The sequence below is a fragment of the Devosia psychrophila genome (genome assembly GCF_000971275.1).
Classification (GTDB): Bacteria; Pseudomonadota; Alphaproteobacteria; order Rhizobiales; family Devosiaceae; genus Devosia; species Devosia psychrophila.
This window is the reverse complement of the sequence record NZ_LAPV01000159.1, coordinates 55,371-110,904: the sequence shown is the minus strand read 5'-3', so window position 1 is coordinate 110,904 and position 55,534 is coordinate 55,371. Positions and strand designations below refer to the sequence as shown.

Annotated in this window: 58 protein-coding genes and 1 tRNA gene (2 of these 59 only partly in view); 26 read left to right on the top strand and 33 right to left on the bottom strand. The window is 61.8% G+C overall.

Annotation, left to right across the window (positions count from 1 at the left end):
• The 5 genes from WH91_RS18435 to tsaD form a co-directional block, all read right to left on the bottom strand.
• Positions 1–20 carry the beginning of a DUF1761 domain-containing protein gene (locus WH91_RS18435; RefSeq protein WP_244542286.1) on the bottom strand. It extends 352 nt beyond the left edge of the window, so only the first 20 of its 372 coding nucleotides appear in the window; it begins with the start codon at positions 18–20; its stop codon lies off the left edge, out of view.
• Between the two features lie 72 nt (positions 21–92).
• Positions 93–527: an EVE domain-containing protein gene (locus WH91_RS18430; protein WP_046172466.1), complete on the bottom strand. Its 435-nt coding sequence runs from the start codon at positions 525–527 to the stop codon at positions 93–95.
• Between the two features lie 5 nt (positions 528–532).
• The gene (locus WH91_RS18425; RefSeq protein WP_046172465.1) at positions 533–826 is read right to left on the bottom strand and encodes a YciI family protein; all 294 of its coding nucleotides are present in this window, start codon (positions 824–826) and stop codon (positions 533–535) included.
• A 4-nt stretch (positions 827–830) separates the two neighbouring features.
• Complete coding sequence (locus WH91_RS18420; RefSeq protein WP_046172464.1) at positions 831–1,817, bottom strand: NAD(P)H-dependent glycerol-3-phosphate dehydrogenase; 987 nt, start codon at positions 1,815–1,817, stop codon at positions 831–833.
• On the bottom strand, positions 1,807–2,913 hold the full coding sequence (tsaD, locus tag WH91_RS18415) for a tRNA (adenosine(37)-N6)-threonylcarbamoyltransferase complex transferase subunit TsaD (protein ID WP_046172463.1): 1,107 nt from the start codon (positions 2,911–2,913) through the stop codon (positions 1,807–1,809). Before tsaD ends, WH91_RS18420 begins: the two co-directional genes overlap by 11 nt.
• A gap of 41 nt (positions 2,914–2,954) precedes the next feature.
• Here tsaD and hemC point away from each other — a divergent pair, with 41 nt between their 5' ends.
• The 5 genes from hemC (at position 2,955) to WH91_RS18390 (ending at position 7,331) form a co-directional block, all read left to right on the top strand.
• On the top strand, positions 2,955–3,899 hold the full coding sequence (gene hemC / locus WH91_RS18410) for a hydroxymethylbilane synthase (protein WP_046172462.1): 945 nt from the start codon (positions 2,955–2,957) through the stop codon (positions 3,897–3,899).
• Complete coding sequence (locus tag WH91_RS18405) at positions 3,881–4,624, top strand: uroporphyrinogen-III synthase (protein WP_074797171.1); 744 nt, start codon at positions 3,881–3,883, stop codon at positions 4,622–4,624. Before hemC ends, WH91_RS18405 begins: the two co-directional genes overlap by 19 nt.
• 27 nt (positions 4,625–4,651) lie before the next feature.
• Positions 4,652–5,878 (top strand): hypothetical protein, encoded by a 1,227-nt coding sequence (locus tag WH91_RS18400; protein ID WP_046172460.1) that lies wholly within the window; start codon positions 4,652–4,654, stop codon positions 5,876–5,878.
• The gene (locus WH91_RS18395; RefSeq protein WP_046172459.1) at positions 5,875–7,242 is read left to right on the top strand and encodes a heme biosynthesis protein HemY; all 1,368 of its coding nucleotides are present in this window, start codon (positions 5,875–5,877) and stop codon (positions 7,240–7,242) included. Before WH91_RS18400 ends, WH91_RS18395 begins: the two co-directional genes overlap by 4 nt.
• A 13-nt stretch (positions 7,243–7,255) precedes the next feature.
• Positions 7,256–7,331 (top strand) — tRNA-Thr (locus WH91_RS18390).
• A gap of 13 nt (positions 7,332–7,344) precedes the next feature.
• On the opposite strand, the gene WH91_RS18385 is transcribed toward WH91_RS18390, so the two are convergent.
• The 3 genes from WH91_RS18385 to WH91_RS18375 form a co-directional block, all read right to left on the bottom strand.
• Positions 7,345–8,115 carry an N-acyl amino acid synthase FeeM domain-containing protein gene (locus WH91_RS18385; RefSeq protein ID WP_046172458.1) on the bottom strand — a complete coding sequence of 257 codons (771 nt, stop codon included), beginning with the start codon at positions 8,113–8,115 and terminating at the stop codon, positions 7,345–7,347.
• A gap of 133 nt (positions 8,116–8,248) precedes the next feature.
• Entirely contained in the window at positions 8,249–10,531 is a 2,283-nt protein-coding gene (locus WH91_RS18380; RefSeq protein ID WP_046172457.1) for a putative bifunctional diguanylate cyclase/phosphodiesterase, read from the bottom strand.
• A 160-nt stretch (positions 10,532–10,691) separates the two neighbouring features.
• Positions 10,692–11,924 carry an ABC transporter substrate-binding protein gene (locus WH91_RS18375; RefSeq protein ID WP_052952952.1) on the bottom strand — a complete coding sequence of 411 codons (1,233 nt, stop codon included), beginning with the start codon at positions 11,922–11,924 and terminating at the stop codon, positions 10,692–10,694.
• A 123-nt stretch (positions 11,925–12,047) separates the two neighbouring features.
• On the opposite strand from WH91_RS18375, the gene WH91_RS18370 reads away from it, so the two are divergent.
• Positions 12,048–12,338, top strand: a complete 291-nt coding sequence (locus WH91_RS18370) for a 4a-hydroxytetrahydrobiopterin dehydratase (protein WP_074797173.1) — start codon at positions 12,048–12,050, stop codon at positions 12,336–12,338.
• On the opposite strand, the gene WH91_RS18365 is transcribed toward WH91_RS18370, so the two are convergent.
• The 3 genes from WH91_RS18365 to WH91_RS24760 are packed head-to-tail and all read right to left on the bottom strand — an operon-like array spanning position 12,335 to position 18,142.
• Entirely contained in the window at positions 12,335–15,790 is a 3,456-nt protein-coding gene (locus WH91_RS18365) for an error-prone DNA polymerase (protein ID WP_082102263.1), read from the bottom strand. The two genes, WH91_RS18370 and WH91_RS18365, sit on opposite strands and share 4 nt — an antisense overlap.
• The gene (locus tag WH91_RS18360) at positions 15,787–17,451 is read right to left on the bottom strand and encodes a Y-family DNA polymerase (RefSeq protein ID WP_158409604.1); all 1,665 of its coding nucleotides are present in this window, start codon (positions 17,449–17,451) and stop codon (positions 15,787–15,789) included. The genes WH91_RS18365 and WH91_RS18360 overlap by 4 nt, the downstream gene beginning before the upstream one ends.
• Positions 17,342–18,142 carry an ImuA family protein gene (locus WH91_RS24760; RefSeq protein WP_158409603.1) on the bottom strand — a complete coding sequence of 267 codons (801 nt, stop codon included), beginning with the start codon at positions 18,140–18,142 and terminating at the stop codon, positions 17,342–17,344. Before WH91_RS24760 ends, WH91_RS18360 begins: the two co-directional genes overlap by 110 nt.
• 250 nt (positions 18,143–18,392) lie before the next feature.
• On the opposite strand from WH91_RS24760, the gene WH91_RS18350 reads away from it, so the two are divergent.
• Positions 18,393–18,836, top strand: a complete 444-nt coding sequence (locus WH91_RS18350; RefSeq protein WP_046172455.1) for a tellurite resistance TerB family protein — start codon at positions 18,393–18,395, stop codon at positions 18,834–18,836.
• 4 nt (positions 18,837–18,840) lie between these two features.
• Here WH91_RS18350 and WH91_RS18345 read toward each other — a convergent pair whose 3' ends face one another.
• Positions 18,841–19,380: a hypothetical protein gene (locus tag WH91_RS18345; protein ID WP_143077986.1), complete on the bottom strand. Its 540-nt coding sequence runs from the start codon at positions 19,378–19,380 to the stop codon at positions 18,841–18,843.
• Positions 19,381–19,509: 129 nt separating this feature from the next.
• On the opposite strand from WH91_RS18345, the gene ppa reads away from it, so the two are divergent.
• Both ppa and WH91_RS18335 read left to right on the top strand, forming a co-directional pair.
• Positions 19,510–20,043 carry an inorganic diphosphatase gene (ppa, locus tag WH91_RS18340; RefSeq protein ID WP_046172453.1) on the top strand — a complete coding sequence of 178 codons (534 nt, stop codon included), beginning with the start codon at positions 19,510–19,512 and terminating at the stop codon, positions 20,041–20,043.
• 6 nt (positions 20,044–20,049) lie between these two features.
• Positions 20,050–20,652 carry a chloramphenicol phosphotransferase CPT family protein gene (locus WH91_RS18335; RefSeq protein WP_046172452.1) on the top strand — a complete coding sequence of 201 codons (603 nt, stop codon included), beginning with the start codon at positions 20,050–20,052 and terminating at the stop codon, positions 20,650–20,652.
• Positions 20,653–20,830: 178 nt separating this feature from the next.
• Here the strand turns inward: WH91_RS18335 and WH91_RS24755 are convergent, their stop codons facing one another.
• A complete protein-coding gene (locus tag WH91_RS24755) occupies positions 20,831–21,100 on the bottom strand; it encodes a cytochrome b family protein (RefSeq protein ID WP_046172451.1) in 270 nt (89 codons plus the stop codon).
• A 154-nt stretch (positions 21,101–21,254) separates the two neighbouring features.
• Between WH91_RS24755 and WH91_RS18325 the strand changes: the two genes are divergently transcribed.
• A complete protein-coding gene (locus WH91_RS18325; protein WP_046172450.1) occupies positions 21,255–21,704 on the top strand; it encodes a MarR family winged helix-turn-helix transcriptional regulator in 450 nt (149 codons plus the stop codon).
• 5 nt (positions 21,705–21,709) lie between these two features.
• Here WH91_RS18325 and WH91_RS18320 read toward each other — a convergent pair whose 3' ends face one another.
• The gene (locus tag WH91_RS18320; RefSeq protein ID WP_046172449.1) at positions 21,710–22,264 is read right to left on the bottom strand and encodes a dihydrofolate reductase family protein; all 555 of its coding nucleotides are present in this window, start codon (positions 22,262–22,264) and stop codon (positions 21,710–21,712) included.
• 766 nt (positions 22,265–23,030) lie between these two features.
• Here WH91_RS18320 and WH91_RS18315 point away from each other — a divergent pair.
• On the top strand, positions 23,031–23,936 hold the full coding sequence (locus WH91_RS18315) for an aromatic alcohol reductase (RefSeq protein ID WP_046172448.1): 906 nt from the start codon (positions 23,031–23,033) through the stop codon (positions 23,934–23,936).
• A gap of 321 nt (positions 23,937–24,257) precedes the next feature.
• Positions 24,258–24,602 carry a DUF6968 family protein gene (locus tag WH91_RS18310; RefSeq protein WP_046172447.1) on the top strand — a complete coding sequence of 115 codons (345 nt, stop codon included), beginning with the start codon at positions 24,258–24,260 and terminating at the stop codon, positions 24,600–24,602.
• An 85-nt stretch (positions 24,603–24,687) separates the two neighbouring features.
• Here the strand turns inward: WH91_RS18310 and WH91_RS18305 are convergent, their stop codons facing one another.
• From WH91_RS18305 to WH91_RS18265, 9 genes are all read right to left on the bottom strand, one after another.
• Positions 24,688–26,832 carry a sodium-translocating pyrophosphatase gene (locus WH91_RS18305; protein WP_046172446.1) on the bottom strand — a complete coding sequence of 715 codons (2,145 nt, stop codon included), beginning with the start codon at positions 26,830–26,832 and terminating at the stop codon, positions 24,688–24,690.
• A 366-nt stretch (positions 26,833–27,198) separates the two neighbouring features.
• Positions 27,199–27,510, bottom strand: a complete 312-nt coding sequence (locus WH91_RS18300; RefSeq protein WP_046172491.1) for a DUF167 family protein — start codon at positions 27,508–27,510, stop codon at positions 27,199–27,201.
• A 12-nt stretch (positions 27,511–27,522) separates the two neighbouring features.
• On the bottom strand, positions 27,523–27,825 hold the full coding sequence (locus WH91_RS18295) for a YggT family protein (RefSeq protein ID WP_046172445.1): 303 nt from the start codon (positions 27,823–27,825) through the stop codon (positions 27,523–27,525).
• A 285-nt stretch (positions 27,826–28,110) separates the two neighbouring features.
• The gene (locus WH91_RS18290) at positions 28,111–28,719 is read right to left on the bottom strand and encodes a DedA family protein (RefSeq protein WP_046172444.1); all 609 of its coding nucleotides are present in this window, start codon (positions 28,717–28,719) and stop codon (positions 28,111–28,113) included.
• Between the two features lie 138 nt (positions 28,720–28,857).
• Positions 28,858–30,672, bottom strand: coding sequence for a translational GTPase TypA (gene typA / locus WH91_RS18285; protein ID WP_046172443.1), 1,815 nt, complete (start codon positions 30,670–30,672; stop codon positions 28,858–28,860).
• Between the two features lie 390 nt (positions 30,673–31,062).
• Positions 31,063–31,719 (bottom strand): ferritin-like domain-containing protein, encoded by a 657-nt coding sequence (locus tag WH91_RS18280; RefSeq protein ID WP_046172442.1) that lies wholly within the window; start codon positions 31,717–31,719, stop codon positions 31,063–31,065.
• An 11-nt stretch (positions 31,720–31,730) separates the two neighbouring features.
• Positions 31,731–32,387, bottom strand: a complete 657-nt coding sequence (locus tag WH91_RS18275; RefSeq protein WP_046172441.1) for a ferritin-like domain-containing protein — start codon at positions 32,385–32,387, stop codon at positions 31,731–31,733.
• A 129-nt stretch (positions 32,388–32,516) separates the two neighbouring features.
• Positions 32,517–34,646 carry a putative bifunctional diguanylate cyclase/phosphodiesterase gene (locus WH91_RS18270; RefSeq protein ID WP_046172440.1) on the bottom strand — a complete coding sequence of 710 codons (2,130 nt, stop codon included), beginning with the start codon at positions 34,644–34,646 and terminating at the stop codon, positions 32,517–32,519.
• A 175-nt stretch (positions 34,647–34,821) separates the two neighbouring features.
• Entirely contained in the window at positions 34,822–36,045 is a 1,224-nt protein-coding gene (locus WH91_RS18265) for an argininosuccinate synthase (protein ID WP_046172439.1), read from the bottom strand.
• 155 nt (positions 36,046–36,200) lie between these two features.
• Between WH91_RS18265 and WH91_RS18260 the strand changes: the two genes are divergently transcribed.
• Together WH91_RS18260 and WH91_RS23685 are read left to right on the top strand one after the other, a co-directional pair.
• Positions 36,201–36,803 (top strand): LysE family translocator, encoded by a 603-nt coding sequence (locus WH91_RS18260; protein ID WP_046172490.1) that lies wholly within the window; start codon positions 36,201–36,203, stop codon positions 36,801–36,803.
• Positions 36,804–36,855: 52 nt separating this feature from the next.
• On the top strand, positions 36,856–37,014 hold the full coding sequence (locus WH91_RS23685) for a YqaE/Pmp3 family membrane protein (protein WP_046172438.1): 159 nt from the start codon (positions 36,856–36,858) through the stop codon (positions 37,012–37,014).
• A 3-nt stretch (positions 37,015–37,017) separates the two neighbouring features.
• Here WH91_RS23685 and rlmN read toward each other — a convergent pair whose 3' ends face one another.
• From rlmN to thpR, 5 genes are all read right to left on the bottom strand, one after another.
• Positions 37,018–38,226 (bottom strand): dual-specificity RNA methyltransferase RlmN, encoded by a 1,209-nt coding sequence (rlmN, locus tag WH91_RS18250; RefSeq protein ID WP_046172489.1) that lies wholly within the window; start codon positions 38,224–38,226, stop codon positions 37,018–37,020.
• Positions 38,227–38,431: 205 nt separating this feature from the next.
• Positions 38,432–38,656, bottom strand: a complete 225-nt coding sequence (locus tag WH91_RS18245; RefSeq protein ID WP_052952948.1) for a hypothetical protein — start codon at positions 38,654–38,656, stop codon at positions 38,432–38,434.
• Position 38,657: 1 nt separating this feature from the next.
• On the bottom strand, positions 38,658–39,161 hold the full coding sequence (locus WH91_RS18240) for an invasion associated locus B family protein (RefSeq protein WP_052952947.1): 504 nt from the start codon (positions 39,159–39,161) through the stop codon (positions 38,658–38,660).
• A gap of 83 nt (positions 39,162–39,244) precedes the next feature.
• Entirely contained in the window at positions 39,245–39,766 is a 522-nt protein-coding gene (locus tag WH91_RS18235; RefSeq protein ID WP_046172437.1) for an invasion associated locus B family protein, read from the bottom strand.
• Between the two features lie 216 nt (positions 39,767–39,982).
• Positions 39,983–40,522: an RNA 2',3'-cyclic phosphodiesterase gene (gene thpR, locus WH91_RS18230; RefSeq protein WP_046172436.1), complete on the bottom strand. Its 540-nt coding sequence runs from the start codon at positions 40,520–40,522 to the stop codon at positions 39,983–39,985.
• A 203-nt stretch (positions 40,523–40,725) separates the two neighbouring features.
• On the opposite strand from thpR, the gene WH91_RS18225 reads away from it, so the two are divergent.
• Both WH91_RS18225 and WH91_RS18220 read left to right on the top strand, forming a co-directional pair.
• Positions 40,726–41,496 carry a Bax inhibitor-1/YccA family protein gene (locus WH91_RS18225; protein WP_046172435.1) on the top strand — a complete coding sequence of 257 codons (771 nt, stop codon included), beginning with the start codon at positions 40,726–40,728 and terminating at the stop codon, positions 41,494–41,496.
• Positions 41,497–41,577: 81 nt separating this feature from the next.
• Positions 41,578–42,075, top strand: coding sequence for a GNAT family N-acetyltransferase (locus tag WH91_RS18220; protein ID WP_046172434.1), 498 nt, complete (start codon positions 41,578–41,580; stop codon positions 42,073–42,075).
• Positions 42,076–42,087: 12 nt separating this feature from the next.
• On the opposite strand, the gene WH91_RS18215 is transcribed toward WH91_RS18220, so the two are convergent.
• The 4 genes from WH91_RS18215 to acnA all read right to left on the bottom strand — a co-directional run bounded on the left by WH91_RS18215 (position 42,088) and on the right by acnA (position 46,820).
• Positions 42,088–42,489 carry a hypothetical protein gene (locus tag WH91_RS18215; protein ID WP_144408386.1) on the bottom strand — a complete coding sequence of 134 codons (402 nt, stop codon included), beginning with the start codon at positions 42,487–42,489 and terminating at the stop codon, positions 42,088–42,090.
• A gap of 80 nt (positions 42,490–42,569) precedes the next feature.
• Complete coding sequence (locus tag WH91_RS18210; RefSeq protein ID WP_342028094.1) at positions 42,570–42,962, bottom strand: DUF2794 domain-containing protein; 393 nt, start codon at positions 42,960–42,962, stop codon at positions 42,570–42,572.
• 273 nt (positions 42,963–43,235) lie between these two features.
• Positions 43,236–43,970 (bottom strand): DUF1223 domain-containing protein, encoded by a 735-nt coding sequence (locus tag WH91_RS18205; protein ID WP_046172432.1) that lies wholly within the window; start codon positions 43,968–43,970, stop codon positions 43,236–43,238.
• 177 nt (positions 43,971–44,147) lie between these two features.
• Positions 44,148–46,820 (bottom strand): aconitate hydratase AcnA, encoded by a 2,673-nt coding sequence (acnA, locus tag WH91_RS18200; protein WP_046172431.1) that lies wholly within the window; start codon positions 46,818–46,820, stop codon positions 44,148–44,150.
• A 169-nt stretch (positions 46,821–46,989) separates the two neighbouring features.
• On the opposite strand from acnA, the gene ccmA reads away from it, so the two are divergent.
• The 6 genes from ccmA (at position 46,990) to WH91_RS23675 (ending at position 50,043) form a co-directional block, all read left to right on the top strand.
• Positions 46,990–47,622: a heme ABC exporter ATP-binding protein CcmA gene (gene ccmA / locus WH91_RS18195; protein ID WP_046172430.1), complete on the top strand. Its 633-nt coding sequence runs from the start codon at positions 46,990–46,992 to the stop codon at positions 47,620–47,622.
• Entirely contained in the window at positions 47,619–48,272 is a 654-nt protein-coding gene (gene ccmB, locus WH91_RS18190; protein ID WP_052952946.1) for a heme exporter protein CcmB, read from the top strand. Before ccmA ends, ccmB begins: the two co-directional genes overlap by 4 nt.
• Positions 48,273–48,390: 118 nt before the next feature.
• Positions 48,391–49,152, top strand: a complete 762-nt coding sequence (locus tag WH91_RS18185; RefSeq protein ID WP_046172429.1) for a heme ABC transporter permease — start codon at positions 48,391–48,393, stop codon at positions 49,150–49,152.
• The gene (ccmD, locus tag WH91_RS23680) at positions 49,149–49,298 is read left to right on the top strand and encodes a heme exporter protein CcmD (RefSeq protein ID WP_074797179.1); all 150 of its coding nucleotides are present in this window, start codon (positions 49,149–49,151) and stop codon (positions 49,296–49,298) included. The genes WH91_RS18185 and ccmD overlap by 4 nt, the downstream gene beginning before the upstream one ends.
• On the top strand, positions 49,298–49,831 hold the full coding sequence (locus WH91_RS18180) for a DsbE family thiol:disulfide interchange protein (RefSeq protein WP_046172428.1): 534 nt from the start codon (positions 49,298–49,300) through the stop codon (positions 49,829–49,831). The genes ccmD and WH91_RS18180 overlap by 1 nt, the downstream gene beginning before the upstream one ends.
• Before the next feature lie 68 nt (positions 49,832–49,899).
• On the top strand, positions 49,900–50,043 hold the full coding sequence (locus WH91_RS23675; RefSeq protein ID WP_082102260.1) for a Flp family type IVb pilin: 144 nt from the start codon (positions 49,900–49,902) through the stop codon (positions 50,041–50,043).
• 80 nt (positions 50,044–50,123) lie between these two features.
• Here WH91_RS23675 and WH91_RS18175 read toward each other — a convergent pair whose 3' ends face one another.
• The gene (locus WH91_RS18175) at positions 50,124–50,327 is read right to left on the bottom strand and encodes a DUF1674 domain-containing protein (RefSeq protein WP_046172427.1); all 204 of its coding nucleotides are present in this window, start codon (positions 50,325–50,327) and stop codon (positions 50,124–50,126) included.
• Between the two features lie 94 nt (positions 50,328–50,421).
• Between WH91_RS18175 and htpX the strand changes: the two genes are divergently transcribed.
• The 4 genes from htpX to purH form a co-directional block, all read left to right on the top strand.
• Positions 50,422–51,405, top strand: a complete 984-nt coding sequence (gene htpX, locus WH91_RS18170; protein WP_046172484.1) for a zinc metalloprotease HtpX — start codon at positions 50,422–50,424, stop codon at positions 51,403–51,405.
• A 9-nt stretch (positions 51,406–51,414) separates the two neighbouring features.
• Positions 51,415–52,716, top strand: coding sequence for an RsmB/NOP family class I SAM-dependent RNA methyltransferase (locus tag WH91_RS18165; protein WP_046172426.1), 1,302 nt, complete (start codon positions 51,415–51,417; stop codon positions 52,714–52,716).
• A 97-nt stretch (positions 52,717–52,813) separates the two neighbouring features.
• On the top strand, positions 52,814–54,418 hold the full coding sequence (locus WH91_RS18160) for a heparinase II/III family protein (protein WP_046172425.1): 1,605 nt from the start codon (positions 52,814–52,816) through the stop codon (positions 54,416–54,418).
• A 147-nt stretch (positions 54,419–54,565) separates the two neighbouring features.
• Positions 54,566–55,534: the 5' portion of a bifunctional phosphoribosylaminoimidazolecarboxamide formyltransferase/IMP cyclohydrolase gene (purH, locus tag WH91_RS18155; RefSeq protein WP_046172424.1), read on the top strand. The gene runs 618 nt beyond the window's last position; 969 of the gene's 1,587 nt are visible here — the first part of the coding sequence; it begins with the start codon at positions 54,566–54,568; the stop codon falls past the right edge of the window.

Genomic DNA, 55,534 nt, shown 5'->3' with positions numbered 1-55,534 from the left:
GCGACGGTGGCCAGGATCACGGCCAGCCAATTGACGGCAAGATACGAAATCAGGATGTCCTTCCAGCGCTGATGCTCCCGAGGGCTCCGCGGCTACAAGCCGCCCATCTGGCAAATCAGCTTCCATTGCTCTGCGGAAACCTTCGACACCGACAGCCGCGACAGTTTGACCAGTTCGAGCTCGGCCAGTTCCGGCGTCGCTTTGACCGTGGCCAGCGTCACCGGCTTGGGCAGAGGTTTGACTGCTTCCATATCGACGCATTCCCACACCACTTCGCCCTTGGCATTGAGATCGGCTGTGCCGTCAGCATGGGCAAGTCCCACCACTTTCATGATGCCGACGATCTCCTTGCCGATATTGGAGTGGTAGAAAAATGCCTCGTCGCCGAGCGCCATCGCCTTCATGTTGTTTCGGGCCGCGTAATTGCGCACCCCGTGCCACTCTTCCATCTCGCCGCGCTGGTTCTTGGCGACCAGATCATCAAACGAGAATACGTCCGGCTCGGACTTCATCAACCAGTAAGCCATCGCAATCAGGCTTTCGGCGACATATGATCGTAGGCCAGGCGCCAGGGCTTGATCTCCGTGCTGGCGAAAATGCCTTGTTTGACGAATGGATCGGCGTTGAACAGTTCTGTCGCTGCTTCGATTGTCTCGGCTTCGATCACCACCAGCGATCCTTCGGGCTTGCCATCGGCGTCGAGCAGCGCGCCCGCAAGGCGCAGCTGCTGCCCGAGGCTTTCGAGGTGCTGCAAATGCACCGGGCGCACGGCAAGGCGTTGGTCGATCGAGCCCGGCTTGTCCTTGGCGATCATGGCAAACAGCATGCAATCAGTCCTCTCGTTTAAGCGGACGGGCCATCAGCCCGGCCACAACAGTAGCAATATTGGCGCGACCGCTTAGCACGGCCTGCACGGCGGCAATCAGCGGCGCATCGACATCGAGGCTCCGGGCGAGCGCATCGGCGACGGGCGTGGTGGCGACGCCCTCGGCCAGCTTGGCGCCAGAGCCAAGAATTGCCTCGGCCAACTGGCCGCGGCCCAGCGCCATGCCAAACTGGTAATTGCGCGACTGCACCGAAGTGCAGGTCAGCGTCAGATCGCCCAGCCCCGCAAGGCCGGTCAGCGTTGAGGTGGAACCGCCCATGGCCGAAACCATGCGGCTCATTTCTGCAAACGCCCGGGCGATCAGCGCGGAGCGCGCCGAAGCACCGAGTTCAGCGCCTTCGATAGCGCCGCAGGCCAGCGCATAGACATTCTTCAACGCGCCCGCGATCTCGACACCAATCCGGTCATCGGCGGCATAGGGACGGAAAGACGGGCCTGCAAGAGCAGCGGCGAGGGCAGAGGTGGCTTCGGCATCGTCACCGGCGAGTGTCACGGCGGTGGGCCGGCCTGCGGCGACATCGGCCGCAAAGCTGGGGCCGGACAGCACATATGGGATAGCGCCGGGCGCCATGTCGGCGAGGATCTCACTTTGGCGATCAAGCGTGCCGGTTTCGAGGCCCTTGGCGGAGAGCACGACGGGCTTGCCGGACAGCAGCGCCGGATTCAGAGCGCCAAGAGCAGCGCGGCTGGATTGGGCGGGGACGGCCAGGATGACGATGTCGGACGACTGCGCCACGAGGCTGGCAGAAATCCCCCCGAGCAACACCTGCGCGCCAAGATACCGGCTGTTGGTATGTGTGGAATTGATCTCATCGACCTGGGCAGCATCGCGCGCCACGATGCAGACTTGACGACCGGCCATTGCAGCCGCCTGCGCCAGAGCCGTGCCCCAGGCGCCGCCGCCGATAACACTGATTGTCTCAAGCTGCATCAGCACTGACCTTCATGTCGTCGAGATCGAGCGGCCAGCGCGGGCGGGCGACAAAGTTTAGATCGTCATGCGCGCCGAGGGCATAGCGCTCGGCACCGGCCCAGGCGATCATGGCGCCGTTGTCGGTGCAAAGCGCAATTGGCGGCACCACAAGCGTAGCACCGGCCGTGGCACAAACCGCCTTTAGAGCCGTCCCGATCGCCTGATTAGCCGCGACGCCGCCAGCAACCACCAGCCGCATCTCTTGCCCGGGAAATTCCGCCGCGAACCTTTCCAGTGCCTGACGCGAGCGGACGGCAATGACGTCCGCCACCGCGGCCTGAAAACTGGCGGCAATATCGGCGACATCCTGATCGCTGAGCGGCGCCAGCGCCTCGGCCTGCAGCCGCACGGCAGTCTTGAGACCGGAGAAGGAAAAATCGAGCCGCGCTTCACGCAGCAGCGGACGCGGAAACTTGAAGCGTTTCGGGTCGCCGGACTTAGCGATGGCTTCCACCGCCGGACCTCCGGGGTGACCCAGCGTCAGCAGCTTGGCGACCTTGTCGAAGGCCTCGCCCAGCGCGTCATCGATGGTAGTGCCCCAGCGCTCATAATCGCCGACGCCGCGCACCAGGACGAACTGGCTGTGCCCGCCTGACACCAGCAGCATCAGATAGGGAAATTGCACCCCATCGGTCAGCCGCGCCGTCAAGGCATGGCCTTCGAGGTGGTTGACCGCGATCAGTGGTTTGTCGAGTGCAGCGGCCAGCGCCTTGGCGGTGGTCAAACCGACCAGCACGCCGCCAATAAGGCCCGGCCCGGCGGTTGCTGCAATGGCATCGACGTCACTGAGTTGGATACCCGCCTCGCGGCAGGCCTGGGCAATGATGTGGTCGAGATAGGTGACATGGGCCCGCGCCGCGAGTTCGGGGACGACGCCGCCAAATGCCGCATGTTCGTCAAGCTGGCTGCGCACCACATTGGAACGGATCACGCCTTTGCCGGATTGATCACGCATGACGATTGCCGCCGCGGTTTCGTCGCAGCTGGTCTCTATGCCGAGGATGATGGCTGGCGCTTGCCCGGTCACGACGAACTGGTTACTCCGTTGGTGCATCAACGAGATGCGCCCTCTGCCTACTATAGGACATTCCGCCTTTGCAATCGCCACCGTCTTTCGCCAGGATCGGAACCCGTGGTAGCCCGCTGGCGCTAGCCCAGGCGCGCCTGGTCCGCCGCTTGCTCAGCCAGACCCATGGCGTGGCCGAGGATGATATCGCCATCGAGGTAATTTCGACCGGCGGCGATCGCAGTCAGGCCAGCAATGCCAGCCTGATCGAAATCGGCGGCAAGGGCCTGTTCACCAAGGAAATCGACGACGCCATGCTAAGTGGTCGCGTCGATATCGGCGTCCATTCAGCCAAGGACGTAGCGACGCGCCTGCCCGAGGGTATCCGGCTGGTGGCATTCCTCGAGCGCGAAGATGTGCGCGACGCCTTCATGTCGGTGAAGGTGCAAAGCCTCGATCATCTGGGCGAACGCGCCAAATTTGGCACTTCGTCGATCCGCCGCGCCGCACAGGTGCTGCGGGTGCGTCCCGATCTTGTGATCGTGCCGTTTCGTGGCAATGTCGGCACGCGGTTGCAAAAGCTGATCGATGGTGTCGCCGACGGCACTATGCTGGCCATGGCCGGGCTAAACCGGCTTGGCGAAGGCCACCGCGCTACGGCGCCACTTGATCCCGAGATTTTCATGCCGGCTCCGGCACAGGGCGCCATCGGCCTAGCCGTGCGCAGGGACGATGCGCGCATGACGGCTTTGGTTGAAGCGCTGGATCATGCCCCAACCAGCATCACCGTGACCGCCGAACGCGCCATGCTGGCGGTGCTCGACGGCTCCTGCCGCACGCCGGTCGGGGCCTTGACCTCATTGAGCAATGGCACGCTGACGGTGAAAGGGCAGATCCTCAGCCTCGATGGCAAGACCGCCTTCGATAGCGCCGCGACCGGCACCGATCCCGAGGCGCTGGGCCGGCAAGTCGGCGAAGACCTGATTGCGCGGGCCGGCACCGAATGGCTGGCGCAATGGGCGGCAAATTCATGAAGATGCTGGTGACGCGGCCCGAGCCCGATGCACAATCGACGCTAGCGCGGCTGCAGGCGCTGGATATCGAAGGCGTGGTCGCGCCGGTCATGATAAGGCAAGCGCTGGACGCCAGCCTGCCGCCGCCTGATGGTTTTACCGCCATGGTGCTGACCAGCGCCAACGCCGTGCGCACCATGGTCGAGCGCGATGTGGTCGCCACCTATGCCCACCTGCCGGTGTTTGCGGTGGGTGACCGTACGGCCGCCGATGCCGGCGAGGCCGGCTTTGTCCGCGTCAGCAGCGCCGCCGGCTCGTTCCAGGACCTGGTCAATGCCATGACCATTGCTCGAATGCGCGGACCGATCTTTTATCCGACCGGAAAACACCAGAGTGCAGACCTCGCCAAGGCGCTCGCGCCGCTCGGCGTCATGGTGGCGACGGCAAAGATTTATGAAATGGTGGCAATCTATGCGCTGCCCCAAGCCGTTCTTGATGGCTTGGGCAGCGGCGAAATCCGCGCCGTGCTGGCCTATTCGCGCCGCACCGCCGAGATATTCGTTTCGTTGACGCAGCAGTTCGACCGGGCGCAGCGGCAGTCGATCGCCATGCTGTGCATGAGCGAGGCGGTTGCCGAACCGCTACTGGCGGCGCACTTCAATCGTATCAGCCTGGCCGACCGTCCTGACGAAGATGCAATGATGGCACTGGCTTTGGCTTTTGTGCGCGAGCAAACTGGGCCATGATCGGCTCCAACGAGAGGACACCCTGGAATGTCGGACACGACAGGCAACGATCCCAAGCCGGTTTCAGGCAAACCTGAAGCCAGCAAGCCCGAGATCAAGTCCAGCGCGGTGAAACCGCCGGTGCTTGACCTCAAGGCGCGCGAAACTGCGACCAGTTCCACGGCCAAGCCGGAGCCGACACCAGCGGCGAGCGAGCCCGCGCCGAGTGAGCGGCCGAAGGTGTCAGACAAGCCAGTGCGACCGGCCAGCGCAGGCTTCCCGGTTGCGGCCACTCTGGCGGGCGGTGTGCTCGGCCTTGCCGCGGCCTATGGCTTGGCCTGGGCCGGGCTGTGGCCAAGCACGCCTGCCCCCGCAGTCGTCGCCGATCCGCGCCTAGCCAGCTTTGCCACTGCCATTCCCGAACTTGTAACGGTGACAGAGACTACACAGTCCGAATTGGCGGCCCTCAACCAGCGCATCGGTGCGCTGGAACAGGCTGAACCGACGACTGCCGTGGCTGCTGGTGTCGATCTGGCGCCGTTGCAGACTGAACTCTCCAGCCTGACCGAGCGCGTCGATGCCTTGGCCAATGCTCCGGCCGAGCCGAACAATGCCGCGACTCTGCAGACCGAACTGGCCGCCTTCAGCACCCGAATCGATGAACTGGCGGCTCGCATCGGCACCGCCGAATCCGGGTTGCGCACGTTGGACACCACCGTCACTGAGACCACCGCAACGCTTGCCAGCCAGCCCACCGACATCGGCGCCGTGTTGCAGCTGCCACTGATTCTCTCAGGCTTTGAGACTGCCTTTACCACCGGTCGTCCCTATGCGACCGAACTTGCGGCCTTGCGGGCTGCGACGCCCGACGCTGCCATTCCCACCGCCATCGCCAATAATGCTGAAAGCGGCCTGCCCCGCCCCGATGTCATCGCGCGGCGGTTCTCCGAGGTGCTGCCCGCCATGCTGGCCGGCAAGCCGGGTAATCCCGATGCGCAATGGCAGGACGGCGCCATGGACTGGTTCCGCTCGGCGATCGCGTTGCGCCCCACTGGCGAAATCGAGGGTGATAGCCCCGAAGCCGTGGTCAGCCGCCTAGAAGGCGCAGTAGCCCGCCGCGACTTTGCCGCGGCCGAGACGCTGCTGACCGGCCTGCCGGCGCCGATGCTGGCGGCAGGGGGCGACGTGCCCGCGCTGATCGCCAGCCAGGCCGAAGCCAGCCGCTTCCTCGACAGCCTGCGCTCCAGCGCTCTATCCGGCGAGGCGCTGCAATGATCCGTCTCGCCTCCTGGATTGTCGGCAGCCTGATCATTACCGCGCTGGCGGCATGGATGATTTCACTGCCTGGCACGCTGACGCTGGAAGTCGGCGGTTATCGCATGGAACCCCGGCTCGGCGCTGCCGTGCTGATGTTCATTTTGATCGCGATAGTGGTGATCGTGCTGTGGGCCATCGTCCGCCGCATCCTCACCGCACCTCGCATCATAGCGCGACGCAACCGCGAACGCCGGCGCGAACAGGGCGTCGAAGCATTGTCCGATGCTATCGTGGCTCTGCAGGCTGGCGACCCGGCCCGCGCGCGTTCGCTTGCCCGTGAAGCCCAGGCCCGCCTGCCCGCCAATGCGGCGGCGCGACTGCTCGAAGCCAGGGCCGATCTGGCGCTGGGTGACATGCCTGCCGCCCGCGAACATTACCGGGCACTGATCGCCAACGAAAAAACTGCCGTGGCCGCGCTCACCGGTCTTTACGACCAGGCCCGCACCCAGCATAGACCTGACGCGGCGCTGACTTTTGCCCGCAAGGCTCTGGCGCTGGCTCCCTCCAGCGGCTGGGCTGCCGATGCGGTGTTCGACGATCTGACGAAACGTAGCCAATGGGCCGAGGCCGTCGCCATGGTCAATGTCGAACAGGCATCGAGCCGTGAAGCGCGCGCCGGCAAACGTCGCCGCCAAGCCGTTATCGAAACCGCTCGCGCTCGTGAAGCCGAAACCAGCGCACCCCTCGCAGCGCTCGACCATGCCCTGACGGCGCTGAAACTGCTGCCCGACTTTGTTCCGGCCGCATTGATCGCTGCACGGATCCACATCAATCGCGGCGACACCCGCAAGGCGATGAGCCTGCTGCGCCGCATCTGGCGCGCTACCGGTCATCCTGACATTGCAGCGCTTTATGCCCACGCCCAGCCGGGTGCTTCGGCTGTGGAGCGGCTTAAACGGCTCGGCGAGATCATCGAGACGCCGCCAGCTCATCGTGCCGCCGGCATGGCTTTGGCCCGTGCGGCCATCGATGCCTATGACTGGCCGCTGGCTCGCAAGTCGCTGGCGCCCTTCATGGACACCGATGCCACCCAAGGCGTCGCCAGCCTGATGGCAGAAATCGAGGAGGGCCAGAGCGGCGACCAGGGCAAGGCTCGCGAATGGCTCAGCCGCGCCGTGCGGGCACCGCGCGATCCGGCCTGGACCGCCGACGGTTTGGTCAGTGACGAATGGGAGCCGATTTCCCCGGTCACCGGCAAGCTCGATGCCTTCGAGTGGAAAGTGCCGATGACGGTAACCCATCGGGCGCCGGCGCCACTGCCGGTGGCTCAATTACCCGCCGATGCGAGCTTGCCTCTTGCACCGGCAACAATGCCAACGTAAAAGGCCAACCGTTGCCGCTTTAGCTCAGTTGGTAGAGCACGTCATTCGTAATGACGGGGTCAGGTGTTCGAGTCACCTAAGCGGCACCATTTTTCAGCCAGCTCACACGGCGGTTGGTTCAGCGCGCTGGTTTTCGATAACGCGCAGGCGATGCGCAACGCGAGCGGTCGGCGCCACTATCTTGCGCGGCCCAAGGCCCGGCCCAAACAGCGCATCACGCTCGGCTGGCGTCGACATGAAGAACGGGAAGCGGTCGGCGACGCGGTTGCGGATCGTCGGCACTTCGGCCGCATAAAGGCACACCGGAAAGCGCAACTCTCCCCAGTTTCGCTCGTCGCCCAACCGCTCGGAACCGAAAACCCGGCGATAAAACGCTGCATGTTCTGCCCGCACCGAGGCAATGCAGTAGCGGACAGTGAAATACTCGCTAGCCATCGCGACGATGCGCAGCGTTAGATAGGGCAGTGCCGGCAGAGCAAGTGAAGCGTCATGGTCGGCCGTGAAGCGGCTCGGATCGATATAGCTGTCGCCCTGATCAAGCTTCGGATCAAGGATTTCCGGCCAGATCGTGCGGCTGGGTGATTGCCGATTGCTGCTGGTCACGTGATGAAAGCGGATCGAGCTGACCAGGATTCCGTCGATATAGACGCCAAAACAATAGCAGTTGTCGGCATCGTCGTAGACGTCCCGCGTGATTTCCTGGGAATTGATCGGCACGAAATCCTCACGCCGATAGGCTTCGTAGCGCAGCCGATAGACCGGGTCGAACTGCTCGTCGAGCGAAACCCTGCGATACTCGACGCGATCGAGCAGATCGATCAGCGTGGATGCGAAGCGCGATGAACTCGATTGGAGTTGCGACGCTGTACTCATTGCTAATTGCCCCATTAATGCGGGCGGACATTAACTGTCTGTTATCTATAATGGCACGCGCAAAAATCGCGCTGCTGTCTTGCGTAACCTGTCGTTTCGCAGAATTTCCAGCGAGGAGAAGGGTTAAAGCGCGTTAACCACGCCGACGGGTACTGGCTATGGGCTGGACATTTCCGTTGAGGCTGCCGATTAGCGCGCCAATCTCGCTCTCGGCTACCGGACGGCTGAAATAGTAGCCTTGCACCTGCTGGACATCGGTGTGTTCGAGCATGGTGTTGAGCTGCTCTTCCGTCTCGACGCCTTCGGCGACCACGGTCAGGTCTAGATCCCGCCCGAGGCGCGCCACATTGGCCAGCAGGCGCAACGAGCGTGCATTGTGTGCGATGTCAGACACGAACGACCGGTCGATCTTGAGCTTGGTCAGCGGCAGCGTGTTGAGATAGCTGAGGGACGAGTAGCCGGTGCCGAAATCGTCTAGCGCAATGGCAATGCCACGCTTGAAGAAGCCGGTCAGCAGCCGTTGGGCAATCTCGCGCTCCTCGATCACGGCGGTTTCGGTCACTTCGATCTCGAGGCGCGATGGCGCAAGCCCGGAACTGGCGAGCGCCCCGTCGACGAGTTGATTGAGATTGCTGACGCGAAAATCCCGCGCTGAAATATTGACCGCGACGCAGACGTTGTCCGGCCATTGGGTGCATTGCAGCGTCGCCCGCTGCAACACCCAGGCGGTGATGTCTGAGATCAGGCCCATTTCTTCGGCGAGCGGAATGAACGTCGATGGTGGAATCATCCCCAGTTCGGGGTGGCTCCAGCGCGCCAGCGCTTCGCAGGTGACGACCTTGCGGGTCTTGAGGTCGAGCAGCGGCTGGAACGCAAGCGTTAACGCGTTCTCGCGAACGGCATCACGCAGGTCGCTCTTGAGCCGCTGGCGGTAGTGATAGTCGATATCCATCTGCGCGTGGAACTGCTGGCTGCGCGCCTTGCCGTCACCCTTGGCCGAATACAGCGCCAGGTCGGCCTTGGTCATCAGGTCGTCCAGTACTTCGACGGCCAGCGCGCTCGTGGCTATGCCAAGGCTAACGGTTACCGACAGGGTCAATCCATCGAGCACGAAAGGATCGGCGAAGGCCGACAGAATCGATGCCGCGTCCTTCTGGGTCTGCGCATCATCGCCCGCCGTGCCGCTGTAGATGACGAATTCATCGCCACCCAGCCGCGCCAGGATCGTCTCGGGCGGCATGGCCCAGCGCAGGCGATCAGCGACCTGCTCCAGCAGATCATCGCCCACGATATGGCCATACGTGTCGTTGACATGCTTGAAGTCATCGATATCCACCAGCGTCAATGAGACCAGGCGAGGCTCGGCTCCCAAGCGTAGTCGCGCATTCATGTTGTCGCTGGCCAGTTCGCTGAAATAGGTGCGGTTGGGCAGGCTGGTCAGCGTGTCGTGCCGTGCCATGAAGGTTATGCGCTCTTCGGAGGCGATGCGCTCGCTGATATCCTCAAATAGCAAGACGCAGCGCTCGCGGCGTGAGCTGACGGTGACTTCGTAAAAACGATCTGCAGGCAAGCACAACAGCACCTTGCCGGCAGATCGCGTACTGATCAAATCAGCCAGTCTATCGATCGCCGTCGTGGGCAAGGCCTTGCTATCGGCAAGATCAGACAGCACCGAGCCAAACGGCTGGCCCGCGAGTCGAGCAGGGCCGATAAAGGACAACAGGCGCTCTGCCCGTTCATTGGCAAAGGAGATAACCCCGCGCTCGTCGAGCATGCAGAGACCATGCTCGAGTGTTGTCATTGCCATGTCGAGTTCGGCAGCAAGGCGCGACGCCTCGTCTCGTCCATGGACTGCACTAAGCAGAATGGATCGAATGTCACCAGAAAGCTTTCTGAAACTGCTCAGCATTACGATCAGCAGGATTGCCAGCACAGGATGATAAATATCGTTGCGCAACAACAAGCCAAGTGACAGCGGCACAATGACCATCGTCATTTGTAGGGTGACCAGCCGATCCAGCCCAAAATTGCGGGCGCAGATGCCGACCATGACCGCGATCGTTAAGGTGGAGGCGACGAGTTCCGCATAGGGGTCCTCGACCAACAGCATGCTGACCATACACCACAGTCCATAAACGGCAGCCAGTGCACAACCGATGGCAACGGCGCGGTTTTCCCACCGCTCGGCCGCAATAGCGTCGTCGCTGCTGATCGCTGCTTTCCAAAACGCTTGCATGTTCAGGTAGCGCACTATGCCAATGACTATAAATGCAAAGGCAATGAGGTAGAGGGGCTCGGAACTGGCGCGATATGCCGAAATTCCCGCCGCGAACGCGCTGGCAATGGCACCAGCAAGCATTGCCCTCCGATCACCATAGACCGAGCGGATAATCGACACGTAGTCGAGAGCCGGCATTGTCTTTCTAGCCGAGGTGAGCACTCAATTCCCCCTGTTCAGGCCGATCAGAGCGCCTGAGGCATTAAGAACGCCTTGCCAACGCGTCAACTGCCCTTTGGATGCGGTTTTTTCACATGGGAGAGTGAATGTGTCCTTAATGTCGGAACATGAATTTTAATTAGCGCTCGGCTTTAGCCTTGAGCGCCGCTATGGCGGTGGTTGGGGTCATCGCGGGATCATTCCAGAAGTCATTGGCCACATCCCAGACCGAAGCGACCCAGCCCAGCGTAGCCGTCAGGTGGGGGGTAGGCAGTGCGAAATCAGGCCGGTCGAGCGCCTGCAGCACCTTGCGCGAGCACGCGTCGATCCCCCCATGCGCATCCACGCGAACCGGTGTAGAGCCCTTCGCGGCGGCGAAGTGGGCCTGCACGGTGACATCGACCACGGCTGCGGCAAAGGCCCGTTCGGCCGCCTCCACCTCGGGCGAAACCCCGCCCAGCAGGCCCCAGCTATCGACCGTCACCGGCACATGGGCCGCACCCGGCACGAATATGCAGCCAAAATCGCGCGCTTCGGCCTTCCCGGCAGCGTGCCATTCACCCTTCATCCAGTCGCCCTGCAATTGCAGCAAGGCCTTGCCGCTGATCACCGCACTGGTTGCCATGTTCCAGTCGCGGTTGATCGCTTTGTCGTCGGCGCGTTGCTGGAAGCGACGCAGCCACTCGAACACCTTGATCAGGCTTGGATCGTCGAGCACTGCCGCATCGACAGTTTCGCCGTAGAGCCCGGCATAGACGCCCGGAGCGGCAAGGCTCGCGACCAATGCATGCGTGAGATAGCCAACCTGCCAAGGCTGTGCGCCCATGGCGATGGGATCAAAGCCTGCCGCCTGAACTTTGTCCAGATCGGCCCACATCTCGTCGAGCGACGTCCAGCTTTCTGGATCGACGCCAGCAGCCTTGGCAACAGCCCGATTGTAAAAGATCATCGCATCGGCATGAATGGTGGCCGGCGCCTTGACTATGGCGCCATCGACGGTGATGGCATTGCGGACCACCGCGGGCAGTTGCTGCAGCACCCCGCTGGCGGCAAATTGTTCATCGAGATGCAGCAACTGTCCGCGTTGCTCCAGTGAGCGGTAGATATCCGGCTGCAATTGCAGGAAGACATTGGGCGGGACGCCGGCATCGATCAGCTCGATGACATTCATATCGCCATCTGCATCATGCGGAATAGCCAAGGGCAGCCAGTGGTTTCCCTCGGCTTCCAGTGCCCCGCGCAGCACGTTGAGCGCCGCCAGTTCGGCAGGCGAGGCCCAGTTGTGATAGACGACAATATCGGCAGCGCTTACAGCCGGAATAGCCATGGCCAGCGCAACGGCTTGCCCGACCAGTCGCTTGGTCCAATTCACGCGATGTCCTCCGGCCTAAGTCTTTTGTTTTCCACCACGCTGCGACCAAACTGCTTGCCGGCGCGTTAAAGCAGGCTGCGGCAGGTGGCAGTTGCGGCGAGATATTGGGATGAAGGTGAACGCATGGTCGACAAGCTGACTACTTCCGAACGCGATGCAGGACTGCGCAGCCTCGACGGCTGGACCCATGATCAGGCGGCAGACGCCATCAGTCGCGTCTTTAAGTTCAAGAGCTTCTCCGAGGCCTTCGGCTTCATGACCCGGGTGGCCCTCGAAGCCCAGAAAGCCGACCACCATCCTGACTGGTCCAACAACTACGATACCGTGACGATTTCCCTTTCGACCCACGACGCCGGCGGGTTGAGCCCAAAAGATATTGCGCTCGCCCGAGCCATCGACAAACTGCTCGACTAATGGAAATTGCGCCCCCCCGGCAGAGCAGCGTAGGCTCGCCGACGCGCCATTTCAACGTCTCGAATTCCATTGCGGTCCCGGCTAGAAATTTCATGAGGGCCTGACTTGCCTTCGTCGGCACGGGCGACAACCGCGTCGCCAAGGTCTGTGCCATGCGACAGGTCGAGCAGATGCGGCGTCAAATCTACCATGTCTTCGACAATAAGATGCACCACGAGACCTTCTCTCTGCAATGTACCCTTGGCCGCCAGCATGCGGCTCGACAGCAGCGTCTTGCGCATGGCGTCATCCTCGAACAGTTTCGGCCAGACGACGAGATTTGCCACGCCCGTCTCGTCCTCAAGGGTAACGAAGATTACCCCGCTTGCTGTTCCGGGCCGCTGCCGAACCAGAACGAGCCCGGCAACCTCTACCCGCAATCCAGATTTGACCGTGTCGAGGTTGCGAGCTCGCGTGGTTCCGCGCGCATTGAGCATCGGCCTCAGGAACTCCACTGGATGACCTTTGAGGGATAACGAAAGCGTCGCATAATCGTGGATGACCTCTTCCCCGGGCTGCATGAGGGGTAGATTGGCTGCGTCCTCGACGGGGTGGGTGACAGGCGGCCCGGCGGTCGCAAACAGCGGCAGCATTTCGGCCCCGTGAGCGCCAACCAGCCCCTTGACGGCCCAGAGTGCATCACGCCGATTGAGCCCTATGGATTTGAAGGCATCCGCCCTGGCGAGTTTTTCGAGGCTTGCGATAGGCATGCCGGTGCGCAGCCAGAGATCGCGGACCGAGACATAGCCTTGGCCACGCGCGGCGACGACTTTTTCCATGTCTTTTTGCGCCAGTCCTTCTACCATTCTAAGGCCTAGGCGAAGAGCCTTTTTGGTATAGATATGCTCCACCATTTCGGCATGCCGGGGCCAGATATGCTGGCGGATATCGTGCTGCGCATCTTCCAGCGAACAATCCTTGTCTGACGCATTGATGTCGGCCGGCAGGATTTTGACACCATGCTCGGTGGCATCGCGCACCAGTTGGCTTGGCGCATAAAAGCCCATCGGCTGGGAATTGAGCAGGGCGCACACGAAGACATCTGGGTAATGGCATTTGAGCCAACACGAGGCATAGACCAAGAGGGCAAAGCTCGCCGCATGGCTTTCGGGAAAGCCATATTCCGCGAAACCTTCGATCTGCGAAAAGCAGCGCTCGGCAAATTCCCGGCTATAGGCCCGCGGATTGTTCATCATGCCGCTGATGAATTTATCCTTGAACACGCCGATTTTGCCGGTCCGTCGCCAGGCGGCCATGGCACGGCGCAACTGATCGGCCTCGCCAGCCGTGAAGCCCGCGCCTTTGATGGCCATCTGCATCGCCTGTTCCTGGAACAGGGGAATACCAAGGGTCTTTTTCAAGACCTGATCCAGAGGATCATCTGGATCGGCCTTCCAGAGTTCCTTGCCCTCACGACGCTTGAGATAGGGATGCACCATGCCGCCCTGGATCGGGCCGGGCCGGACGATGGCGACCTCGATAACAAGATCGTAAAACACCCTTGGCTTGAGCCGTGGCAGCATGGTCATCTGCGCCCGGCTCTCGATCTGGAACACGCCGATCGTGTCGGCCCGATGCGTCATCTCATAAACCGGCACGGCCTTTGCCGGCTCGCGGTATTCCTCACCCAGCAGCTCCGCCAGTTTGACGTCCTTGCCATAATGCTCCTTCAGTAGCCCAAAAGCGCGCTGCAGGCAGGTCAGCATGCCCAGCGCCAGCACATCGACCTTGAGGATTTTCAGCGCGTCGATGTCGTCCTTGTTCCACTCGATGATGGTCCGGCTTTCCATGGCCGTTTTGGAAATCGGCACCAGGCTTTCGAGGCTATCACGCGTGATGACAAAGCCGCCGACATGCTGGGAAAGGTGACGGGGAAAGCCGCGCAGCACTTTCACCACCTCGAACATCTGTGCCAGAACCGGATCGTCAGGGTTGAGCCCAAGCGTTTTCACCTTGGCCAGATCGAGTTTGGATCCCCATCCCCAATGCAACTGGTTGAACGCAGCAACCGTATCGTCGGAGACGCCAAACACCTTCGCGGCTTCCCGAATAGCGCTCTTGGAGCGGTAGCAAATGACATTGGCCGTCAACCCGGTGCGCTTGCCGCCGTATTTTCTATAGATATATTGCATCACCTCCTCACGCCGCTCGTGCTCGAAATCGACATCGATATCGGGCGGCTCGTCGCGCTCGGTGGAGATGAAGCGACCAAACACCAAGGTGGCCTTGCGGGGGTCGACCTCGGTGATTTCAAGGCAATAGCAGACCGTTGAATTAGCGGCCGAGCCCCGCCCCTGGCACAAAATGCCGAGGTCATAGCGGGCATGACGGACGATATCCTGCACCGTTAGGAAATAGGCCGCATACCCCTTTTCGTCGATCAGCTGGAGTTCGTCGCGGAGCTGTTTGTCAGTGCCCGGCGGCAGGCCTTCGGGAAAGCGCCACGCTGCGCCCGCCCAGGTCAGACGTTCCAGCGTTTGCTGGGCTGTCTCGCCATTGCCAATGGTTTCTTCGGGATAATTATATTCGAGCTGGCTCAGTGAAAATCCGATCCTGTCGGCAAACAGCCGCGTTTGGGCGATGGCATCGGGATGCTCGCCAAACAATCGTGCCATTTCTTCAGGTGGCTTGAGGTGTCGCTCGGCATTGGCCGACAACAGCCAACCGGCATCTTCCAGCGTTTGATGCTCACGGATACAGCTCACCACATCTGCAAGGATACGGCGGTTCGGCGCATGATAGAGCACGTCATTGCTGGCGATCATGTAAGCTTGGTGGCGGCGCGACAAGGCCGCGACGCGATTGAGCCTTGCCCGGTCCTCGCCGTCCAAACGCGGCATGCCGGCAACCCACACCCGCCCGGGAGCTGCACCGCTGAGCTGATCGAGGGTTTTTTCGGTCAGGCCCCAATCTGCCTCGTTGGGTAGCAGGATGAAGAGCTGCCCCTGCGCGTAGTTTTCCGGGGGGCCTTGTTGATCCGGCAATGCACTGTCTGAACCCAACAAATCGGCGAGATGCAGGACAGGCTTGCCCTTTTCACCGCGTTGATTGGCGATGGTCAGCAGTTTGCACAGACGGCCATAGGCAACACGGTCGGTCGGATAGGCGATGATATCGGGCGTGCCATCGACGAAACGCAGCCGCACCCCGACGAGGTAACGGAAATGGGCTGGGCGTTTCTCATGGTCGCGCGCAGCCACATAGCCACGCACCACGCCAGCGAAGCTGTTGAGGTCACAGAGGCCAAAAGCGGGCAGGCCCAGATGGATGGCCGCCGAAACCAGTTCCTCGGGATGGGACGCTCCGCGCAAGAAGGAAAAGTTGCTGGTCCCGATCAGCTCGACATAATCGGGCGCCGGCTTGGCTGGCACCGGAGCAGACCTGGACTGCGGCAGGTGGATGATCTGGCTCATGGAAAAAATCCGTGCAGATACCAGGACGGCATGGTCGGGCCGCCATAAAATCCCAGGCGAAACACCCAGAAGCGACGCCCATCCTCGTCTTCGACCTGATAATAATCGCGCGCCCGTGCTTCCGGTTCGTGCAACGGCAGGTCAGCTATGTAAAGCGGCGGGTCGAGCTTATCGCCCGGCTCCGGCTCCTTCGGTTCAGGCGGTGGCACGAGTTCCAGCCGCTCGGCGAACCGCCACCACTCCGCCTCCAGCCGCTCGGGACCGGCCCCTTTAACCAGGCGATATTGCTGGCGCCGCCAGATCATCGATGCCGGCAGGCCATCCGGCACTTCGGCATTAATGGCGACATATTCCGGAACGGGTAATAGCCGCACAGGACGAGAAAGGGACTGGGCAGAGGCCATGACCGGCTTGCCGGCCTGGGTTGGAACCAGTCGCGCCGCCCTCTCCGGTATATGGCTAGCCACCATCTGGGTCCGCAGCACTGCCATTGCACCCAGACGGCTCGCCATGCGGTCATTGAGCTGGTCGAGATCCTCGGTCCCCTCTTCAACCGCAAAAGCGCCAAGCTGGCTGGCATCCAGCGCGGCGAGGGAACTGGCTGCCAGGCGGATCATGTCGATGCCGAAGCCGGCATCATATTCCCCCGACAGCCGCTCCGAACGGTTGGAAAAGAGCTTGGTAATATGCTCGGGGTCGCGCGTCAGGCGGGCCGAATTTACCGAGAACGACATCACCTTGTGGTCGACCCGGTAGAGGAAGAGATGAAAGGCCTGTGCACCCTTGCCTTGGGCTTCGAGCCGATAGGCTAGCTGGATGGCAAGGTCATGCGCACAGGCCAGAACATCGTCCATCAGCGCGATCGGATCGGCAAAGCGTCGCTCGACATGGTCTTCGGCAACTGGAAGGCGCGGAACCATGCGCTCTTCGATGACACCATAGGCCTGGTCGAGCCGGCTTAGCAGCGAAAGCCCGAATCGGGCCTGCAGCGGCTTGCGCGGCCGCTGGCGTAATTGCCCGATAGTGGTGAGGCCCATCTGTGTCAGCGTGGCCACCTGCTGCTCGTTGAGCCGCAAAGCATGCACCGGGAGGGCATCGAGCAACGCGACCAGGCCTTCAGCTTCCACCACCTGACTGCGTGAAAAATGGCTGACGGCCCAGGCCGAACCGATCGTGGGCGCAATCGCACCGGCCACGGTATAGCCCAACAGGCGCAGCCGGGTCAGCAGCATGCGCAGCATGGCATGCTCACCCCCAAACAGGTGATCCACCCCCGTTATGTCGAGGACCAGATCCCCGAAGCGACTGACATCTTGCATCACCGCCACCATTGGGCTGGCATTTGAATGCCAGTCGGCAAAATCGGCAAAGCCGGCCTCGAGCAGGGGTCGGTTGATTTCCCTGACCACAAGCGCCGGCACCAAGGCCCGCGCATCAACCAGGCTTTGACCCAGATTGATACCCGCCTGAGCGGCCTCGCTATCCAGTGCCACGATCCTGAGGCCACCCTTGATCTTTTCGTAAAGCGCCAGGGGTTCGGTCAGGCCTCGATCAACCCGCTTCAGATAATCGGTGGGCCAGCTGCACAGAAACAGCACGAGAAAGCGGCGCTGCCGGGCGGACGGGCGGACTGGGTCGAGGAGTGAAGTTTGAAAATCCATTTTCAGTCCATCCCAGAACCCATTCGGCATGCTGTCTGAGGAGAGATCCGCGTTCGAGCCGAACCTGCCAGCGCGCGGGGCCAGGCGCCCGATCGTCATATTGCTTGCGTCCGCTGCGGGTCGGCAGCAAATGCCAGCGCAATTGCGCCGCACTGCTTTGACGTTGCGTGCCGTAGCGCAACAGGAACATCGAACTTCCGGCACTGGCCGCGCGCATGCTGAGCCGCCGGCTGGCAGTAAAATCGAGCAGTTTCTGGTGACCGGCAATATCGGCCACCACCCCCGCTACCGCCCTGCAGGCAATCGCCTCCTCGGCGGCCCACAGCAACTCACCCATATTGGCTGGACGCACCAGGACCATCGCGTTCGGGTCAAGCCCGAAATGGGCAAGACCCGGCCCATAGGGCATGCCCAGTTTCTGCGCCTCGTCCGCCAGTTGCAGATAAACGACGGCAATTCGGCTGGCCGTCAGCAGGCCGCGCATTTGGGCCAGAGCAAACCCGAGGCCTGCTCCGGTGTTGCGGCGGTCATCCGTAAATATTTCTTGCAGCAAACCGCCGGCAAATTTCGGAAAACTCCCGTCCTCGACCTCAACTCGCTGCCGAGCCTCGGCCAGCGCTGGTTTGCGCTCAATATCGGAAATGGTATCCCGCAGCGCGGCGATGCGCTGTTGGCGATCGGGCGAGGTCATTCGCACCAACTTCTCTATGTGAACAAAACAAGAACATGGTGACTCCGAATCTTTCGAGAGTCGAGTCTTATTCGCGCAGCGACAGTCACATCGAGTGTGGCGCTTCCGCATCAGGCCCGTTCAAGAGCGATTCACAGGCTACGGGAGCCATTGAGCAAATCCGCTGGACTGCTAACTCTATTGGGGCCTGCCTCCCGGCGCGCAAACCCTTTCGTTGTTCCTGCCCGCTCCCCGAAGGAGGCTAACGCCCGTGTTCGAGGCCATTACCCGTCTGTTCAATCGCCCCGAAGCGACGCTGGACAAAAACGATCCCAAACTCTCAGTTGCGGCGCTGCTGGTGCATCTGGCTGCGGTCGATGGCCAGATGAAGGACGCCGAGCGCAACGCCATCAAGGGCGTGCTGCAGGACCATTATGGCCTGGATGAGCCGAGCGTGGATAAGTTGGTCAAGGAAGCCGCTGTGCGCGATGCCGAGTCGGTGGATTTTTATTCCTTCACCAGCGCCATCACCCAGCTCGAGATGCCGGACCGCATCGAGATTGTCCGCATGATGTGGATGGTAGTGTTTGCCGACAAGAATAATCACGAGCTGGAGGACAACATGGTCTGGCGCATCGCGGAGCTGATCGGCGTATCCAGCCGTGACCGCACTGTGCTGCGCAACCAGATCGGCAAGGCGCAGCCGGAAGCCTGAGCCGCTACCAGGCGGTAAATTTGCCGATGGTTTCGACTTCGTCATTGCCGCAGTCGAACTTGCCCGATTTATCGGCCGCTGCCCGCGCCAGCGCGTTGGCATCCTTGTTGGCCAGCGCATCGACATAGGCGACGTGGCAGGTATTGCCATCGACCAGCTGCGTCACCACCAGCACTTCGCTCTTGTCTTCGCCGGTGTCCGGGTCAGCCGTATGATAACGCACGATGGTGGCAATCGGCATCCAGCGGCCCAGCGCATTGGACAGCCGCCACTCCATCTTGGGCCCGAGGTAATTGAATGGCGACAGGCTCTGGGTACCATTCTGGTTGGCATCGATATTGAAGCCATATTCGAGCGAAAAGCGCAGGTCACCCTCGTTGACCTTGAGCGGATAGCCCTTGTAGCCGGGGCAGGACCAGCTGGCCCCGAAATCATCGGCATCGAGCACCAGGCACTGGTCGAGATCGAGGTCGGTATAGGAACTAATGAAGGCCGCATGAGCCGGAACGGCAAGCGCCAGGCCGGTCAGGACAGTCGCCAGCATCAGTTTCATCATCTTGCCTCGCTTGTATTGGAAGGACTGCTCTCGTGCCAAACTGGCTTGCCTTTGCGGCCTGTTGTGGGCACAACGCCAGCGACTTTGTCGCCTCCCCGATGAACGAGAGCTGAAGCCATGAACATCGACGCCATTCCAACCGGCAAGAATCCCCCCGACGACCTCAATGTCATCATCGAAGTGCCGATGGGTGGCGAGCCCATCAAGTACGAAATTGACAAGGCCAGCGGCGCCCTGTTCGTCGATCGTTTCCTCTATACGCCGATGCGTTACCCCGGCAATTACGGCTTCGTGCCGCATACCTTGTGCGGCGATGGCGATGCGCTCGACGTCATCGTGATGAACTCGCGTCCTTTGTTTCCCGGCGCAGTGGTGCGCTGCCGCCCGTTCGGCGTGCTGTTCATGGAAGACGATGGCGGCCAGGATGAAAAAATTCTCGCCGTGCCGGTTTCCAAGCTGACCAAGATGTATGATTCCATCAAGGACATCGGCGACATGCAGGAAATCCAGGTCGAGCGCGTCAAGCATTTCTTTACCCACTACAAGGATCTCGAGCCCGGCAAGTGGGCCAAGATTTCCCATGTCGGTGGCTATGAGGACGCCAAGAAGGTGATTCTCGATTCCATCGAGCTGCACAACAAGTCGAAGTAGCGCCAGGTGAGCGGCCACGTCGTCATCCTCAACGGCGCGCCGCGCTCCGGGAAATCCTCCATCGCCAAGGCCATGCAGGAGACCCCGCCCGGCCACTGGATCAATCTGGGTGTCGATGCCCAGAACCGGAGTTTACCGGAGGCGCTGCGGCCGGGGATAGGCTTGCGGCCAGGCGGCGAGCGGCCGGAGCTGGAACCCTCGGTGGTGCGGCTTTATCTGGCGCTGTACGAGAGCATCGCCGCCCATGCCGCACATGGTTTCGACGTGGTCGTCGATGTCGGCCATCACGACTTCTATTCCCGACCGCTCAACATCCTGCCGCAATGCGCCCGGATTTTGGGCGAGCTGGATGTACTGTTCGTTGGCGTCCGCTGCCCGATCGAGACCATCATGGCGCGGCGCAATGCCGATCCGCAGGGCGGCTTTTATGCCGGCGGCGACGCGGTGCCCGAACCGGTGCAGCGCTGGCAGGCTGCGGTGCATATGCCGGGAATTTACGACCTTGAGGTCGATACCGGCACCATGAGCCCCGCGGATTGCGTTACGGCTATTTCAGTTGCCCTTTCCCGTCCCCACTCGGCCTTTGCCCGGCTCTCCGCGACTTCGTGATTTGCCCTGCCCCCCGGCCGAGGCGCAGGCTGCGGCTTTGGGGAGCACGCCGTGAAACTGTTTGGGACAATTGCCGGAGCACTGCTGATTTTGGTCGGCTTGCTCTGGATCCTGCAAGGCAGCAATATAATCGGCGGCAGCGTTATGTCCGGCCAGAGCCAATGGCTTTACATTGGCATTATCGTCGCCCTGGCCGGCGCGGGGATAGTTTATTGGGTACGGCGCCGCTAGCGATCCAGTCCGATCCGGGCCAACAGGCGATCGCGCTTGACTGGTGGTATAGCGCGGCGCCGATATGGCCGATCAGCAGAGCGATCAATACGCGGGCGACGATGCCATGCACCGTCACAACGCCAATCAGGCTGCAAATGATGGCGTAGCCGCGCAGCAGGGTGAACTGCGTTTCAGGATCGGTCGCATTGGCCTCGGCCAGCCCGCTGATCAGCATGCCGAATATGGCGATGGCCGTCAGCCAGTGGAATGGTTATTGCGACAGTGCCATAGCAGGTGGGACTGCTCTTGGCGCTCATGGCATTCTCCTTGCGGCGAAACCGATCAGGCGATATATAGCACGCTATGTTTTTAGATAGCAAGCTATGTAAATGGCCCTGACCCGCGAGAGCTCGGCCGGCTATATGACCAACTGGGCTGCTCGCCTGTTTGCCCGGGAGCTGGAGCGCCAGCTTGCCCCCAGCGGCATCGCCCCAGCCTATATGCCGGTGCTGTTCGCCCTGGCCGATGGCAGCGCCCTCACTCAGAAGGAACTTGCCCGCCGCGCTGCGGTGGAACAACCCACCATGGCTGCCACACTCAACCGCATGGAGCGCGACGCCATGATAATCCGAACCCGCGACCCCGAGGATAAACGCAGCGCGCTGGTAGCGCTGACGCCGCTGGCACAGGGCAAGATCGAAACAGTGGAGCGCGTCGTCAGCGCCATCAACGAGCTGGCGCTGGAACAGCTCGTCCCCGACGAGCGGCGTCAGTTCATCGCCCTGCTCGGTCGCGTTATTCGGGTGCTTGAAGCCCAGGATGGCGCGCTGGGCAATTGAGCCACCTATCCCGACTTCTTGCTGTAGGTCAGCACCATATTGCCCTTGCTGGTCTGCTGGCTGCTGACCAGTGCAAGCCGGGTACGTGGCGTGCTTTCGTCGAACAGGCGGCGGCCATGACCCGCCACCACCGGATGAATGATCAGGGTCAGTTCATCCATCAAGCCGCCGATCAACAACTGCCGCACCAGCGACATGCCGGCCATGGCCGAGATGGTACCGCCCGGTTTTCTCTTGAGATCGCGCACGAAGCCCTCGAGATCGCCTTCGATCAGCGTGGAATTGCTCCAGGTCAGGTCAGCCGGCTTGAGCGTCCTCGAGGCGACGAATTTGGGCACATTGTTGATGAAGCTGCCGAAATCCTCATCCTGGCTGGCATTGGGCCAATAGCCGGCCCATTCCTCGTAGCCCTTTCGGCCCATCAGCACCGTATCGACATCGGCCATGACGGCAGTCAGCAGCGTGCCCAGCTCAGCGTCGAAGCTGTCAAACTGGAACAGGTTCGGCGCCTCGGCGACACCATCGACGGAATAGAATAACCCGGCTGTGACTTTACGCATTTGATTTCTCCCCAAGGCGCCAGTGTGGGCCCCATCTGATCAAGCGACGAGCGAGATGGGAAGGCTTAGACAAGGCTGCGGCGAATATTCAACACGGGTGCCCGGACGGTCGAATGACCTCCGGTGCAGAAGAACGAGCGGGCCCCGAGACGGCAACCGCCTCGTAGGTAGTAATAGTAGTGAGACGAAAGCCGCCTCGGGGCGTCGGGATTTTATCGGAAGGCAGATCGTGACCCCAGCGTTTGCCTTAGCGCCCGCCCGATTGTCACCTCCGCTCAGCCCAGGGCGAAGCGCGACCTTCTCCCTCCCAACCGTCAATCCGGACACCGGTCGCTGCAGCGCCGCTCGTATCCCGGAAGATGGGGGGATTATGCTGGATGGCATGGGGGGAGGGGATAAGTTTAGCTGAGGAAGAATACCCCCCACCTCGCCTCCCCCTGGAAAGGGGGAGGAATACGGCCGGCGGTCGTCGGTTGATGGTGCCACAAACTGGATCAGCTCCTCCCCCTTTTCAGGGGGAGGTTGGGTGGGGGTATGCTTCCTGCCCACTACCCCAATGTCATCCTCGATATTGGGCCGCGGCCGAGAAGTGCCGGGATGAGCACCGCGGTCTGGCGGTTTGTGAATAAATCTCGGGATGGGTCCCGGATCAAGTCCGGGATGACATCGGGGGTGGGATGGATGTGGGATGCACCCAATCCCATTATCGTTCAACGCAACCGGCGCCCCTGCCCCGCGTTGAAAGCACATAACACAGGTACTTTTCATGACATCGACAATCGCCGTCGCCGGGGCTACCGGCAATTTGGGTGGCCGCATCGTCAAGGCGCTGCGGCGCAATGGGGCCGAGGTCTGGGCGCTGGTGCGGCCGGAGGCTGACCCGGACAAGCTGGCGGCGCTCGAGGCTGATGGCGCCCGCATTATCAAGGTCGATCTGGCCGATCAGGCGGGCTTGGTTTCAGCCTTGAAGGGCGCCGATGTCGTCGTGTCGGCGCTGAATGGTCTGCGGCCGGTGATCATCGACGCGCAAAGCCGCCTGCTGGCTGCCGCAGTGCACGCCGGGGTAAAGCGCTTCATGCCGTCGGATTATGCGGCCGACTTCACCAAGACCGCCGACGAGCCCAATCGCAATTTCGACCTGCGGCGTGAGTTTTCCGAAAAGCTCGACAAGGCGCCAATAGAGGCTGTGTCGGTGCTCAACGGCATGTTCACCGACATCCTGGCCTACGGTAATCCCCTGATCGACCTGCGCCAGCAGAGCACCACCTATTGGGGCGAGCCTGACCAGTTGCTCGATTTCACCACCATGGACGACACCGCTGAGGTCACCGCACTGACCGCCCTGGCGCCCCAGGCAGAGCGCTATGTGCGTGTCGCCGGCGATACGCTTGACGCCAAGGCCCTGGCAGCGCTCGGCAGCGAGATGACGGGCAAGTCCTTCGCCCTCAACCGCGCCGGCAGCATCGGCGAGCTGGGTGCCGCCATCGACAAAACCCGCGCCGCGGATCCTGGCGGCGAAAACGAGGAATTCCCCCGCTGGCAGCAGATGCAATACATCCGCAACATGTCGAGCGGCAGGGCCAAGCTAGAGCCGGTGGATAATGGGATGTTTCCGGACGTGCGCTGGACCAGGGTGCGGGACGTGGTCGCCCGGATGCTGGCGCGGGGGTAAGTAAGGGCGTCGAAAAGCTTCGCCAGCCGCTGCGCGCCGATCTCCCAGCTGAGGGGCGAGGCGATCAGACAAAGCAGTTGGCAACCTTGCCACGCTCTCATCCCACCCACGATGTCATCCCGGCAAGGGCCGGGAACCATCTTGAGATGGGGCCGTAGCCGCAAGGTAGCTGGAACGACCACCACGATCTGGCGGCGCGGGGATGGATCTCAGGATGGATCCCGGATCAAGTCCATTCTGTGCGGATCAGTCCAGATCAAGGATGACCGCCTGCATGAAGGGCAATCTCATTCCACCCTTCTTCCATATTGGAGATTCTTGATGCTTGCCGGAGCGAGAACGTTGACCATCGACACCAGTAGCGGCCCTGTACCCGTCGAAATCCGGCTCTACCTGCCGGAGCCCTACGACACCATGTTCCATGCCCGTTATGAGATCGATTGGCCGGAGGGCATGGTGAAAAGTCATAGCGTCGGCAATGACGCAATCGCTGCGCTGCATGGGGCAATCGAGAAAATTGGCACCGAGCTTTACCTGAGCAAGCCGCATCACGACCGAACTTTGTGGTGGCTCAAGCCATGGCTGGGTTATGGCTTTCCGCTGCCGAAGGGGGCTCGGGACCTGTTGATCGGACATGACCAGGAATTTTATGGACTGGATAAATAAACAAGGCCCGGAGTTTCCCCCGGGGCCCGCTTGATCCGTCCGCCCTCGTGGTTTGACTAGCGCACCACGAGGGCTGCATTCGCGCCTACCCCAAGTGCGCCAGCACCGCCAACAGCAGCAGGGCCACGATATTGGTGATCTTGATCATCGGGTTCACGGCGGGACCGGCCGTGTCCTTGTAGGGGTCGCCGACGGTGTCGCCGGTGACCGAGGCCTTGTGGGCGTCGCTTCCCTTGTGGTGGGTGACGCCTTGGCTGTCGGTGAAGCCGTCTTCGAAGCTTTTCTTGGCGTTGTCCCAGGCGCCGCCGCCGGCGGTCATCGAGATGGCCACAAAGAGCCCGGTGACGATGACGCCCATCAGCATGGCGCCAAGGGCCGAGAAGCCGGCTGCGGCGCCCGCGATCCAGTAGATCACGAAGAACACCACGATCGGCGACAACACCGGCAAGAGGGACGGCACGATCATTTCCTTGATCGCCGCCTTGGTCAGCATGTCGACGGCCCGGCCATAATCGGGCTTTTCGGTGCCGAGCATGATGCCGGGGTGTTCCCGGAACTGGCGGCGCACTTCGACCACCACCGATTGGGCGGCGCGGCCCACGGCGGTCATCGACATGCCGCTGAACAGGAAGGGCAACAGCCCGCCGAACAGCAGGCCGACCACAACATAGGGATCGGCCAGCGAGAAGGTCAGCGGACCGAGGCCTTCGAAGAACGAGCCCGGCGCCGCATTGGCCGAGAAGTAGATCAGGTCCTGCGTGTACGCCGCGAACAACACCAGCGCGCCGAGGCCGGCCGAGCCAATGGCATAGCCCTTGGTGACGGCCTTGGTGGTGTTGCCGACAGCGTCAAGCGCGTCGGTATTGTGGCGCACTTCCTTGTCGAGACCGGCCATTTCGGCGATGCCGCCGGCATTGTCGGTGACCGGGCCGAAGGCGTCGAGGGCCACGACGATGCCGGCCAGCGCCAGCATGGTGGCGACGGCAAAGGCGATGCCGAACAGGCCGGCGAGGTTATAGGTGACGATGATGCCGGCGATGATAACCAGCGCCGGCAGAGCGGTGGATTCCAGCGATACCGCGAGGCCCTGGATGACGTTGGTGCCATGGCCGGTGACCGAGGCTTCGGCGATGGAATTGACCGGGCGCCGATTGGTGCCGGTGTAATATTCGGTGATGACGATGATCAGGCCGGTGATGACGAGGCCCGCCACGCCGCACCAGAACAGGCTCCACGGGGTGAAGGTCTTGTCGGTGGCAACGATCTCGACATTGAGATCGCCGAACACGAACCACAGCACCGGCAGCAGCGCGACCAGCGACAGCACGCCGGTGGCGATGATGCCCTTGTACAGCGCGCCCATGATATTGTTGTCGGCACCGAGCTTGACGAAGTACGTCCCAATGATGGACGTCACGACGCAGGCGCCGCCGATGGCCAGCGGCAGCACCATGCCGGCAAGCTTGAAGGCATCGGGCAGGATGATGGCGGCCAGCACCATGGTGGCGACGATGGTCACCACGTAGGTTTCGAACAGGTCGGCCGCCATGCCGGCGCAATCGCCAACATTGTCGCCGACGTTATCGGCAATGGTCGCCGGGTTGCGCGGATCGTCTTCCGGAATGCCGGCCTCGACCTTGCCCACCATGTCGCCGCCGACATCGGCACCTTTGGTGAAGATGCCGCCGCCGAGACGGGCAAAGATGGAAATCAGCGAGGCGCCGAAGCTCAGCGACACCAGCGCATCGATGACGGTACGGCTGGTCGGATCAAAACCCAGCATCTGGGTCAGCACGAGGAAATAGAGGGTGACGCCGAGCAGGCCAAGACCGGCGACCAGCATGCCGGTGACAGCGCCCGACTTGAAGGCGAGATCGAGTCCACGCGCCAGTGACGAAATCGCCGCCTGGGCGACGCGCACATTGGCCCGCACCGAGACGTTCATGCCGATAAAGCCCGCCGCGCCCGATAGCACCGCGCCGAGCAGGAAGCCGATGGCGGCATAGATGCCGAGCAGGAAATAGGCCGCGATCAGGATGATGACGCCGACAATGGCGATGGTGGTGTACTGACGCTTGAGATAGGCTGATGCACCTTCCCGGACCGCTGCCGAGATTTCCTGCATACGGGCGCTGCCGGCATCGGCAGCAAGCAATTGCCGGGTGGTGATCACCCCATAGACGATGGACAGAGCGCCACAAGCGACGATCAGCCAGAGTGCCAAAGTCATAGAAAAGTCCCTCTAGTTTCCTTCGAGGGACCCATCCGCGCCCCGACAGGTCCTCCAACCAGCCAAGACACGCCTCCTACGAGCCCCTCTCCATGTGCGAGATTAGCCGGATTGATTGGTTAAGCAATGGAGATTGCGATGTTTTGTCGCGGCTTCGAGCCGTCCCGCGGGGTGGAGTGCGCCAGTGGCGCGACTGGAGGTGAGAAGGCCATAAGGCCTATGGCCGCATGGCGGGGGAAGCAGGAAGGGTCCTTGTCGGCTACCCCCACCTGGCCTCCCCCTGATGAGGGGGAGGAATCCGCGCAGTGGATGTTGCGAGATGGTGCCAAGAACTGGATAAGTCCCTCCCCCTTTTCAGGGGGAGGCTTAGGTGGGGGTATTTTTGCTAAGCGCCGCAATTAACGTCGGCCCATCGCCCACCACCGCCAGCGTCTTCATCCGGCTGGTCTCGCCGCTGGTCACGGTGATGGATGACTTCGGCACACCCAGCGCCTTGGCCAGCAATGCTATCACCGCTGCATTGGCTTTGCCTTTGTCGGGCACTGCACTGACCCGGACGCGCAGCATCGCGGTGCCATCATCGCGCAGCGCGACGCCCTCGATCGCATCGCGCCCGGCGTTGGGGGTGACGCGAACGAAAAGGCTCAGCCCCGAGGGGCTGAGCCGGTAGCATTGGATGTCGCTCAAGGCCTAGATGCCGGCTGCGCGCGCCATCGGGAACAGGTAGATGCGGATCACCTGATCGATGAAGAAGATCAGGATGAAGGCGATGATCGGCGAAATATCGAGGCCGGAGAAATTCGGCATGATGCGGCGGATCGGCCGCAGCACCGGCTCGGTGAGTTGGTTCAGCACGCGCCACAGGCCTTCAACAAACCCGTTGCGGGTGTTGATCACGTTGAACGAGATCAGCCAGCTCATGATGATCATGGCGATCAGCACCCAGCGATAGATATCGAGGATGTAGAGAATGACGGCCAGTACTGCTTGCATCAGTGGTCTCCGAGGGTCCGGGATTATCTAGTGGCTAGCGGGGCTTGCGGCAAGGGGCGTGCCCAAAAGCATGAGAGCCCCGTTCCGGGTCGCACGGAACGAGGCTCCAATGACTGACATCCGGTACGCAAAACAACACTCTCCGAACCAGAGCGTCATTGCACAAAGCGTGCCAAGTGGCGGGGCCCGAAAAACCGGGGCCAGAAGTTAAATCGCTATGAACATTCGCAATTTGCGGGGTGCGATGCGTCGCAGAATGCAAGGCGGTTGCAAAATGCGAGGGCGTCAGACCTTGGACTTGCTCGGCTTCCAGGTGGCGACCTTGAGCAGGTACAGCACCACGACGAGGCCGAGCACGATGTAGCTCAGCGGATCGAGCACGACTTCAATCACCTCGTAATGCTCGTGCAGGATATAGCCTGCCAGGGTGAGGATCGTGTTCCAGATCAGTGCGCCCGAGGTCGAGGCGAGCAGGAACACCGGCAGGCTCATGCGCGACAGGCCGGCAGGAATCGAGATCAGTGTACGGATCAGCGGAATCAGCCGACCGAACAGCACGATGATCGGGCCAAATCGCTTGAACCAGCCCACCGCCAAATCGATCTCGTCGGCATTGAAGGCCATGACGCGACCGAAGCGGTCAGCGAGGTAACGCACGCGCTCAAGCCCGAACAACCGGCCAGCGAAATACCACGGCAGCATGCCCACAACGGCGCCGATAGTGGCAGCAGCCAGCACGCCGAACAGGTTGAGGTCGCCATTGGCGGCGGCAAAACCGGCGAAGGGAATGATCAGTTCGGAAGGGATCGGCGGGAAGATCGATTCCGCCAGCATGACGAGGAAAATCCCCAGATATCCGAGTTCGGAAATGGTCTGGATGATCCAGTCGGTCATGAGTCTCTCCGGGGGTACCCCCACCTCGCCTCCCGACAGGGGGAGGAATCCGTGCGGTGGAAGGGGCAAGAAACTGCCACGAACTCGATGAGTCCCTCCCCCCTCTCAGGGGGAGGTTAGGTGGGGTATGCTTGCTGCTTACGCCGACTTGGAGCCGCGCGAGGCGCGCTTGCGGTCGTTGGGATCGAGCCAGATCTTGCGCAGGCGGATCGACTTGGGGGTCACTTCCACATACTCGTCTTCGGCGATGTAGCCGAGCGACTGCTCCAGCGTCAGCTTCTTGGGCGTGGTCAGCCGCACCGCTTCGTCCTTGGACGTGGTGCGAATGTTGGTCAGCTGCTTGCCCTTGAGTGCGTTCACTTCAAGGTCGTTCTCCCTGGAGTGCTCGCCGATGATCATGCCTTCATAAATCTCGACGCCGGAGTCGATCATGATCGGGCCGCGATCTTCGAGGTTCCACAGCGCGAAGGCAACGGACTGGCCGGTGCCGTTGGAGATCAGCACGCCGGTACGACGGCCTGGCAGTTCTCCCTTGAACGGCACGAAGGAGTGGAACAGCCGGTTGAAAATGGCGGTGCCGCGGGTGTCGCTCAGCAGTTCCGGCTGGTAGCCGATCAGCGAGCGGGTGGGGACCAGCAGCTGGATACGGGTACGGCCGATGCCGGACGGACGCATGTCGGTCAGCTCGCCCTTGCGCTCGGTGAGCTTCTGCACGACCGTGCCCGTGTGCTCGTCGTCGACGTCGATGATGACTTCTTCGATCGGCTCATGACGAACGCCATCGATATCGCGCATCAGGACCTTGGGCCTGCCGATGGTCAGCTCGAAGCCTTCGCGGCGCATGTTTTCGATCAGCACGGCCAGCTGCAACTCGCCGCGGCCTGCCACGTCGTAGCTGTCGTTGTCGTCGCCGGGCGTTACCTTGATGGCAACGTTGCCTTCGGCTTCGCGCATCAGGCGTTCACGGATGACGCGCGACTGGACCTTGTCGCCTTCACGGCCAGCGAGCGGGCCGTCGTTGATGCGGAAGGTCACCGACAGGGTGGGGGGATCGATCGGCTTGGACGCGATCGGCTTGGTCACCGAAGTGGCGCACAGCGTATCGGCCACGGTCGAGGTCACCAGACCCGCGATGGCGACGATGTCGCCAGCTTCGCCGACGTCGACGGGGGTGCGCTCAAGGCCACGGAAGGCCAGGACCTTCGAAATACGGCCTTTTTCGACTTCCTTGCCTTCACGGTTGAGCGTGTGGATCGGATCGTTCGCCTTGACGGTGCCGGAAGTGATGCGGCCGGTCAGGATACGACCGAGGAAGGGGTTGCGCTCGATGGTGGTGACCAGCATGCGGAAGGCGCCTTCCTCGACGGCCGGCTCCGGCACATGCTTGATGACCATGTCGAGCAGCGGGCCGAGGTCGTCCTTGGGGCCTTCTGGCTCGATCGCCATCCAGCCCTGCTTGGCCGAACCGTACAGCACGGGGAAATCGAGCTGCTCGGGCGTAGCGTCGAGCGCGATGAACAGGTCGAAGATTTCTTCGAGCACTTCCATGTGGCGCTCGTCGCCCTTGTCGATCTTGTTGATCGCCACGATCGGACGCAGGCCCTGGGCCAAGGCTTTGCTCAGCACGAACTTGGTCTGGGGCATCGGGCCTTCAGCCGCGTCCACCAGGATCACCACGCCATCGACCATCGACAGGATGCGCTCGACTTCGCCGCCGAAGTCGGCGTGGCCGGGGGTGTCGACGATATTGATGCGGGTGTCCTTCCAGAGGAGGGACGTAACCTTGGCCAGAATGGTGATGCCGCGCTCGCGCTCGATATCGTTGCTGTCCATGGCGCGTTCTTCGACGCGTTCGTTCTCGCGGAACGAGCCGGACTGCTTGAGCAGGACGTCGATCAGCGTGGTCTTGCCGTGATCAACGTGGGCGATAATGGCGATATTGCGCAAAGACATAAGGAGCAGGCCTCTTTGGCATGATCCCAAAACCTCGGGCCGCGAAAGGGGCGGCAACAAACGGCTGAACCATGCAGGAAACAACAAGTGCCGGTCTTCCCAACAGGGCATGACAGGCGCATTTGAGGCTGCCTTACAGCAACAACCGATTTTTCACAAGCGCAGGTGGTGCACAGGTGGGTTGCGGACGTCCGGACCGACTGCGCTGCAGATGTTTCGCCCTCGTCTCCCAAGCTCTTGGTGCTGACCGCCGGCGGCGCCCAACAGCAGAATCGTCGTGGTGATTATGTCGTCGCCTTCGCCTGCCGGAATAAACGCAGCGACGATCTGAAATAGAGAAGCCCCGGCATCGCTGCCGGGGCTTCTTACTGGCCGGGAGACGGACCAGATTTATGCGAGGAACGGCGTCGCGGCAGCCAGCACGGCGTTCTTGCTGAGCGGCTTGTCGAAAGCACCGTCCCAGCCGAACTTGAGGCCGATGCGACGCACTTCCGACGCGTGGCGGGCTTCGACCGAGTGGATCTGTAGCGCCACTGTGAGAACTTCCTTGCTGCCCATCAGATTGCCTGCCTGGCCCTTGTAGGCGGCCACGCCCAGATCTTCGAAGGTCTGGCTGAGGGTGAGGAAAGTGTCGAAGTTGCTGAACACGTCGGCATACTTGCCGCCGGCGGTAAAATCGACGCCCGGTGCCTTGACGGCAGCCGAACCCAGCACGCCCTTGAGAAGTTTCACGTGGGCGTCTTCATGCTGGCCGATGGTGCGGAACACTGTCTTGTACTGCGACGGGATAATGCCAGCCGCATTGCCTTCCTTGTAGAAGGCCGATTCCAGATATTCGAGGGTCAGCGCAAAGTTCAGCGTGTCCTCGATAACTTTCGGCAGCGACTGACCGAACGCCTGGTTGGACGCGAGCGCCAGTACCAGCGGAGCGCTGGTCATGATGCCAGCGGCCTTGGCGTATTTGGAGAACATGTCGCGACGACCCTGGACAATGGTGTCGACCAGTTCAGGCTCGATGGCGGAGAGAATGGTGTTTTCGGTGTTCATTTTGGCTCTCCTTACGGCAGGGTTGCGGCGGTGACGGGGGTGGTGATGAAAGGCCCGGCGGCCTTCAGCACCTTGGATGGCAGCAGCGCGCCATCGAGGCCCTTGCCATCGACATTGCCGCGACCGACAGCTTCGGCGCTGAACGGCTTCAGCAGATCGGCGATGGCTGCAGCGTGACGGGCTTCGATCGAAACGATCGAGCCGGCAGCGACGAGATAATCGGGATTGGTGATCAGCTGGCCGGCGCCGTTATAAGCAGCAACGCCAAGGTTTTCGAACACATCGGCAGTGCCCAGCACGCTGGCGCGGCTGGAGAAATCGACAGCCGAGAAATCGACTTCGAGGCCTGGAATAGCATTGCGACCGAGCGCCTTCTTGAGGAAGTCGCGGTGGGCAATCTCATGGTCGCGGATCTGGGTCAGGATGCGCTGGTCATTCACCTGCATTTCGCTGAATGGTGTCTTGAGCACCTGTGTATAGAATGCAGCTTCGAGCTGCTCGAGGGCATAGGCGTAATTGAGCACGCCGATGTCGCCATCGCCTAGCTCGGCGCCAAGCGCAGCCGAAATACCGAAATTGGGCAGAAGGCTTCCGGCCACTGCAATGGTGCCGGCGGCGCCGCTCCACTTCAGCAGGTGGCGCCGTGACAGGCTGGACGTAACGTTCATGATTGAAGTCTCCGTGTGCTTTGCGTCTGCAAGCAGCTACGGAGCCCCAACGCATGAGTTTCGGATATTTCTGAATTAAATTTCGGCGCAACGCAGAAACTATTTGGCCCGTGACGTCGTTCGCGAGCGCTACGAGGCTTTCTTGTCACCGACCTGATGCTTGGTTGCTTCCGAATGCAGCAGGTTGGCGAGGGCAGCCGGCGGCAAGGGCGGCGAGAACAGGAATCCCTGTACTTCGGACGCCCCATGGGCGCGCACCATTTCGAGCTGCTCTTCGGTCTCGACCCCTTCGGCGGTAGTCGACATGCCCAGCGACTGGCCCAGCCCGATCACCGCCTTGATAATGGCCTGGCTGTCGCCGCGGCCAGTCAGGTCGCGCATGAAGGAGCGATCGATCTTGATCTTGTCGAAGGGGAAGCTGCGCAAGTAGCTCAGCGAGGAATAGCCGGTGCCGAAATCATCCATCGAAATGCGCACACCCATGGCGCGCAGCTCGTGCAACACCTTGAGATTGGCATCATTATCGGCCAGCAGCAGCGACTCGGTGATTTCGAGTTCGAGCCGGGTCGGCGGCAGCCGCGCGTCCGATAGCGCCGACTTGACGAGGCCCAGCAGATCGCGGCTCTTGAACTGGATCGGCGACAGGTTGACCGCGACACGGACATCGCCCGGCCAGCTCGTCGCCGTCTTGCAGGCCTCGCGCAGCACCCACTCGCCAATCACCACGATCAGGCCGGTCTCCTCGGCAATCGGGATGAATTCCGTCGGCGAAATGGTGCGTCCCTCATGGTCCCAGCGCAGCAGGGCCTCGACACAGGTCACCCGGTTTTCAGCCAGGCCCAGCAGCGGCTGATACATCAGGCGCAGTTCCTTGCGCTGCAAGGCAAGGCGCAGGCCCGCTTCGATCGAGCGGCGCTGCTGCAGATCGGCATCCATGCCGGCTTCAAAGAAATGATAGGTCGAGCGGCCTTCGCTCTTGGCCTTGTACAGCGCCAGATCGGCGTTCTTGACCAGAGTATCGGTCTTGACCCCATCGCCCGGGCCCACCGCAATACCGACGCTGGCGCCGATTTCGATCTGCTGGCCGCCGATATGCATTGGCGCGCCGATCGCCTTGATGATGCGGTCGGCGACACGGGCGGCCACCTCGGCATCCTCGATGGGCCGCATCAGCAGGGCGAATTCATCGCCACCCAGCCGGGCCAGCACGTCGGTTTCCCGCGTCGTGCCCCAAAGCCGGGCTGAGGCCTGCTTGATGACTTCGTCGCCCACCGCATGGCCCAGCGTATCGTTGACCGCCTTGAAGTGATCGAGATCGATATAGAGCACGGCCGCCATTTCGCCGCGCGACAGGCCGGCTTCGGTCTTGGCCATCTGCTCGAGAAATTCGATGCGGTTGGGCAAGTCGGTCAGCGCGTCATGGCGGGCCAGATGGCGGATGCGCGCCTCGTTCTGTTTCTGCTCGGTAATGTCCTCATGCGTCGAAACCCAACCGCCATCCTTCATCGGATGATGCTGCATCAGAACAGTGCGGTTGTTGAGCTCGTGGATATTTTTGCCATATTCGCGGCGCGCGATGACGTCGCGGCGCCACTCGATATATTCCTCGCGCGTGCCGCCCGCCTCCATGCCCATGTCGAACAGGTGGCTCAGGATATCTTCCAGCATGGTGCCGGGTTTCACGAGGTTTGCCGGCAGATTGTAGATGCGCGCATAGGGCTCGTTGCAGATCACCAACCTGCCCTTGGCGTCCATCATGCAGAGGCCCTGGGAGATATTGTTGACCGCCGCGTCGAGCCGGATATTCTGGCGTTCCAGCTCCAGCTTGCGCTTCTGCACCACTTCGGTGCGGGCGATCTCGTCGCTGATATCCTCATGGGTCACCACCCAGCCCAGCGCCTCGGAATAGATATGGGCGGTTTCGACCGTGCGCCCGCCATGCACCACTTCCTGGTTCTTGGTCCGGGCACCACTGCGATTGGCCAGCAGCTCTTCGGTATAGGTTTCGTAGAATTCGTGGGCGCTTTGGTCGGGGTGATTGCCGAGCCGGTCGCTGAGCTGCACGACCTCTTCAAGGCTCATGCCGCGATACACCGCATCGAGCGAGAAACCGTAGATATCGCGCCAGTTCTTGTTCCACATCACCAGGCGGAACTGCGGCGACCAAACGCAAAAGCCATAGGGAATGCTTTCCAGCGCAGCATCGAGCAGCAGCGCTTCAGCCTTCTCGCCCAAGCTGCCAGCGTCTTCTGCTCGCACCCGCCGAATCCCCTCGTCTAAACGCTTCTGCATGACGTTGTGTGAAAGCTAGATTGATCCCATTAATGGGGAATTAAGTTTGCTTGTGAAGGACAGGTCTTGTGACGCAATTATGACAAGGCCCAAATTATCCGTCGAGGATAATCCGGGCCTTGCAGTTGACAGCCGGATGAGTTTAGACGAGCGCCTTCTTGTTGCGGGCAGCCCAGGTCTTGAGACGCAGGCCATTAAGGCGAATGAAGCCTTCCGCGTCCTTGTGGTCATAGGCCACTGCGCCCTCTTCGAAGGTCACCAGGTCCATCGAATACAGCGAATGCGGCGACGTCCGCGCGATGACGCTGGCCGAGCCCTTGTAAAGTTTTACGGTGACTTCGCCGGTCACATAGGTCTGGCTCTTGTCGATCAGCGCCTGCAACATGTCGCGCTCGGGCGAGAACCAGAAGCCATTGTAGATCAGCTCGGCATATTTGGGCATTAGCTCATCCTTGAGATGGGCCTCGCCGCGGTCGAGCGTGATCGATTCGATGCCGCGATGCGCCACCAGCATGATGGCGCCGCCCGGGGTCTCATACAGCCCACGCGACTTCATGCCGACGAAACGATTTTCGACCAGATCGAGCCGACCGACACCATGCTTGCCGCCCAACTCGTTGAGCTTGGTTAGCAGTTCTGCGGGGCTCAGCTGGACGCCGTTGACCGAAACCGGATCGCCTTTCAGATAGCCGATGGTGATAATTTCGGGCTCGTTGGGAGCGTTTTCCGGATCGACGGTGCGCTGGGCGATGTAATCGGGCGCCGGCACCGCGGGATCTTCCAGTACCATGCCCTCGGACGAGGTGTGCAGCAGGTTGGCGTCGACCGAAAAGGGCGCCTCGCCGCGCTTGTCCTTGGAGATCGGGATCTGGTGGCGCTCGGCATATTCCAGCAGTTGCGTACGGCTGCGCAGGTCCCATTCACGCCACGGCGCAATCACCTTGATCGATGGATCGAGCGCATTGGCAGTCAGCTCGAAACGCACCTGGTCGTTACCCTTGCCGGTCGCGCCATGCGAAATGGCATCGGCACCGACTTCCTGGGCGATCTCGACCAGACGCTTGGCAATCAGCGGGCGGGCGATCGAGGTGCCAAGCAGATACTGGCCCTCATAGACCGTATTGGCGCGGAACATCGGGAACACGAAGTCGCGCACGAATTCCTCGCGCAGATCCTCGATGCGGATATCCTTGATGCCGAACATTTCGGCCTTCTTGCGCGCCGGCTCGAGCTCTTCGCCCTGACCTAGATCGGCGGTGAAGGTCACCACCTCGCAATCATAGGTCTCCTGCAGCCACTTGAGGATGATCGAGGTATCGAGCCCGCCGGAATAGGCCAGCACGACCTTCTTGATGTCTTTTGCCATGGAATGGTTCACGCATTTGCTATGGGGCGCAGCGGCCCGGAAAGTCCGGCGCACCCTATTCAGGACTGGCCTTTGGTGCAATTGTCACCGGCAAAATTGTTGAGGTCGCCGTGCCAACTTTCGTCCCCGACCTCTCCGTCGTCTTGACCTTCGCTATGGCCGGGTTGGTGCTCGCCGTGACGCCGGGGCCTGATATGGCGCTATTCGTCTCGCGCACCATGAATTTTGGCCGCACACACGGCTTTGCCGCCATCCTCGGCACCAGTACCGGCATTGCGGTTCACACAGCTCTAGTGGCCTTTGGCATTTCGGTGCTGATCGTGGCCGCCCCGGCCGCCTTCTGGGCGCTCAAGATCGTCGGCGCGCTATATCTGGTCTGGCTCGCCATCCAGGCCATCCGCTCGGGCGGCGGCATTCTGGTCACCCGCGCGGCAGGCAAACAGCCGAGCCTGTTCCAGAGCTACCTCACAGGCCTGGCGATCAATCTCACCAACCCCAAGGTCGCGTTGTTCTTCGTGACCTTCTTGCCGCAGTTCATCTCGGCCGACGACCCCGCCGCGCTTAGCAAGCTCCTCTTCCTCGGCGTCGAGTTCATCATCATCTCGCTGCCGGTCGTCATCGCCACGGTACTGTTCGCCGAATGGCTGACCACCACCCTGCGCGACAATGCCTGGGTGAGCAAAGCGCTGAGCTGGAGCTTTGCAGCAGTGTTCATGGCTTTTGCGGCGACGATCTTGTTCGCCGAAGGCCGCAAGTAGGAACGATTTCCGTCCTTTCCTGTTTTGCTCCGTTAACGAAGGGGCAAAATCCATGGACGTACTGCGTATTATCCTGTCGGTGATCATTCCGCCGGTCGGCGTTTTCCTGCAGGTCGGACTAGGCCTGCAATTCTGGCTCAATATCCTGCTAACCTTGCTGGGCTACTTCCCCGGCCTGATCCACGCCATCTGGGTCATCACCCGCGATTAGCGCCTAGACGCCAGCCAGTGCGTCGCGGTCTTTCTTGCTCAGGCGTTCGCTTTCGCTCTTGAGCTGGCCGCAGGCGGCGAAGATATCGCGGCCACGCGGGGTGCGGACCGGGCTGGCATAGCCGGCCTTGTTGACGATATCGGCGAAGCGCTCGATCCGGCTCGAAGGGGAGGTGCCGTAATTGGCGCCCGGCCACGGATTGAACGGAATCAGGTTGATCTTGGCCGGAATATTGGCCAGCAGACGCACCAGTTCGCGCGCATCTGCGTCGCTGTCATTAATGCCGTCCAGCATCACATATTCGAAGGTGATGCGGCGGGAATTGGAAACGCCGGGATAGGTGCGGCAGGCTTCGAGAAGTTGCTCGATTGGCCACTTCTTGTTGATCGGCACCAAAACGTCCCGCAGGTCATTGTTGGTCGCATGCAGCGAAATCGCCAACATGACGTCGATTTCGCGGCCCGTCGGCTCGATGAACGGCACCACGCCCGAGGTCGACAGCGTGATGCGGCGCTTGGAAAGGCTCATGCCGTCGCCGGCCGAAGCAATTAGCAAGGCCTGCTTGACGGCTTCGTAATTATACAGCGGCTCGCCCATGCCCATCATCACCATATTGGTGATGGCACGGCTGCCGTCGGATGGCACGAGGCCACCGTCATCGGGGCGCGAACCGCCCGGGAAATCGCCCAGACGTTCACGCGCCATCAGCACCTGGCCGAGGATTTCGCCCGCCGTCAGGTTCCGCACCAGTTTCTGCGTGCCGGTATGGCAGAACGAGCAGGTCAGCGTGCAGCCAACCTGTGAAGAGACACAAAGCGTGCCGCGATCCTGCTCGGGAATGTAGACGGTTTCGACTTCGACCGGCGGAAAATTGGGGTTGGCCGGGTCGCGGAAACGAAACAACCACTTTCGCGTACCGTCGCTCGAAATCTGCTCCGAGACGATTTCCGGCCGATCCAGAATGAACGTGTCGGCCAGCACCTGACGCACCGGCTTGGTAATATTGGTCATCTTGTCGAAATCGGTGATGCCATAGACATAGAGCCAGTTCCACAACTGGCTGGCCCGCATGCGCGCATCCTTGTCGGTGGCAATGCCGGCACTGCCCAGCGCTTCGGCGAGCTGCGGCTTGCTGAGACCGATCAGCGAAGGACGGCTGGCCGCTGCTGGGCGGATAGCCGACGAATGGTCAAGGTTCAGCGCAATGCTCATGGCGTGCGTAAGGTCCGGAAAATGCGGGATTGGCGCGGCCAATAGCATATGGGGACGGTTTAGGCAAAGTCACCCGCCCGTGGGGCAGCTATTCGCCTGCTGCGGGGTACTTAGGCCGGAGTGCGGGTTGATATAGAGGACAAAGACCACCACGGCCGCCAGCCCTGCGAAAAATCCCCGTAGAGCGAAAGCAATGCGAACTCGTTCATTCTTCCAACCCTTTCAACAAGCGCCTTGCCGGCCAATGTAGGCTTGCCCTTGCCCACATACAACTCACCACCACCACGAAAGCTGCCGGCGCGGGCTGGGCCGACTGTGCGATCGCGACTATCAGCGTGAAGCCGCCGACACCCATGACGGCCAAAGCGGCACCGTTGAAGTAAGTAGCACTTAGTTTTCGCTGCTCGTTGCGGACCAGCTTGTTGGCCACATCAGCACTCGGCGCCGATGGATTGCTGGGCGGCCGTGGCGCCCGAGAGCGAATAGTTCTGCGTCACCTTGATGCCGGCCGCAGTCGTGCCTTCGACCACCATGGACGAACCAGCGCGGATGGCGCTGGCCAGTGCCGTGGACTGGCTGGAATCGTCGAGCCAAGCGGCGTCGTTCTGGGTGAACAGGTTGAACACTTGGCCGCCAACGCTGATCGTCGCCATGCTGTCGGGCTGGAACACGAAGCCGGCAACGAGATTAAACTCGCTTTCGACATTCTCGCTCGGGCGATTGGTGATGTAGATATAGCCTTGGCTGTAGCCATCCGGCGTCGGCGTGATGCTTTCCGGCTTGGTCATCGCAAAGCACACCTTACCGGCAGTGTCGTCGGCTGCGTAGCTGGTCCAGGAGCGATTTTCATCCAGGATCCGCACCTGCTGGGCACTGGCATTGGCAGTGAGGGCAAGGCTGGCGATCAGGGCAAGCGCCATGGCGGACTTGAGCATCAGGACCTCATCAGCAAAAACGGCAAAGGGCCAGAGACCCTTTACCCAGATAGGGTGGACTGCCCGCTGCGGGCAACCCGAAATTACTTGCAGGCAGCGTCGATCGCGTTGACCGCAGCCGTGGCGCCCGACAGCGAATAAGTATCGCTGGTATTGGTGCCGCGCTGGCTGGTGCCCTTGATAACCAGGTTGCTGCCGCCCCTGAAGGCCGCAACGAACCCGCTCTCGTCACCCGTCGAGGCCAGCCATGCGGCCGAACCTTCGGTGACCATGGGATAGGCCTTGCCGTCGATGCTGGCGCTAGCACCGGGGCTCGTGGTGTTGAACGGGTAACCGATGATGGTCTGCACCTCGTTCTTGGTGCCCATCCCCTTGCGGTGGATGATCATGAAGTGGATCGGATCGCGGTTAGCGCCTGAAGGCTCGCTCGCCCCCGGCGTCGCCGACACGTAACAGATCGCACCCGAAGCATCAGTTGCCTGCCACGCGGTCCAGGCATTGAAAGTGCCCAGCTCTGTTGCCTGCTGCGCCTGGGCAGCAGGAGCCAGAGCCATGATCGCGCCGACCGCCAGACCAAGTACCAGGCCACCGGTTTTCGTCGTCATCGCCAAATCGTCCTCATTCTTGAAGTGTTCCCCATCCTGGGAAGCTGCCCGCCAACTTTGCCCAGAACATGATTACCAAGGTGTCAAACGCCGCCACGTCCAAACGCATTTGCATCAATTGCTGCTCAATCGCGGCGGCAATTTGACGGAACGCGGCTCTTGTGACCGGTTTGAGCCGGCTGGGTTAACAATAGGCTAACATTGGCGTGACTGTGATCAAGCGGCGAGCGGATAGCTCTGTTCCACCACATAGGGCCCACCGCCCACCGAATCCTTGCTCGAGAACAGCACGAAGCGCCCAACTGGAAAGCTCATTGGTTCAAAGCGGCCCGCCTCGGTCATGAAACGGGCAACCTCCATGGCACTGCCGCCACGCAGCCGGGCCAACGAGACATGGGGAACGAACTTGCGGCCTTCGGGCATCAGGCCGGCCCGCTGCAACACCCGCTCCTGCGCCGCCTGCAGGCGGGTCAGCTGCTCGCTGGGCTCGACGCCTGCATAAAGCGCTCGCGGCTTGTCGCCACCGAACGTGCCCAGATGCGTCAGCTTCACGTCAAAGCGGATCGAGTTGGACAGCCGATCGAGACTTTCCGCAACGTCATTGGCCGTATGGTGATCGACATCACCGATAAAGCGCAATGTAATGTGGTAGTTTTCCGGGTCGATCCAGCGCGCGCCAGTCAAACCGCCACGCTTCAGCGATAGCGCAAATCCGATATCGGCCGGAATTTCGAGGCCGGTAAAGAGCCGGGGCATGGGCCCTCCTCTTGCTAGGATCTGGAACACGATTCGCTTTTGGAGCCTAGCATAACGGGTTTGTGCGACCAGCCCATTCGTCGCACTTCGGCATGAAGTCTTGTAAACCTCCAGTCCTCAATCCATATTGTTTCATCAAGTGGCATACCAATGCCCACCGGCGGTATCAAAGACCGCTTTTCAATTGGGAAAGGAAACCGACTATGGCTGAATTTGACCGTCAGACCCTCGGTGCGCGGGCCGGCTCGGCCGCGGCTGTGGACGAGGGCCTGCGTAGCTACATGCTGCGCGTCTACAATTACATGGGTATTGGCCTGGTAGTGACCGGCGTCGCTGCGTATTTCGCCGCCGCTGCCGCCATCACCACCAATCCTGACGCCGCCGTGGGCCAGCTTGCCAATGGCCAGCTCGTCACCCAGTGGGGCGCCCTGCTCTATACCAGCCCGCTGCAGTGGGTCGTGATGCTGGCTCCGCTGGCTTTCGTGCTGGTGCTGAGCTTTGGCATCAACAAGCTCTCCGTACCCGCCGCACAGGCTACCTTCTGGGGCTTTGCGGCCATCATGGGCCTGTCGCTGAGCTCGATCTTCCTGGTTTACACCGACGCCTCGATTGCCAAGGTGTTCTTCATCACCGCCGCGACCTTCGGTGCCATGAGCCTTTATGGCTACACCACCAAGCGTGACCTGACCAACATGGGCTCGTTCCTGATGATGGGCCTGATCGGCCTGATCATCGCCTCGGTGGTCAACATCTTCATGCAGTCGTCGATGCTCGAGTTTGCCATCTCGGCTGTTGGCGTGCTGATCTTCGTCGGCCTCACCGCCTACGATACGCAGAAGATCAAGGAAGGCTATTCGGAGTCGCACGGAACCGAACTGCTGGCCAAGGGATCCATCATGGGCGCGCTGAGCCTCTACCTCGACTTCATCAACCTGTTCATGATGATGCTGCGCCTGTTCGGTAATCGCGAGTAAGCACAGCCATAATTGGTTGGACGACAAATCGGACCGTGGCCTACAAAGGCTGCGGTCCTTTCTTTTTGCCGGATTCTTGTCGTGTCAGACTTTACGCTTCGCTCGTTCCGCTGGGCCGACGTGCCCGCCATCACCGCCATCTACAATCACTATGTGGAACACACGGCGATTACCTTCGACACCGAGATGCCGGGCGAGCCGGCCATGGCGGAAAAGTTCGGGCACTTGCTCGAGCTTGGCCATCCGCTGATCGTCGCCGAAATCGCTGGCAAACTGGTGGGCTATGCCTATGCCAGCTTCTATCGCCCGCGCGCTGCCTACCGCTTCACCTGCGAGGATTCGATCTACCTGCATCCCGACGCCAAGGGTCGCGGCATTGGCAAGGCACTACTCACGGAATTGCTGGCTCAATCGAAGGCTTTCGGCTTCAAGCAGATGATCGCGGTGATCACGGCTGAGACCACCAACTCCATCGTCATCCATGAGAAGTTCGGCTTCCGCCATGTCGGACGTTACGAGGCGGTAGGCTACAAGTTCGACCGCTGGCACGACATCGTGCACCTGCAACTGGCGCTATAGACGCGCCGCGCCCTAAGGCGCGATGCAGTCCTCGACCAGTTCCAGCGTATCGTTAGAGCCTTCCAGATCAAGCGACGCGATGACGTTTTCGTCGGCTTTTGCCGTGACGATGCTTCCTTGCCGCATGGCCTCGACCAGCCCGCGTGCTTGCTCGACCGTGTCGGCGCTATAGTCATAGACTAGCCGTGTGGTGCTGCCCTCCTCGATGCTCATCGGCAGCAGGTAGCTTTGCTCGTCATCGACCCAAAAAGTAATCTCATCGGGCAAGGATTTCTTGTCGAGCTGTTCCCCATCAATCACCGTAAGGGCGATGAATGGCTGGCCGGCGAAATCAAAGCCGCTGCCTTCGCCGGCACATTCGAGGTTCAGGTAGCCGTTGGCCGGGCTGCCCCCGCCTGCGGCAAACGTGCCCATATTGAAATCGGTGCCCCAGTCCTGTGCCAGAGCAGGAGAGGCGATCATAGCTAAGGCTACCATTCCGGCAAAAACTCGCATCACGACCCTACTACGGCCAGTTGAGGGTCCAGCACCCGCAGCACCAGAGCCAGATCATGGCCCCGCTTCAGGATGCGTCCCTCCTGGTTGGTAACAGCATATTGTCCCTGACGGTTGCGCAGCTTGGGGGTCTTTTCAACGATATAGAGCGGCCGCTCGGAGACGCGGGCATAAATGGAAAACATCGCCCGCTCGCGCAGGAAGTCCATCGCATAGTCGCGCCATTCGCCCTGGCTTACCTTGCGGCCATAGACGTTCAGGATCAGCGACAATTCCTTGCGGTCGAACGCCACCACGGCGGTGACCTTGCCAGGCGCCGGACTCGCGGTTGCGTTTCCGCCCTGCACCAGCGCGAAATTGACGTTTCTGTCATTCGGTGTGCGGCTTTGCACCGTTCGCGTCGCCTTATCTGGTCAAACCACTGTCATGATTGCGGGAATCCGCCGGCGGCGCAAGGGCTGACAGACAAAAGTCGAAAAACCCCATTTTCGTCACACTTTGTCCCTGAACGCGCCCGATTGCGAGATCAGTCTGTGGTTATTGCCTCCAGTGGCTGGCATCTGGGCCCACAGAGCCCCCAAACCCAGAAGCCTGGGTGCCAGCCGTCCTATTAGTTGACCAGTCAGCTTATCCCGTCCTTGCCCCCAAGGACGGGATTTTTTTGTTCAGCGCTCGAAGGTGGCCGCGCCGAGGATATTGCCGGGCAGCCCGTCGTGCTCCTGCTGCACGATAACCGCGACGCCGTTATTGGCTCCGCTCAACGTTTCGGGCAGCGGCAGCTTGAGACTGGCGCCCGTGTCACTCTCCCACATGCCGAGCACCTGCTGGCCGGTCACCACCTGGGTGTAGATCATCGACTTGCCGGCATTCTCGCCTTTTTCGATGCCGACGTCTGCCCGCTTGAGATAGGTCACCATCCACACCACGGCATTGTCGAGGCCGGCGTTGGGGGGAATGGCAATCTTGAGCATATCGCCCTCGTGCTCAATATCGACAGAGAGCGGCAGGCTGGAGTGATCGAGCGCGCCATGCACCTCATTGCGCTTGGAGCCGACGACGCCCTTGGCGCCATTGACCACCATCTGCGGCGTATAGATGCGCGACGAACCCCAGCTCTTGGCATAGGCCCGCTGGCGGTCCGAATAGGCTTCGGCACCAAAGGTATCTTCCCAGCCCACATAATCCCAATAATCGACGTGATAGGCCAGGGCCACGACGTCATTCTGCTCGGCGAGGCTGGTCAGCAGAGCGTCGGCCGGCGGGCACGAAGCACAGCCCTGGCTGGTGAACAATTCGACCACCGCCTTAGGGCGGGACACCGAATCTGCACTGGCCGGCAGGCCCAAAACGGCGAGTGCGACGAGGCCAAGCGAGGCTGAAATAAGAAGTCTATGCGTCATGGCCAGAGTTGTAGGCCGGGCCAATGCACCCCCGCCAGTCAAAAGAGGGTGAGAGGGAAAATTGGCCGTGTTGTGGTTACCCCGAAGCCCTCATCCGCACGGGTTTCCTCCTTGGCACTGAACAAACAAAAATGGCGGCCCGAGGGACCGCCATTTGCATTCGAATTATACGAAAGCCTACGCTGCGACGAGGCTGCGCAGCACGTAGTGCAGGATGCCGCCGTGCTTGTAGTAGTCGAGCTCGTTGGCGGTATCGATGCGGCACAGGGTTTCGATGCTGGTCACAGTGCCATCGGCCTTGGTGATCTTGACGGTAACCTTGGCGCGCGGTGCGATTTCGGTGACGCCTTCGATGTCGATGGTTTCGGAACCATCGAGACCCAGCGTCTGCCAGCTCTCGCCATCGGCAAACTGCAGCGGAATGACGCCCATGCCGACGAGGTTCGAACGGTGGATACGCTCGAACGACTGCGCGACCACGGCGCGCACGCCGAGCAGGTTGGTGCCCTTGGCGGCCCAGTCACGCGAAGAACCCGTGCCATATTCCTTGCCTGCAAAGATCACCAGCGGCGTGCCGGCTTCCTGATAGGCCATGGCGGCATCGTAGATTGCCATCTGCGACCCATCGGGGCCCTTGGTGTAGCCGCCTTCGACGCCCGGCAGCATCTGGTTCTTGATCCGGATATTGGCAAAGGTGCCGCGCATCATCACTTCATGGTTGCCGCGACGGGCGCCGTAGGAGTTGAAATCGCGCGGCGCAACCTGGCGCTCTTCGAGATACTTGCCGGCGGGCGTCGAGGCCTTGAACGAACCGGCCGGGGAAATGTGGTCGGTGGTGATGGAATCGAGGAACAGGGCGAGGACCTTGGCGCCGGCGACATTGGTCACCGGCTTGGGTTCCATGGACATGCCTTCGAAATAAGGCGGGTTCTGCACATAGGTCGAGCTGGAATTCCAGCCATAGGTCTCGCCACCCTCGATGGCGATGCCCTGCCAATGCTTGTCGCCCTTGAACACGTCGGAGTAGCGACCCTGGAACATTTCCTTGGTCACATGCTTGCGCACGATCTCGGCAATCTCGTGGTTGGTTGGCCAGATGTCCTTGAGATAGACCGGCTGGCCATTGCTGCCGATGCCCAGCGGCTCGGTGGTGATGTCGATCTTGACCGAACCGGCCAGGGCGTAAGCCACCACCAGCGGCGGCGAGGCGAGGAAGTTTGCCTTCACGTCCGGATTGATGCGGCCTTCGAAATTGCGGTTGCCCGAGAGCACCGAGGTGGCGACCAGATCGCCGACCTGCACGGCCTTGGAGATTTCGGCTGGCAACGGGCCGGAATTGCCGATGCAGGTGGTGCAGCCATAACCGACGAGGTTGAAGCCCAGCGCATCGAGGTCTTCCGACAGGCCGGCGCTGTCGAGATAGTCGGTGACCACCTGCGAGCCGGGCGCCAGCGAAGTCTTGACCCAGGGTTTGCTATTGAGGCCAAGGGCGCGGGCCTTGCGGGCGAGCAGACCAGCCGCGACCAGCACCGACGGATTGGAGGTATTGGTGCAGGAGGTGATGGCGGCAACGACGACGTCGCCATGGGTCAGCGTATAATCCTGGCCATCGACCTGGATGTGCGGGTCATCGGTCTTGCCGAATTCCTTGGGCAGCAGTTCGGCGAACTTGGACTTGGCCTGATCGAGCACAATACGGTCCTGCGGACGCTTCGGGCCCGAGATGGACGGCACGACGGTGGTGAGATCAAGCTCGAGCGTCGAGGTGAACACCGGGTCCGACGAGGTGGTCTCGCGGAACATGCCCTGCGCCTTGGAATAGGCTTCGACCAATGCCACGCGCTGCGGATCGCGACCTGACGTGGTCAGATACTTCAGCGTGTCGCTGTCGACCGGGAAATAGCCGCAGGTGGCGCCATATTCCGGCGCCATATTGGCAATGGTCGCCTGGTCTTCGAGGCTGAGATAGTCGAGACCCGGGCCGTAGAATTCGACGAACTTGCCGACGACGCCCTTCTTGCGCAGCATTTCGGTGACGGTCAGCACCAGATCGGTGGCAGTGATGCCTTCGTTGATGCGGCCGGTCATCTTGAAGCCGACGACTTCGGGGATCATCATGGTGACCGGCTGGCCGAGCATGGCAGCCTCTGCCTCGATGCCGCCGACGCCCCAGCCGAGCACGGCCATGCCGTTGACCATGGTGGTGTGCGAATCGGTGCCGACCAGCGTGTCGGGATAGGCGACGGTTTCGCCGTCCTCTTCCTTGATCCAGACGGTCTGGGCCAGGTATTCCAGGTTCACCTGGTGGCAGATGCCGGTGCCGGGAGGCACGACACGGAAATTATCGAAAGCCGACTGGCCCCAGCGCAGGAACTCATAGCGCTCGCCGTTGCGCTCGTATTCAAGTTCGACGTTTTGGCCAAATGAGGTCGGCGAGCCGAAGCTGTCGACCATCACCGAGTGATCGATCACCAGATCGACGGGAACCAGCGGGTTGATCTTCTGCGGATCGGCACCGAGCTTGGCGGTCGCATCGCGCATTGCCGCCAGATCGACCACGGCCGGAACGCCGGTAAAATCCTGCATCAGCACGCGGGCCGGGCGGTAGGAAATTTCATGCTCGGAGGTGCGCGTCGCGAGCCAGGTCGCCACGGCCTCGATATCGGCCTTGGTGACGGTGCGGTTGTCTTCGAAGCGCAGCAGGTTTTCCAGCACCACTTTCATCGACGACGGCAGGGCCGAGACGCCCTTGAGGCCGTTCTTTTCGGCTTCGGCGATGGAATAATAGGTGTAGGTCTTGTCGCCGACCGTAAGGGTCGATTTCGACTTGAAGCTGTTTACCGAGGTCATGGTTTCCGCCCTAACATATCGTTTCGGCAGGCGCGCCGGCCCGAGGTTAAAGCCCCGGAAACCGCTCAACAGCGCTGCCTTTGCTGGAATGACTCCAAACTATTACGGGTTATAGAGAAAGACGATTGGGCTTGCCAGCCCGACATGTCGTTCAATACGAGAAGGGGTCATGACCGTACGGCACCTCTTTCCCCCGCTGACCCTGCGCGCTACCGGCCTGAGCTGGGGTCGCGGCGGCATGGCGCTGGGCGCCAATGTGAGTTTTTCAGTCACTGCCGGGCAGTGCCTGTTGCTGCGCGGGCCCAATGGCGGCGGCAAGACCACCTTGCTGCTGACGCTGGCCGGGATTATCGCGCCGCTGGACGGAAGCTTTGCCATCGCAGGTGCCGGTGAAGACGAGCGCGTGCTGCATTATTGCGGCCACCGCAATGCCATCAAGCCACGCCTCACGGTGCAGGAAAACCTGGCCTTCTGGGCCGAAGTGAACGGCGCGACCGGCAGTCCGGCCAAGGCAGCCCTCGATGAAGTCGGGCTCGGCCATCTCGCCGATCTCGATGCCGGCTATTTATCGGCGGGCCAATCGCGGCGGTTGGCACTGGCGCGGCTACTGGTCAGCCATCGCCCGCTGTGGTTGCTCGACGAACCCACCGCGGCGCTCGATAGCGAGGGCCATGAGCTGGTGACGCGGCTGCTCGACCGCCATCTCGACATGGGCGGGCTCTTCATTGCGGCGACGCATGATCCGATCACCCTGCCCGATTTGGCGCGCATGGAAACGCTCGTGATGGGACAACAGCCATGACGATCTTGCGAGCCATGCTGGCCCGCGAGCTGCGCCTTGCCCTGCGCGGCGGCGGCGACGTGCTGACGCTCGTGCTGTTTTTCGTCATCGTCGGCGCCATCGTGCCCTTTGCCGTGGGACCGGACCGGGCTTTGCTGGCTCGTATCGCGCCGGGCATTGTGTGGATCGCGGCCTTCCTCGCCATGTTGCTTGGGCTCGACCGGTTGTTTCGCCCGGACCATGACGACGGCTCGCTGATCCTGCTGCGTCAGTCCGAACTGCCGCTCAGCATGGTCATTGCCGCAAAATTGATCGTGCACTGGCTGGTCTCGGCCGTGCCGCTGATCATCGCCAGTCCCTTCCTCGCCGTGCTGCTGTCGATGGAGGGTGAGGCCCTGTGGCGGACGATCCTCTCGCTACTGCTCGGCACCCCGGCTTTGGCCGCCTTTGGCGCCATCGGAGCCGCGGTAACCGTAAGTATCCGGCGTGGCGGGCTTATCGCGCCGATCCTGATCGCGCCGCTGTCGATCCCCGTGCTGATCTTCGGCACCGGCAGCATCACCGCCACCCAATCCAGCGCCGCCATGCTGTTTCTTGCGGCATTGAGCCTCATGGCGGTTGCCTTGGCTCCCTTTGCCGCGGCGCTTGCGATAAGCTCGGCCGAAGATTAGGGAATGACTATTCCCCGAGACCTCATGGTGAGCTTGTCGAACCAGGAGGTCGGGCGAGTGCAGGCCGTGTGCCACGCCCTCGTCCTTCGACAGGCTCAGGATGAGGTCTACTGAAGTCATGAGCATTGAAACCGCGCCCAAGCTGAACTGGTGGAACCGGATCGCCAATCCGGGGCAATTCGTCATCTGGACCAAGCCCCTGCTGTGGCCGCTGGTGATTGTGACTGCAGTGCTGTTCGTCGTCGGGCTCTACTTCGCCTTCTTTAATTCGCCGCAGGACTACCAGATGGGCGACACCGTGCGCATCATGTATGTCCACGTGCCCAATGCCTGGCTCAGCCAGTTCGTCTATGGCGTCATGACCGTCTCGGCGGTCGGCACACTGGTCTGGCGCCATCCGATGGCCGACGTCTCGATGAAGGCTGCTGCTCCCTTGGGCGCGCTGTTCACGGCGCTGGCGCTGTTCACCGGCTCGCTCTGGGGCCGGCCGACCTGGGGCACCTTCTGGGAATGGGATGGACGCATGACCTCGACGCTGGTCCTGCTGTTCATCTACCTCGGGCTGATCGCCCTGTGGCGGGCCTTTGACGACCAGCTCCGCGCCGCCCGCGTCATCGCAGTCTTTACCTTGGTCGGCGCCATCAACATCCCCATCATAAAATTCTCGGTCGACTGGTGGAGCACCTTGCATCAGCCCGCCAGCGTGTTCCGCGCTGATGGCCCGCGCATGCCGGGCTCTATTCTCACGCCATTGTTCGTGATGTTTTTCGCGTTCACATTCCTTTTCATCACGCTGCAGCTCAAGGCCATGCACACCGAGGTCAAGCGCCGTCGGGTCATCGGCCTGCAGCGCCGCATGGCGCAGGGAGATCGCGCATGATCGATCTCGGACCCCACGCCGTGTTCATCGTCTGGGCCTATATCGGGGTCGCTATCGGCGTCGCCGGTCTGATCGGCTGGACACTGTATGACGCGCGAACCACTGCCGGAAAGCTCGCCGCCCTCGAAGCGCGTCGCGCCGCCTGATGCGCTATGTGTTGTTCGGCCTGCCGCTGATCGCCCTCGTCGTGCTGGTCGCGGTTTTTGCCATGTCCATGAACCGCGATCCGGGGCTTGTTCGTTCCGTGCTGATCGACAAGCCAGCCCCCACCTTCACCATGGCCGAAGTGCCCGAGCTCGGCGTGCCCGGCTTCGATACCGCCGCACTCAAGGGCGAGGTGACCGTCGTCAATGTCTTTGCCAGCTGGTGCATTCCCTGCCGCGACGAGCACCCGCTGCTCGAAGCGCTAAAGGCTGAAACCGGCGTAAGGCTGTTCGGCATCAACCAGTCAGACGCGCCCGAGAACGCCCGGGCGTTCCTCGCCGAACTCGGCAATCCCTATGACGCCGTCGGCATGGACCGCGATCGCCGTGTCTCGATCGACTGGGGTGTCTATGGCGTGCCGGAAACCTTCGTGGTCGATGCCGAAGGGGTAGTCACCTACAAATTCGTCGGACCGCTGTCGCCGCAGACCATCGAAAGCCAGTTGCTGCCCGCCATCCTCGCCGCCCGCAGCTAAGCGTTCAGCTTCGGTTCAGCCGATCTCTGCCACAGACGTGCCATTGTACCCGCGTAGAGGCTGTCCCCATGTTCAAGATCCTGACCAGATTTCTGCGCGATGATACTGGGGTAACGCCGGTCGAGTATGCCCTGATTGCGGCGATCATCGCCGTCGTCATGACCGTGGCGGCCTCGGCAGCGGGGTTCAGCCTGGCCGATATCGTCGGCTAACCCACCTCTTTCTCCCTCGGGCTTGACCCGAGGGAAAAGCCGGCGGCTGGGACGGTCCCTAGCCGGCCACAACGAGGCCCTCAAAAGTCGCTGGTCAGGCCCTTGATCTCCCAGTCGCCATAGCGCCCTGGCTCCAGGCCACCGCGACCGCCCTCTTCCTTTTGCGCTAACGCCCCCTTGGCGTCGATGTCGGCGCGCCGGGCCCTGGCCTCGGCCAGCGCGCGCTTGGCGGCTTCGCTCAACGGCGGCCGGGGCGCCTCATCCACAATCTCTTCGTCGCTCATCGCTCTGTCCGCATTACGTTTTGCTCATGCCGCTTGCATGCAACCCTTGGACACACAACATAATTACTCAGCAACACGAACCCAAGGGCTGATGATGTTCAATGCTTTTCGCACCACGGTTCTTCTGGCGGCGCTGACCGCGCTGTTCATGACAGTTGGCTATTTTATCGGCGGCACCGGCGGCATGGTGCTGGCGTTCGGCTTTGCGCTGGTGACCAATCTGTTCGGCTACTGGAACTCCGACAAGCTGGTGCTGCGCATGCAGAATGCCGTGCCTGTCGAGCGCAGCCGCGTACCCGAATTGTACGATATGGTCGATATCCTGTCGCGCAAGGCCGGCATTCCGACGCCGAAAGTCTATCTGATCCAGTCCGAGCAGCCCAACGCCTTCGCCACCGGCCGCAATCCGCAGAATGCTGCGGTGGCTGTGTCCGCAGGCCTGCTGAAGCATCTGGAAACGCACGAAGTGGCGGCCGTGATTGCCCATGAGCTGGCTCACATCCGGAACCGCGATACGCTGACCATGACCATTACCGCGACTTTTGCCGGTGCGATTTCGGCGCTGGCGCAGTTCGGCCTGTTCTTCGGCGGTGGCAATAATCGCAACAATCCGCTGGGCGGGATCGGTTCTTTACTGATGGTTTTTCTCGCGCCGGTCGCCGCCATGGTGGTGCAGATGGCGGTGAGCCGGACCCGCGAATACGAGGCCGACAAGCACGGCGCCGAGATTTCTGGCGACCCGCTGGCGCTGGCCTCTGCGTTGCAAAAGATTGCTGGTCAGGCCGGCCGTCAGGTCAATGTCGCGGCCGAGCGCAACCCGGCCATGGCGCATATGTACATCATCAATCCCCTGTCCGGGCAGCGCATGGATAACCTGTTTTCCACCCATCCCGACACCGGCAATCGCATCGAAGCGCTGCGCAAGCTTGCAGCGAGCATGCATGTGGACGATAAGGGCCGCAGGCCTCAGCCTCGCCCGCAACCGGTTTCGACCGGCCGTGATATCGGCGGCGGCTGGCGCGTGCCGACCGTCGGACAAACCGACGAGGACGGCGGACAACGCGGTCCATGGGGATAAAGAACAAGCGTGGCGCATAACAAACCTGATCCGGCGGGTCTCAAGCTCCGTCTCGTCGCTGCAGAACGGCTGAAGTCCGTGCTGGCCGGCGACAACTTCGTGCCGCTGACCGCCAAGGAACTGGTGGATGGGCGCGACCGCGCGCTGGCCAACCGGCTGATCACCACGGCATTGCGCCGGCAGGGCCAGCTCAATTTCATCATTCATTCGCTGCTCGACAAGGGAATGCCCGGCAGGTCCGGCACCTTTGAAGCGGTCCTGCGGCTATCGCTGGCTCAACTGGTGTTCCTGCCCGATCTCGGCGCCCATAGCGCGCTGTTCCTCGCCGTCGAAGCCGTCAAGCGCGACCCCAAGGCGCGACATCTGTCCGGCCTGATCAATGCGGTGCTGCGATCGGCCCAGGCCAACTCGGCCAAGTTCGGCATGCTCGAAGACGATATGCTGATCCCCGACACCTTTGGCGACACCTGGCTCGAGGCCTATGGCGAAGAGGCCATCAACGGCTTTTCCAGCGCCCTGCTGGCCGGCGCGCCGCTCGACCTGACGCTGAAAGACGACGACGCGGAACTGATCGGCCAGCTTGGCGCCGAAAAGCTCGTCGCCGACACGGTCCGCGTCGATCAGCGCGACCGGCCGGTCGATGCCCTGCCCGGCTTTGCCGAGGGCCGCTGGTGGGTACAGGATGCGGCCTCGGCCATTCCGGCGCGCTTGTTAGGCGCAAAAGCCGGCGGCCGCGTGCTCGATCTCTGCGCCGCGCCCGGTGGCAAGACTGCGCAATTGCTCAAGGCCGGCTACATGGTCACGGCACTCGATGCCGACGCCAACCGCATGGAACGGCTCAAGGAAAACCTCAAACGTCTCGACTACAGCGCCGAAATCATCGTCGGCGATGCGGGCACCTTCGCGCCCAATTCTCCCTATGACGGCGTGCTGCTCGATGCGCCCTGCTCGGCCACTGGCACCTTCCGCCGCCATCCCGAAGTGATCTGGCATCGCTCGGTCGGCGACGTTGCAGGCCGCGTGCGTCTGCAGAAAGCGTTGATTACCAATGCTTTCCGTTGTCTTGATGTGGGCGGTGTGCTGGTTTACTGCGTCTGCTCGCTTGAGCCCGCCGAGGGCGAAGAGCAGGTCGAATGGGCGCTAGGAACACTGCCCGGCCTCGAACTTTGGCCGGTGACTGCCGATGAATTGCCGGGCCTGGAAAGCGCCGTGACCGCAAAGGGTCTGGTGCGCACCCATCCCGGCATGAAACCGGGCGGCAATGAAGGCGGCATGGACGGGTTCTTCGTGGCTCGCTTCCGTCGCCGCTGAAAAAGAAGCGCCCATAAGGGCCAGTGAGGACGCAACCGGTGACGGGCAGACACAAGGCAGTGCTGGCACACGCCGCGCGGCAGGAGCGAATGCGCTGATGGCGCCGCACCTGCCCCACGGCTTGCGCAAGTTCGCGCTCGGTATCGCCGATGCGACGGTGACGCTGCCCATCCTGCGCTGGACCTGGCGCGGGCTGGCTGACGATGCTTTTGGCGGCGAGCTGCCCGAACTCCGCCCTGCCGATCGCGAAGCGGTGCGCGACATGATGGCCGGACGCTATCTGTTGGCCAGCAAGCTGATCGAGACCAACGGCGCCTCGCCGTTTACGCTCGAAGTCAGCCATGTCGACTGGTGGCTGAACCTGCACGGCTTTTCCTGGCTGCGGCATTTCCGCGACGTGCGTGACAGTGGCGAGCGCCGCTTTGCCCGCATGCTGGTGCTCGACTGGATCGGCCATGAAGCCCAGTTCCAGCACGATACCTGGGCGCCGGCCCTGACCGCGCAACGCGTTATCAACTGGCTGCGGCACCTGCCGCTGTTGCTCGACGGCGCCAATGCCGCCGAAGCCCGCACCATCCAGCGTGTGCTCGGCACGCAGATCCAGAGCCTCAAGGTCCGGGCGCCGCTGACCAGCGATCCGGCCGAAGCCCTGTTTGCCGGCATTGCTCTGCTCGGCGCCGAATTCTGCGAGCAGGACGACAAGACTGACGTGCCCTCCCGCGTCGAACGGCTGAATGCCCTGCTCGCCAGCCAGCTCGACAACGACGGCCTGCACCTGTCACGCAATCCAAGACTGCAACTTCAGTTGCTGGTCGAACTGGTCAGCGTCCGCCACATCGCGGCGGCGGTGAAATCGGAGGCCGGCAATGAGCTGGTGGCCCAGATCGACCGCATGCATGAAAGCCTCGATGCGCTGACCCTGTCGAGCGGCGAGCCGGCCTATTTCAACGGCTGCGGACAACTGCCGCACGACGTGCTGATCGCTATCCAGGCCAACGGCCCGACCCGCAAGCGCCGCTCCATGCTGCTCGGCGGCTACGGCATCCTGCGCGACGGCAATGCCGTGGTGATCGCCGATTCTGGGCTTGCCCCACCGCCCGGCCTCGCCAGCGACCTGCATGCCAGCGCGCTTGGCTTCGAATTTTCCCATGGCACCGAATTGATTCTGGGCTCCTGCGGCCCCGCGCCGTCGGACCTGCCCGACAGCAAGGCGTTATTTCGCCAGGGCATCGCCCACTCCGCGCCGACTATCGATGCTGAAGACGCACCGGCTCAGCGCAACCCGGCCATCACACTCGACAAGGCGGACAATCTGCTGATCCTGAGCAGCAGCGGCTATGCCAAGCGTTTCGGTGTCGAAATCGAGCGCCGCATTACCCTGCTGTCGCAAGGCACTACGCTCGTCGGCCAGGACCGCATGGTCGCCGCCGCCAAGGGCACGCCGTCGGGCCTGCTGGCCATCCGTTTCCATCTGGCGCCGGGCGTCATGGTACGGCGCAATCGCGGCGAGGGCATCCTCCGGCTGGTGCTGCCCAATGGCGCGGTCTGGAGCTTCCTGTGGGAAGGCGCGCAGTTCCGCGAAGAGGAAAGCGTGCGCCAGTCCGCCTATGTCGGTTTCGACAAGACGCGCCAACTGGTGCTGGAAGCCGACGTGGTCGCCGATGCTGAAGTGGCCTGGATTTTCACGCTCGAACAGGGCTGAGCCTGCGGCTCTTGGCCTCCCTCCCCTCAAGGGGGAGAAGGCGATCAAGCTTCGCACCTGGAATGGAGAGTATTGGCGCTTTTGGTTGGCTCCATCCTCGCTTCGTGCTAGCGAGCGCCAAATCCAATCACAGGCGAGACACATCTCATGGGCAAGACGGTCAAGGTCGGTCGGGCGCTGCTTTCGGTATTCGACAAGTCGGGCATGGCCGAGTTTGCCAAGGGGCTCTCGTCAGCGGGCGTCGAGCTGGTATCGACCGGCGGCACCCACAAGCTGATCAGCGATGCCGGCCTGCCGGTGCGCGAGATCTCCGACCTCACCGGCTTCCCCGAGATGATGGACGGCCGCGTCAAGACGTTGCATCCCAAGGTGCATGGCGGACTTTTGTCAGTTCGCGACAACGCAGTCCACGCCGCCTCGATGGCCGAGCATGACATCGCGGCCATCGACCTTGTCGCGGTCAACCTCTACCCCTTCGAAAAGACCGTCGAGTCCGGCGCGAGCTATGGCGAAATTATCGAAAATATCGACATCGGCGGCCCTGCGATGATCCGCTCTGCGGCCAAAAATCACGCCTATGTGACCGTGGTGGTCGACCCGGCCGATTATCCGGCGATCCTTGAAGCCATCGCCAACACCGGCGGCGTCCCATTCGAACTGCGCCAGAAGCTCGCCGCCAAGGCCTATGCCCGCACCGCCGCCTATGACAGCGCCATCTCGAGCTGGTTCGCCAGGGCCATCGACTACCCCGAAATCCCCTACCGCAGCTTTGCCGGCACCCTGCGCGAAGTCATGCGCTATGGCGAGAACCCGCATCAGTGGGCCGGCTTCTACGCCAATGGCGATAATCGCCGCGGCGTCGCCACCGCCACCCAGGTCCAGGGCAAGACCCTGAGCTACAACAATATCAACGACACCGACGCCGCTTTCGAGCTGGTCTCCGAGTTCGACGCCAGCGACGTTGCCGCCGTTGCCATCATCAAGCACGCCAATCCCTGCGGCGTGTCCGTAGCAGGCGACCTGCTGACCGCCTACCAGAACGCTCTGCGCACCGATCCCGTCTCGGCTTTCGGCGGCATTGTCGCCACCAATCGCGAGATCGACGCCGCCACCGCC

What these genes read in the sequence shown, in the direction of transcription:
- WH91_RS18305 (WP_046172446.1), bottom strand. Translation starts at nt 26,832, where the DNA reads ATGACTTTGGCACTCTGGCTGATCGTCGCTTGTGGCGCTCTGTCCATC.
- WH91_RS18360 (WP_158409604.1), bottom strand. Translation starts at nt 17,451, where the DNA reads ATGGATTTTCAAACTTCACTCCTCGACCCAGTCCGCCCGTCCGCCCGG.
- WH91_RS18295 (WP_046172445.1), bottom strand. Translation starts at nt 27,825, where the DNA reads ATGCAAGCAGTACTGGCCGTCATTCTCTACATCCTCGATATCTATCGC.
- tsaD (WP_046172463.1), bottom strand. Translation starts at nt 2,913, where the DNA reads ATGCACCAACGGAGTAACCAGTTCGTCGTGACCGGGCAAGCGCCAGCC.
- WH91_RS24760 (WP_158409603.1), bottom strand. Translation starts at nt 18,142, where the DNA reads ATGACCTCGCCCGATCGCCAACAGCGCATCGCCGCGCTGCGGGATACC.
- WH91_RS18365 (WP_082102263.1), bottom strand. Translation starts at nt 15,790, where the DNA reads ATGAGCCAGATCATCCACCTGCCGCAGTCCAGGTCTGCTCCGGTGCCA.
- WH91_RS18205 (WP_046172432.1), bottom strand. Translation starts at nt 43,970, where the DNA reads ATGACGCATAGACTTCTTATTTCAGCCTCGCTTGGCCTCGTCGCACTC.
- WH91_RS18320 (WP_046172449.1), bottom strand. Translation starts at nt 22,264, where the DNA reads ATGCGTAAAGTCACAGCCGGGTTATTCTATTCCGTCGATGGTGTCGCC.
- WH91_RS23685 (WP_046172438.1), top strand. Translation starts at nt 36,856, where the DNA reads ATGGACGTACTGCGTATTATCCTGTCGGTGATCATTCCGCCGGTCGGC.
- WH91_RS18420 (WP_046172464.1), bottom strand. Translation starts at nt 1,817, where the DNA reads ATGCAGCTTGAGACAATCAGTGTTATCGGCGGCGGCGCCTGGGGCACG.
- WH91_RS18395 (WP_046172459.1), top strand. Translation starts at nt 5,875, where the DNA reads ATGATCCGTCTCGCCTCCTGGATTGTCGGCAGCCTGATCATTACCGCG.
- WH91_RS18345 (WP_143077986.1), bottom strand. Translation starts at nt 19,380, where the DNA reads ATGCTGGCGACTGTCCTGACCGGCCTGGCGCTTGCCGTTCCGGCTCAT.
- WH91_RS18185 (WP_046172429.1), top strand. Translation starts at nt 48,391, where the DNA reads ATGAGCATTGAAACCGCGCCCAAGCTGAACTGGTGGAACCGGATCGCC.
- WH91_RS24755 (WP_046172451.1), bottom strand. Translation starts at nt 21,100, where the DNA reads ATGCTGATCAGCGGGCTGGCCGAGGCCAATGCGACCGATCCTGAAACG.
- WH91_RS18275 (WP_046172441.1), bottom strand. Translation starts at nt 32,387, where the DNA reads ATGAACGTTACGTCCAGCCTGTCACGGCGCCACCTGCTGAAGTGGAGC.
- ccmA (WP_046172430.1), top strand. Translation starts at nt 46,990, where the DNA reads ATGACCGTACGGCACCTCTTTCCCCCGCTGACCCTGCGCGCTACCGGC.
- WH91_RS18400 (WP_046172460.1), top strand. Translation starts at nt 4,652, where the DNA reads ATGTCGGACACGACAGGCAACGATCCCAAGCCGGTTTCAGGCAAACCT.
- htpX (WP_046172484.1), top strand. Translation starts at nt 50,422, where the DNA reads ATGTTCAATGCTTTTCGCACCACGGTTCTTCTGGCGGCGCTGACCGCG.
- WH91_RS18325 (WP_046172450.1), top strand. Translation starts at nt 21,255, where the DNA reads ATGGCCCTGACCCGCGAGAGCTCGGCCGGCTATATGACCAACTGGGCT.
- WH91_RS18385 (WP_046172458.1), bottom strand. Translation starts at nt 8,115, where the DNA reads ATGAGTACAGCGTCGCAACTCCAATCGAGTTCATCGCGCTTCGCATCC.
- WH91_RS18240 (WP_052952947.1), bottom strand. Translation starts at nt 39,161, where the DNA reads ATGCTCAAGTCCGCCATGGCGCTTGCCCTGATCGCCAGCCTTGCCCTC.
- ccmD (WP_074797179.1), top strand. Translation starts at nt 49,149, where the DNA reads ATGATCGATCTCGGACCCCACGCCGTGTTCATCGTCTGGGCCTATATC.
- WH91_RS18160 (WP_046172425.1), top strand. Translation starts at nt 52,814, where the DNA reads ATGGCGCCGCACCTGCCCCACGGCTTGCGCAAGTTCGCGCTCGGTATC.
- WH91_RS18370 (WP_074797173.1), top strand. Translation starts at nt 12,048, where the DNA reads ATGGTCGACAAGCTGACTACTTCCGAACGCGATGCAGGACTGCGCAGC.
- WH91_RS18380 (WP_046172457.1), bottom strand. Translation starts at nt 10,531, where the DNA reads ATGCCGGCTCTCGACTACGTGTCGATTATCCGCTCGGTCTATGGTGAT.
- WH91_RS18265 (WP_046172439.1), bottom strand. Translation starts at nt 36,045, where the DNA reads ATGGCAAAAGACATCAAGAAGGTCGTGCTGGCCTATTCCGGCGGGCTC.
- ppa (WP_046172453.1), top strand. Translation starts at nt 19,510, where the DNA reads ATGAACATCGACGCCATTCCAACCGGCAAGAATCCCCCCGACGACCTC.
- WH91_RS18315 (WP_046172448.1), top strand. Translation starts at nt 23,031, where the DNA reads ATGACATCGACAATCGCCGTCGCCGGGGCTACCGGCAATTTGGGTGGC.
- WH91_RS18215 (WP_144408386.1), bottom strand. Translation starts at nt 42,489, where the DNA reads ATGGGCACGTTTGCCGCAGGCGGGGGCAGCCCGGCCAACGGCTACCTG.
- rlmN (WP_046172489.1), bottom strand. Translation starts at nt 38,226, where the DNA reads ATGAGCATTGCGCTGAACCTTGACCATTCGTCGGCTATCCGCCCAGCA.
- WH91_RS18280 (WP_046172442.1), bottom strand. Translation starts at nt 31,719, where the DNA reads ATGAACACCGAAAACACCATTCTCTCCGCCATCGAGCCTGAACTGGTC.
- WH91_RS18290 (WP_046172444.1), bottom strand. Translation starts at nt 28,719, where the DNA reads ATGACCGACTGGATCATCCAGACCATTTCCGAACTCGGATATCTGGGG.
- WH91_RS18225 (WP_046172435.1), top strand. Translation starts at nt 40,726, where the DNA reads ATGGCTGAATTTGACCGTCAGACCCTCGGTGCGCGGGCCGGCTCGGCC.
- WH91_RS18180 (WP_046172428.1), top strand. Translation starts at nt 49,298, where the DNA reads ATGCGCTATGTGTTGTTCGGCCTGCCGCTGATCGCCCTCGTCGTGCTG.
- acnA (WP_046172431.1), bottom strand. Translation starts at nt 46,820, where the DNA reads ATGACCTCGGTAAACAGCTTCAAGTCGAAATCGACCCTTACGGTCGGC.
- WH91_RS23675 (WP_082102260.1), top strand. Translation starts at nt 49,900, where the DNA reads ATGTTCAAGATCCTGACCAGATTTCTGCGCGATGATACTGGGGTAACG.
- WH91_RS18235 (WP_046172437.1), bottom strand. Translation starts at nt 39,766, where the DNA reads ATGACGACGAAAACCGGTGGCCTGGTACTTGGTCTGGCGGTCGGCGCG.
- WH91_RS18260 (WP_046172490.1), top strand. Translation starts at nt 36,201, where the DNA reads ATGGCCGGGTTGGTGCTCGCCGTGACGCCGGGGCCTGATATGGCGCTA.
- ccmB (WP_052952946.1), top strand. Translation starts at nt 47,619, where the DNA reads ATGACGATCTTGCGAGCCATGCTGGCCCGCGAGCTGCGCCTTGCCCTG.
- WH91_RS18175 (WP_046172427.1), bottom strand. Translation starts at nt 50,327, where the DNA reads ATGAGCGACGAAGAGATTGTGGATGAGGCGCCCCGGCCGCCGTTGAGC.
- typA (WP_046172443.1), bottom strand. Translation starts at nt 30,672, where the DNA reads ATGTCTTTGCGCAATATCGCCATTATCGCCCACGTTGATCACGGCAAG.
- thpR (WP_046172436.1), bottom strand. Translation starts at nt 40,522, where the DNA reads ATGCCCCGGCTCTTTACCGGCCTCGAAATTCCGGCCGATATCGGATTT.
- WH91_RS18430 (WP_046172466.1), bottom strand. Translation starts at nt 527, where the DNA reads ATGGCTTACTGGTTGATGAAGTCCGAGCCGGACGTATTCTCGTTTGAT.
- WH91_RS18405 (WP_074797171.1), top strand. Translation starts at nt 3,881, where the DNA reads ATGGGCGGCAAATTCATGAAGATGCTGGTGACGCGGCCCGAGCCCGAT.
- WH91_RS18310 (WP_046172447.1), top strand. Translation starts at nt 24,258, where the DNA reads ATGCTTGCCGGAGCGAGAACGTTGACCATCGACACCAGTAGCGGCCCT.
- WH91_RS18425 (WP_046172465.1), bottom strand. Translation starts at nt 826, where the DNA reads ATGCTGTTTGCCATGATCGCCAAGGACAAGCCGGGCTCGATCGACCAA.